The sequence below is a fragment of the Rhodococcus pseudokoreensis genome (assembly GCF_017068395.1).
Classification (GTDB): domain Bacteria; phylum Actinomycetota; class Actinomycetes; order Mycobacteriales; family Mycobacteriaceae; genus Rhodococcus_F; species Rhodococcus_F pseudokoreensis.
The window spans coordinates 1,543,035-1,600,397 of record NZ_CP070619.1 but is presented as its reverse complement, the minus strand read 5'-3'; the positions used below and the strand labels follow the sequence as shown (position 1 = coordinate 1,600,397).

At 64.9% G+C, this 57,363-nt stretch carries 58 protein-coding genes, 1 tRNA gene and 1 pseudogene (1 of these 60 cut by a window edge); 30 read left to right on the top strand and 30 right to left on the bottom strand.

Annotated elements, in window-relative coordinates:
• Nucleotides 1-36: 36 nt before the first annotated feature.
• The 7 genes from eno (at nt 37) to JWS13_RS12800 (ending at nt 4,759) form a co-directional block, all read left to right on the top strand.
• Entirely contained in the window at nt 37-1,323 is a 1,287-nt protein-coding gene (gene eno, locus JWS13_RS12830) for a phosphopyruvate hydratase (protein WP_072940896.1), read from the top strand.
• Between the two features lie 33 nt (nt 1,324-1,356).
• Nucleotides 1,357-2,079 (top strand): FtsB family cell division protein, encoded by a 723-nt coding sequence (locus JWS13_RS12825; RefSeq protein ID WP_206005849.1) that lies wholly within the window; start codon nt 1,357-1,359, stop codon nt 2,077-2,079.
• The gene (locus JWS13_RS12820; RefSeq protein ID WP_206005848.1) at nt 2,076-2,630 is read left to right on the top strand and encodes a DUF501 domain-containing protein; all 555 of its coding nucleotides are present in this window, start codon (nt 2,076-2,078) and stop codon (nt 2,628-2,630) included. Before JWS13_RS12825 ends, JWS13_RS12820 begins: the two co-directional genes overlap by 4 nt.
• On the top strand, nt 2,627-3,571 hold the full coding sequence (locus JWS13_RS12815) for a Ppx/GppA phosphatase family protein (RefSeq protein WP_206005847.1): 945 nt from the start codon (nt 2,627-2,629) through the stop codon (nt 3,569-3,571). Before JWS13_RS12820 ends, JWS13_RS12815 begins: the two co-directional genes overlap by 4 nt.
• A gap of 50 nt (nt 3,572-3,621) precedes the next feature.
• Nucleotides 3,622-3,698, top strand: a tRNA-Leu gene (locus JWS13_RS12810).
• A gap of 613 nt (nt 3,699-4,311) precedes the next feature.
• Nucleotides 4,312-4,548, top strand: coding sequence for a hypothetical protein (locus tag JWS13_RS12805; protein ID WP_206005846.1), 237 nt, complete (start codon nt 4,312-4,314; stop codon nt 4,546-4,548).
• A 7-nt stretch (nt 4,549-4,555) separates the two neighbouring features.
• Complete coding sequence (locus JWS13_RS12800) at nt 4,556-4,759, top strand: hypothetical protein (protein ID WP_206005845.1); 204 nt, start codon at nt 4,556-4,558, stop codon at nt 4,757-4,759.
• A 337-nt stretch (nt 4,760-5,096) separates the two neighbouring features.
• On the opposite strand, the gene JWS13_RS12795 is transcribed toward JWS13_RS12800, so the two are convergent.
• The 6 genes from JWS13_RS12795 to JWS13_RS12770 form a co-directional block, all read right to left on the bottom strand.
• Nucleotides 5,097-5,324: a DUF3263 domain-containing protein gene (locus JWS13_RS12795; RefSeq protein WP_206005844.1), complete on the bottom strand. Its 228-nt coding sequence runs from the start codon at nt 5,322-5,324 to the stop codon at nt 5,097-5,099.
• Between the two features lie 104 nt (nt 5,325-5,428).
• Nucleotides 5,429-6,061, bottom strand: a complete 633-nt coding sequence (locus JWS13_RS12790) for an MBL fold metallo-hydrolase (RefSeq protein WP_206005843.1) — start codon at nt 6,059-6,061, stop codon at nt 5,429-5,431.
• Complete coding sequence (locus JWS13_RS12785) at nt 6,058-7,347, bottom strand: NAD(P)/FAD-dependent oxidoreductase (protein WP_206005842.1); 1,290 nt, start codon at nt 7,345-7,347, stop codon at nt 6,058-6,060. The genes JWS13_RS12790 and JWS13_RS12785 overlap by 4 nt, the downstream gene beginning before the upstream one ends.
• Nucleotides 7,344-7,667: a 2Fe-2S iron-sulfur cluster-binding protein gene (locus JWS13_RS12780; protein WP_087560102.1), complete on the bottom strand. Its 324-nt coding sequence runs from the start codon at nt 7,665-7,667 to the stop codon at nt 7,344-7,346. The genes JWS13_RS12785 and JWS13_RS12780 overlap by 4 nt, the downstream gene beginning before the upstream one ends.
• Before the next feature lie 86 nt (nt 7,668-7,753).
• Nucleotides 7,754-8,065, bottom strand: coding sequence for an EthD family reductase (locus JWS13_RS12775; protein WP_206005841.1), 312 nt, complete (start codon nt 8,063-8,065; stop codon nt 7,754-7,756).
• Nucleotides 8,066-8,090: 25 nt separating this feature from the next.
• Nucleotides 8,091-9,404 carry a cytochrome P450 gene (locus JWS13_RS12770; protein WP_206005840.1) on the bottom strand — a complete coding sequence of 438 codons (1,314 nt, stop codon included), beginning with the start codon at nt 9,402-9,404 and terminating at the stop codon, nt 8,091-8,093.
• A 163-nt stretch (nt 9,405-9,567) separates the two neighbouring features.
• On the opposite strand from JWS13_RS12770, the gene JWS13_RS12765 reads away from it, so the two are divergent.
• Nucleotides 9,568-10,566, top strand: a complete 999-nt coding sequence (locus JWS13_RS12765; RefSeq protein WP_206005839.1) for an AraC family transcriptional regulator — start codon at nt 9,568-9,570, stop codon at nt 10,564-10,566.
• A 110-nt stretch (nt 10,567-10,676) separates the two neighbouring features.
• Here the strand turns inward: JWS13_RS12765 and JWS13_RS12760 are convergent, their stop codons facing one another.
• The 5 genes and pseudogenes from JWS13_RS12760 to JWS13_RS46435 all read right to left on the bottom strand — a co-directional run.
• Nucleotides 10,677-11,714 (bottom strand): NADH:ubiquinone reductase (Na(+)-transporting) subunit F, encoded by a 1,038-nt coding sequence (locus JWS13_RS12760; RefSeq protein ID WP_206005838.1) that lies wholly within the window; start codon nt 11,712-11,714, stop codon nt 10,677-10,679.
• A gap of 96 nt (nt 11,715-11,810) precedes the next feature.
• A complete protein-coding gene (locus JWS13_RS12755) occupies nt 11,811-13,025 on the bottom strand; it encodes a cytochrome P450 (protein ID WP_206005837.1) in 1,215 nt (404 codons plus the stop codon).
• 167 nt (nt 13,026-13,192) lie between these two features.
• A complete protein-coding gene (locus JWS13_RS12750) occupies nt 13,193-14,278 on the bottom strand; it encodes a VOC family protein (protein WP_206005836.1) in 1,086 nt (361 codons plus the stop codon).
• Nucleotides 14,279-14,742: 464 nt separating this feature from the next.
• Nucleotides 14,743-15,024 (bottom strand): cupin domain-containing protein, encoded by a 282-nt coding sequence (locus JWS13_RS12745; protein WP_179220457.1) that lies wholly within the window; start codon nt 15,022-15,024, stop codon nt 14,743-14,745.
• Between the two features lie 64 nt (nt 15,025-15,088).
• Nucleotides 15,089-15,184, bottom strand: a pseudogene (locus tag JWS13_RS46435) (transcriptional regulator); the annotation flags it as partial.
• Between the two features lie 175 nt (nt 15,185-15,359).
• On the opposite strand from JWS13_RS46435, the gene JWS13_RS12740 reads away from it, so the two are divergent.
• Together JWS13_RS12740 and purU are read left to right on the top strand one after the other, a co-directional pair.
• On the top strand, nt 15,360-16,643 hold the full coding sequence (locus JWS13_RS12740) for an aminomethyltransferase family protein (protein WP_206005835.1): 1,284 nt from the start codon (nt 15,360-15,362) through the stop codon (nt 16,641-16,643).
• Between the two features lie 33 nt (nt 16,644-16,676).
• Nucleotides 16,677-17,537, top strand: coding sequence for a formyltetrahydrofolate deformylase (purU, locus tag JWS13_RS12735; RefSeq protein WP_206005834.1), 861 nt, complete (start codon nt 16,677-16,679; stop codon nt 17,535-17,537).
• 408 nt (nt 17,538-17,945) lie between these two features.
• Here the strand turns inward: purU and JWS13_RS12730 are convergent, their stop codons facing one another.
• From JWS13_RS12730 to JWS13_RS12685, 10 genes are all read right to left on the bottom strand, one after another.
• On the bottom strand, nt 17,946-18,884 hold the full coding sequence (locus JWS13_RS12730; protein ID WP_206005833.1) for an amidohydrolase family protein: 939 nt from the start codon (nt 18,882-18,884) through the stop codon (nt 17,946-17,948).
• 46 nt (nt 18,885-18,930) lie between these two features.
• Nucleotides 18,931-20,547, bottom strand: a complete 1,617-nt coding sequence (locus tag JWS13_RS12725) for an acetoacetate--CoA ligase (RefSeq protein ID WP_206005832.1) — start codon at nt 20,545-20,547, stop codon at nt 18,931-18,933.
• Entirely contained in the window at nt 20,544-21,119 is a 576-nt protein-coding gene (locus tag JWS13_RS12720) for an IS630 family transposase (protein WP_206005831.1), read from the bottom strand. Before JWS13_RS12720 ends, JWS13_RS12725 begins: the two co-directional genes overlap by 4 nt.
• Nucleotides 21,098-21,625 (bottom strand): winged helix-turn-helix domain-containing protein, encoded by a 528-nt coding sequence (locus JWS13_RS12715; RefSeq protein ID WP_206005830.1) that lies wholly within the window; start codon nt 21,623-21,625, stop codon nt 21,098-21,100. Before JWS13_RS12715 ends, JWS13_RS12720 begins: the two co-directional genes overlap by 22 nt.
• Before the next feature lie 51 nt (nt 21,626-21,676).
• Nucleotides 21,677-22,120, bottom strand: a complete 444-nt coding sequence (locus JWS13_RS12710) for an acetyl-coenzyme A synthetase N-terminal domain-containing protein (protein WP_206005829.1) — start codon at nt 22,118-22,120, stop codon at nt 21,677-21,679.
• 309 nt (nt 22,121-22,429) lie between these two features.
• Nucleotides 22,430-23,698, bottom strand: coding sequence for a PucR family transcriptional regulator (locus tag JWS13_RS12705; RefSeq protein WP_206005828.1), 1,269 nt, complete (start codon nt 23,696-23,698; stop codon nt 22,430-22,432).
• A 7-nt stretch (nt 23,699-23,705) separates the two neighbouring features.
• A complete protein-coding gene (locus JWS13_RS12700; RefSeq protein WP_206005827.1) occupies nt 23,706-25,133 on the bottom strand; it encodes a phytoene desaturase family protein in 1,428 nt (475 codons plus the stop codon).
• Nucleotides 25,130-26,896, bottom strand: coding sequence for a DUF3556 domain-containing protein (locus tag JWS13_RS12695; protein ID WP_259375290.1), 1,767 nt, complete (start codon nt 26,894-26,896; stop codon nt 25,130-25,132). Before JWS13_RS12695 ends, JWS13_RS12700 begins: the two co-directional genes overlap by 4 nt.
• Nucleotides 26,897-27,390: 494 nt before the next feature.
• Entirely contained in the window at nt 27,391-28,053 is a 663-nt protein-coding gene (locus JWS13_RS12690) for a response regulator (protein ID WP_206005826.1), read from the bottom strand.
• A 6-nt stretch (nt 28,054-28,059) separates the two neighbouring features.
• Nucleotides 28,060-29,568: a sensor histidine kinase gene (locus JWS13_RS12685; protein ID WP_206005825.1), complete on the bottom strand. Its 1,509-nt coding sequence runs from the start codon at nt 29,566-29,568 to the stop codon at nt 28,060-28,062.
• 247 nt (nt 29,569-29,815) lie between these two features.
• On the opposite strand from JWS13_RS12685, the gene JWS13_RS12680 reads away from it, so the two are divergent.
• The 5 genes from JWS13_RS12680 to fdhD all read left to right on the top strand — a co-directional run bounded on the left by JWS13_RS12680 (nt 29,816) and on the right by fdhD (nt 35,414).
• Entirely contained in the window at nt 29,816-30,679 is an 864-nt protein-coding gene (locus JWS13_RS12680) for a bifunctional methylenetetrahydrofolate dehydrogenase/methenyltetrahydrofolate cyclohydrolase (RefSeq protein ID WP_206011580.1), read from the top strand.
• Entirely contained in the window at nt 30,676-31,632 is a 957-nt protein-coding gene (gene folP, locus JWS13_RS12675) for a dihydropteroate synthase (RefSeq protein ID WP_206005824.1), read from the top strand. Before JWS13_RS12680 ends, folP begins: the two co-directional genes overlap by 4 nt.
• 28 nt (nt 31,633-31,660) lie before the next feature.
• Nucleotides 31,661-32,014 (top strand): hypothetical protein, encoded by a 354-nt coding sequence (locus tag JWS13_RS12670; protein WP_143543161.1) that lies wholly within the window; start codon nt 31,661-31,663, stop codon nt 32,012-32,014.
• Between the two features lie 45 nt (nt 32,015-32,059).
• Complete coding sequence (locus JWS13_RS12665; RefSeq protein WP_206005823.1) at nt 32,060-34,360, top strand: FdhF/YdeP family oxidoreductase; 2,301 nt, start codon at nt 32,060-32,062, stop codon at nt 34,358-34,360.
• A 208-nt stretch (nt 34,361-34,568) separates the two neighbouring features.
• Complete coding sequence (gene fdhD / locus JWS13_RS12660; RefSeq protein WP_206005822.1) at nt 34,569-35,414, top strand: formate dehydrogenase accessory sulfurtransferase FdhD; 846 nt, start codon at nt 34,569-34,571, stop codon at nt 35,412-35,414.
• A gap of 37 nt (nt 35,415-35,451) precedes the next feature.
• Here fdhD and JWS13_RS12655 read toward each other — a convergent pair whose 3' ends face one another.
• Nucleotides 35,452-36,633, bottom strand: coding sequence for a thiolase family protein (locus JWS13_RS12655; protein WP_206005821.1), 1,182 nt, complete (start codon nt 36,631-36,633; stop codon nt 35,452-35,454).
• Between the two features lie 807 nt (nt 36,634-37,440).
• Here JWS13_RS12655 and JWS13_RS12650 point away from each other — a divergent pair.
• The 9 genes from JWS13_RS12650 (at nt 37,441) to JWS13_RS12610 (ending at nt 42,985) form a co-directional block, all read left to right on the top strand.
• Nucleotides 37,441-38,445: a porin PorA family protein gene (locus JWS13_RS12650; protein ID WP_241032169.1), complete on the top strand. Its 1,005-nt coding sequence runs from the start codon at nt 37,441-37,443 to the stop codon at nt 38,443-38,445.
• A gap of 119 nt (nt 38,446-38,564) precedes the next feature.
• On the top strand, nt 38,565-38,759 hold the full coding sequence (locus tag JWS13_RS12645; RefSeq protein ID WP_087562394.1) for a ferredoxin: 195 nt from the start codon (nt 38,565-38,567) through the stop codon (nt 38,757-38,759).
• A 96-nt stretch (nt 38,760-38,855) separates the two neighbouring features.
• Entirely contained in the window at nt 38,856-39,266 is a 411-nt protein-coding gene (locus JWS13_RS12640; protein ID WP_087562395.1) for an SCP2 sterol-binding domain-containing protein, read from the top strand.
• Between the two features lie 165 nt (nt 39,267-39,431).
• Nucleotides 39,432-39,887 (top strand): hypothetical protein, encoded by a 456-nt coding sequence (locus JWS13_RS12635; RefSeq protein WP_087562396.1) that lies wholly within the window; start codon nt 39,432-39,434, stop codon nt 39,885-39,887.
• Nucleotides 39,884-40,474, top strand: coding sequence for an Mce/MlaD family protein (locus tag JWS13_RS12630; protein WP_241032168.1), 591 nt, complete (start codon nt 39,884-39,886; stop codon nt 40,472-40,474). Before JWS13_RS12635 ends, JWS13_RS12630 begins: the two co-directional genes overlap by 4 nt.
• A 9-nt stretch (nt 40,475-40,483) precedes the next feature.
• Nucleotides 40,484-41,017: a hypothetical protein gene (locus JWS13_RS12625; RefSeq protein ID WP_087562398.1), complete on the top strand. Its 534-nt coding sequence runs from the start codon at nt 40,484-40,486 to the stop codon at nt 41,015-41,017.
• Between the two features lie 50 nt (nt 41,018-41,067).
• The gene (locus JWS13_RS12620) at nt 41,068-41,769 is read left to right on the top strand and encodes a hypothetical protein (RefSeq protein WP_206005820.1); all 702 of its coding nucleotides are present in this window, start codon (nt 41,068-41,070) and stop codon (nt 41,767-41,769) included.
• Nucleotides 41,766-42,425 carry a hypothetical protein gene (locus JWS13_RS12615; protein ID WP_087562400.1) on the top strand — a complete coding sequence of 220 codons (660 nt, stop codon included), beginning with the start codon at nt 41,766-41,768 and terminating at the stop codon, nt 42,423-42,425. The genes JWS13_RS12620 and JWS13_RS12615 overlap by 4 nt, the downstream gene beginning before the upstream one ends.
• A gap of 35 nt (nt 42,426-42,460) precedes the next feature.
• Nucleotides 42,461-42,985, top strand: coding sequence for a hypothetical protein (locus JWS13_RS12610; RefSeq protein WP_087562401.1), 525 nt, complete (start codon nt 42,461-42,463; stop codon nt 42,983-42,985).
• 308 nt (nt 42,986-43,293) lie between these two features.
• On the opposite strand, the gene JWS13_RS12605 is transcribed toward JWS13_RS12610, so the two are convergent.
• From JWS13_RS12605 to JWS13_RS12595, 3 genes are all read right to left on the bottom strand, one after another.
• Nucleotides 43,294-44,763, bottom strand: coding sequence for an aldehyde dehydrogenase (locus JWS13_RS12605; protein ID WP_087562402.1), 1,470 nt, complete (start codon nt 44,761-44,763; stop codon nt 43,294-43,296).
• Nucleotides 44,764-45,006: 243 nt separating this feature from the next.
• Entirely contained in the window at nt 45,007-46,050 is a 1,044-nt protein-coding gene (gene dmpG / locus JWS13_RS12600; protein WP_206005819.1) for a 4-hydroxy-2-oxovalerate aldolase, read from the bottom strand.
• Nucleotides 46,047-46,925, bottom strand: a complete 879-nt coding sequence (locus JWS13_RS12595) for an acetaldehyde dehydrogenase (acetylating) (protein ID WP_206005818.1) — start codon at nt 46,923-46,925, stop codon at nt 46,047-46,049. Before JWS13_RS12595 ends, dmpG begins: the two co-directional genes overlap by 4 nt.
• A 495-nt stretch (nt 46,926-47,420) precedes the next feature.
• On the opposite strand from JWS13_RS12595, the gene JWS13_RS12590 reads away from it, so the two are divergent.
• From JWS13_RS12590 to JWS13_RS12570, 5 genes are all read left to right on the top strand, one after another.
• Complete coding sequence (locus tag JWS13_RS12590) at nt 47,421-48,506, top strand: VOC family protein (RefSeq protein WP_206005817.1); 1,086 nt, start codon at nt 47,421-47,423, stop codon at nt 48,504-48,506.
• Between the two features lie 306 nt (nt 48,507-48,812).
• Complete coding sequence (locus JWS13_RS12585) at nt 48,813-49,631, top strand: alpha/beta hydrolase (protein WP_206005816.1); 819 nt, start codon at nt 48,813-48,815, stop codon at nt 49,629-49,631.
• A gap of 44 nt (nt 49,632-49,675) precedes the next feature.
• A complete protein-coding gene (locus JWS13_RS12580; RefSeq protein ID WP_087561717.1) occupies nt 49,676-50,893 on the top strand; it encodes a cytochrome P450 in 1,218 nt (405 codons plus the stop codon).
• A gap of 50 nt (nt 50,894-50,943) precedes the next feature.
• Nucleotides 50,944-51,138 carry a ferredoxin gene (locus JWS13_RS12575; protein WP_087561716.1) on the top strand — a complete coding sequence of 65 codons (195 nt, stop codon included), beginning with the start codon at nt 50,944-50,946 and terminating at the stop codon, nt 51,136-51,138.
• Between the two features lie 3 nt (nt 51,139-51,141).
• Nucleotides 51,142-52,305, top strand: coding sequence for an NAD(P)/FAD-dependent oxidoreductase (locus tag JWS13_RS12570; RefSeq protein ID WP_087561715.1), 1,164 nt, complete (start codon nt 51,142-51,144; stop codon nt 52,303-52,305).
• A gap of 62 nt (nt 52,306-52,367) precedes the next feature.
• On the opposite strand, the gene JWS13_RS12565 is transcribed toward JWS13_RS12570, so the two are convergent.
• The 5 genes from JWS13_RS12565 to JWS13_RS12545 form a co-directional block, all read right to left on the bottom strand.
• Nucleotides 52,368-53,348, bottom strand: coding sequence for an AraC-like ligand-binding domain-containing protein (locus tag JWS13_RS12565; protein ID WP_206005815.1), 981 nt, complete (start codon nt 53,346-53,348; stop codon nt 52,368-52,370).
• Between the two features lie 178 nt (nt 53,349-53,526).
• Complete coding sequence (locus tag JWS13_RS12560) at nt 53,527-54,789, bottom strand: acyl-CoA dehydrogenase family protein (RefSeq protein ID WP_206005814.1); 1,263 nt, start codon at nt 54,787-54,789, stop codon at nt 53,527-53,529.
• Nucleotides 54,790-54,918: 129 nt separating this feature from the next.
• Nucleotides 54,919-55,116, bottom strand: coding sequence for a tautomerase family protein (locus tag JWS13_RS12555; RefSeq protein ID WP_087561713.1), 198 nt, complete (start codon nt 55,114-55,116; stop codon nt 54,919-54,921).
• 4 nt (nt 55,117-55,120) lie between these two features.
• Nucleotides 55,121-55,924: a 2-keto-4-pentenoate hydratase gene (locus JWS13_RS12550; RefSeq protein WP_206005813.1), complete on the bottom strand. Its 804-nt coding sequence runs from the start codon at nt 55,922-55,924 to the stop codon at nt 55,121-55,123.
• Nucleotides 55,921-56,718: a 2-keto-4-pentenoate hydratase gene (locus JWS13_RS12545; protein WP_087561711.1), complete on the bottom strand. Its 798-nt coding sequence runs from the start codon at nt 56,716-56,718 to the stop codon at nt 55,921-55,923. The genes JWS13_RS12550 and JWS13_RS12545 overlap by 4 nt, the downstream gene beginning before the upstream one ends.
• Nucleotides 56,719-56,820: 102 nt before the next feature.
• Between JWS13_RS12545 and JWS13_RS12540 the strand changes: the two genes are divergently transcribed.
• Nucleotides 56,821-57,363 carry the 5' portion of an IclR family transcriptional regulator gene (locus tag JWS13_RS12540; RefSeq protein WP_206005812.1) on the top strand. Its footprint extends 252 nt past the window's final position, so only the first 543 of its 795 coding nucleotides appear in the window; it begins with the start codon at nt 56,821-56,823; the stop codon falls past the right edge of the window.

Sequence of the window (57,363 nt, the reverse complement as noted above, 5' to 3'; positions counted from 1 at the left end):
GCACAGTGCGAAGGCCAATATAAGGAGAATCAGCAAGTGTCCATCATTGAGCAGGTCGGAGCCCGTGAGATCCTCGATTCCCGTGGTAACCCCACGGTGGAGGTCGAGGTGCTGCTCGACGACGGAAGTTTCGCTCGCGCCGCGGTTCCGTCGGGTGCTTCGACCGGTGAGCACGAGGCCGTCGAACTGCGTGACGGCGGCGACCGGTACAACGGCAAGGGTGTCGAGAAGGCCGTCGAGGCCGTCCTGAGCGAGATCGCTCCGGCCATCATCGGGATCGACGCCACCGAGCAGCGGACCGTCGACCAGGCCCTGTTGGACGCGGACGGCACCCCCGACAAGTCGCGTCTGGGCGCCAACGCGCTCCTGGGTGCGTCCCTCGCGGTGGCCCGCGCGGCCGCCGAGTCGTCCGGTCTCGACCTCTTCCGTTACGTCGGTGGCCCCAACGCCCACGTCCTGCCCGTCCCGATGATGAACATCCTCAACGGTGGCGCGCATGCCGACACGGGTGTCGACGTCCAGGAGTTCATGGTCGCCCCGATCGGTGCGGCCACGTTCAAGGAGTCGCTGCGCTGGGGCGCCGAGGTGTATCACGCGCTCAAGTCGGTGCTGAAGGAGAAGGGCCTGGCCACCGGTCTCGGTGACGAGGGCGGCTTCGCCCCCGATGTCGCGGGCACCAAGGAAGCGCTCGACCTGATCAGCGTCGCCATCGGCAAGACCGGCCTGGTGCTGGGCACCGACGTGGCGCTGGCGCTCGACGTCGCCGCCACCGAGTTCTACACCGACGGCACCGGCTACAAGTTCGAGGGCAGCAACCGGACCGCGGACGAGATGGCGGCGTTCTACGCCGAACTGGTCGACGCCTACCCGATCGTGTCCATCGAGGACCCGCTGGACGAGGACGACTGGGACGGCTGGGTCGCCCTGACCGATCAGATCGGCAACAAGGTCCAGCTCGTCGGTGACGACCTGTTCGTCACCAACCCGGAGCGTCTGGAAGAGGGCATCGTCAAGGGCGCCGCGAACGCGCTGCTGGTGAAGGTCAACCAGATCGGCACGCTGACCGAGACCCTCGACGCCGTCGACCTCGCGCACCGCAACGGCTACAAGACGATGATGAGCCACCGGTCCGGCGAGACCGAGGACACCACCATCGCCGACCTCGCGGTCGCCGTGGGTAGCGGTCAGATCAAGACCGGCGCGCCCGCACGCAGCGAGCGCGTCGCCAAGTACAACCAGCTGCTGCGCATCGAGGAGAACCTGGGCGACGCCGCCCGCTACGCCGGCGAGGTCGCCTTCCCGCGGTTCGCATTCGAAGGCTGACGTTCGACAGTCGAGTTAGGGGTGTTGGGGTAGGTGGCACAACGCGGTAGGCCGCGGTCGTCCGGAGCAAGTCCGGGCGGCCGTGGCACCGGGCGTGGTGAACGGGCCCGCGGAAGCCGCGCGGAGGGCGCTCCCGGAGCGCGACGCCCCCGCACCACCAAATCGACGACGCCGGGGCAGGCCGACGGCAAACCGGACGCCGTCGACAGCGCCGACACCGGCAAGGTGCTCCCCGGTCGCGCCCGCCCGAGACGGGTGGGCGCGACCGGGGCCGCCCGCATACCCCGGTCCGAGCACAAGATCCTCGGGCTGTCGACGGGCCAGGCGCTCGTCCTCGTCATGGTCGTGCTGCTGCTCGCCCTCACTCTCGCGGTTCCGCTGCGCAACTACCTCACCCAGCGTGGTGAAGCGGATCGTATTGCGGCGGAACAGGTTCAACTCGAGAAGGATCTGCGGGAACTGCGGATCCTCGAGGAGCGCTACTCGGACCCCGCCTACATCGAGGCGCAGGCGCGGGGACGGCTCCGGTGGGTGAAGCCCGGCGACACCCCGTTCCAGGTGCAGCTGCCCGGCGACTACAAGGAGCCGGAGAAGCCGGAGGAGAAGGACGCCGAGATGGCGGGCCCCTGGTACTCCGACCTGTGGAAGACCATTTCAGAACCGCCGGCCGCACCCGAGGTGCAGCCGGCACCGGCTCCGGCGCCCCCCGTGGTGCCGCCGCCCGTACCGCCAGAACCAGGAGAACCCACCGGGTGACCACTTCGTCCGACCCGTCCAGCCCCGTGCCGCAGGAAGACCTCGCCGCCGTCGCCGCCCAACTCGGCCGCGAACCGCGAGGAGTGCTCGAGATCGCGTACCGCAGTCCCGACGGCGCACCCGGCGTCGTGAAGACCGCGCCCAAACTTCCCGACGGAACGCCGTTCCCGACGCTGTACTACCTGACCGACCCGCGACTGACCGCGGAGGCCAGCAGGCAGGAGTCCGCGGGTGTCATGCGTGAGATGACCGAACGTCTGGGGCAGGATCCGGAACTCGCGGCCGCATACCTGCGCGCCCACCAGTCGTATCTCGCCGAGCGCGACGCCATCGAACCCCTGGGAACGGACTTCACCGGCGGCGGCATGCCCGAGCGCGTCAAGTGCCTGCACGTGCTGATGGCCCACTCGCTGGCGAAGGGGCCGGGCGTCAACCCGCTCGGCGACGAGTCGGTGGCCCTCGCCGCGTCCGCGGCAGGCGGAAAGCTGAGGGGCACCGCGATTCCCGCGGACTGGCCCGGCATCGACGACATCGAAAGCCCCGAGCAGTGACGCGCGTCGCGGCCGTCGACTGCGGCACGAACTCCATCCGCCTCCTCGTCGCCGACGTCGACGACACGGGCGCACTGCACGACGTCCGACGCGAGATGCGCGTCGTCCGGCTGGGGCAGGGTGTGGACGCCACCGGGCGGCTTGCGCCCGAGGCCATCGAACGCACCCGCGTCGCGTTGGCCGAGTACGCCGGAATGATCGCGGACGCCGGCGCCACCGCCGTCCGCATGGTGGCCACGTCCGCCACCCGCGACGCGTCCAATCGGGAGGACTTCTTCTCGATGACCCGCGACGTGCTGGGTGCCGTCATCGCGGGCGCCGGGGCCGAAGTCATCACGGGCGACGAGGAAGCACGACTGTCGTTCAACGGGGCGGTCGGGGAACTCGATCCGTCGCAGGGGCCGTTCGTGGTCGTGGACCTCGGTGGCGGTTCCACCGAGGTGGTGCTCGGCGACGAGTCCGGCGTCCACGCGGCGTTCTCCACCGACATCGGTTGCGTGCGCATCACCGAGCGCTGCCTCCACGACGACCCGCCGACACAGGCGCAGATCGAGGATGCCCGGGCGTTCGCGCAGGAACGCCTGGACGACGCGTTCGCCCGCGTCCCCGTCGAACAGGCTCACACCTGGGTCGGTGTCGCCGGCACGATGACCACGATCGCCGCACTCGCGAAAAAACTGCCCGAATACGACGCCGAACAGGTGCATCTCTCCCGCATCCCGCTGCCCCGGCTGCGGGAAGTCTGCACCTCGCTGATCGCCATGACCCACACCGAACGCGCCGCGCTCGGCCCGATGCACCCCGGACGGGTCGACGTCATCGGCGGCGGAGCGATCGTGACCCTCGCCCTCGCCGACGCATTCGAGAAAAAGGCCGGCATCGACCAACTCGTCGTCAGCGAACACGACATCCTCGACGGAATCGCCTTGTCGATCGCCTGAGCTAGGGTGGTCTGCGCACGGTCGCCGAGCAACACCCTCGGCGACCGGTAGCCCCTATAGCCCAATTGGCAGAGGCAGCGGACTTAAAATCCGCCAAGTGTCGGTTCGAGTCCGACTGGGGGCACCACTTTGCCGCAGTTAGGGGCATTTCCGTCTCGCGGAACGAAGCTGTGCAAGTACTCGCGGGCCGTGAAAAGGCCGTGGCGTGCGGGCGGCGTGCGGTCAACACCAGCCGCCTGCACAGCCGGCTCGGGTACGTCAGTCCCGACCGTTCGAGGTGGCCTACTACGCTCACCCACCAACTCCCAAACCGGAGATGTCGCCAGCATAGGAGCGACTACCAGAGGCGTCGCCAGCTCATCGGGCCGAATCTGCTACCGGATCGAATTTGGCGGGCCTGTGCCGCGAAAATGATCTCGACTGCGGCGTCGGAGGAGCCAACCTGCGCGCCGCCCGCTGCTACGTCTACACACCACGCTGACCGGCACCTCGCTGTACCAGGCGCCGATACCCCTCTCCCTGCCGTCGAACGCACTCCGGATGCACTACGAGAGTTTCGTCTTCCATTTGAACGACCGCATCGCCGGCGCACTCGCGGACTAGGTCCACGGCTATCTCACCGATCTCGGCCTTTCCGACGAACTCGTCAGCTGGCAGCCGCCGATCTCGATTCTCGATGGACTCGAACTCCCGGACCTCACCCTGATATCCTCGACGTCGCTCCTGTCCATGCCGCGGTCATGGAAACCGATCTGTCTTGCGGTGCCATCGGCGAGCTGTTCGGAACTTCACGCGAACACAGACGGTGCCTGCTGTCCGATCATGCCCGGCCCTGTCAGGAACCCAAGCCGCGCACGGTGCCGCACTCGTCGCGGCGGTACCGCGAGATCCGCCTCTCGCTCAGCCGGAAGGCGATCGACGCCTGGGCGCAGCAGGGTCCGGTCGACACGGAAACTGGCTGCCGAGAAGGGAATTGAGCGCAAGATGATCGCCCGCCGCCTCCACGAGCCGGACGTGCCCATGCTCGAGTCCGGATGCCATGGCAAATATGACCTCGATCGTGACTGGCTGTATCAATGTTACGTCGTTGACAAGCGCACCCACGGCCGGATCGCCGCCGAAGCCGGAGTTAGCCAGTCCGCGATCGAAAGGCTCACCGTCGCTTACGGAATACCCAACAGAAGTTGAGGTAGAGATAGTGACATCGCCACCATCCTAGTCAGGGAAGAAGCGGCACACTACGATCCGCCACTTCGCAGTGCGCTCACCGGCCGGGGAGCGAGGTCTCGACTCGAACGTTTCGACGCCTGGTTCGTCAAGTTTCGATAGCGGAGAAGGTGACCCGGAGGGGCGCAGACCCCGTCGGGAACGAGGCAGACAAGCTCCTTGCCGATTTGCTGGTAGTGCTCAACATCGACGTCGAATGATTGTTGAGAACCTGCGCTAACCTACTGAACTCACCTTTTGCGTGAACTCACCTTTTGCGCCAACGGAAGCATTCCCACGTTTGCCGAATTCGTCTTCGCTACAAAGAAATAGGTTGTGCCGAGTAGCGTGCCGCACATTCTTCGATGCGGTGGCGCTCGGCGATTGGTAGGTTCCGGACCGCGACGGTGCGGAGGATTCTGGTGATGTTTTGGTAGTAGCGGGCTGGGCTCATACCGAACTCGACGAGGATGTCACCTGGCCGCGCGCCTCCGTAGGGAGCCCAGATTCGGGCGAGCTCGAGCATGGCTTGTTCTTCCGAAGTCATGGTGTCTCCTGTTGTGGGGTGGGCGGTGGGGATATCTTTCGGGGGTCTATTTGTGTCGTCAGGCATAGGGTCCCGTTCGAGGAACGGAACCCCATGCCGGGAGGTCAACTCCCTTGCGTGATCCAGTCGGCGAGATGCGGGGCCTCGGTCCCGATCGTGGTGCCGTCCCCGTGCCCGGTGTGGACCACGGTCTCCTCGGGCAGAGCGAACAACCGGTCCCGGATCGATCCGATGATCGTCGGGAAATCCGAGTACGACCGACCCGTGGCGCCCGGGCCGCCGGAGAACAGGGTGTCCCCGGAGAACAACGCCCCCACCTCGGGCAGGTACAGGCACACCGACCCCGGCGAATGTCCGGGTGCGTGGATGACCTGGATGTCGGTGCCGGCGATCGCGATCCGCTGCCCGTCCTCGAGACTCCAGTACTTGTCGTCCGGGTGGGTCATCTTCCACAGCACGTCATCACCCGGGTGCAGCAGCACCGGGGCGTGCAACCGTTCGGCCAGTTCCGGGGCGACGGTGACGTGGTCGTTGTGCCCGTGGGTGCAGATCACCGCGTTCACGTGCCGGTCGCCGATCGCGTCGATGATCGGCTGCGCGGCATGGGCGGCGTCGACGATCACCACGTCGGTGTCGTCCCCGACCAGCCAGATGTTGTTGTCGACGTTCCATTCGCCGCCGTCGAGGGCGAAGGTGCCCTCGGTGACGACCCGCTCGATCCGGAAGGTGCCGCTCATGATGCCACTGCCTGGTGTTCGACACCGCCGCGCTCGGTTTCTGCGGTTTGGCGGTCCTTGTGTTCGGCAATGGCCTGTTTGAGGTCGAAGGTGGTGTCGGCGGCCTGTGCGGGTGTGAGTGGCATGTCGCTGGCGAGGATCTTGCGGGCGGCCATGTGATCGCGTGGCTTGTTCACGGACTCGACGCCGAGGAGTCGGTCGCCGGCGAAGCAGAAGATGGAGAACGCTCCGCTGTCGACCGAACCGCGGACCACGTGGGTGTCGGCCCCGGTGGTCAACCCAGTCATCTGCAATTTCGACTCGTATTGTTCGGACCAGAACCACGGCACACTGTGGTATTTGGTGGCGCTGCCGGTGATTTGACCAGCGATGCAGCGTGCCTGGTCGACGGCGTTCTGCACGGATTCGAGCCGCACCAGGCCGGCGGAGCCGGCGATGGGGTAGGCGGCGCAGTCACCGATGGCCGAGATGTGGGGATCGCCTGTGCGGAGGTACTCGTCGACGACGATGCCGTTGTCGACCTGTAGGCCGGCGAGTGCCGCCTGCTCGATGTTGGGAAGGACCCCGATCCCTACGACCACCGCGTCGGCGCGGATGACGTCACCGGTTGATGTGGCGACTCCAGCGGCTCGCCCGTCGGCGGCGATGATCTCTTCCACACCGGTCGACAGGCGCATTTCCACGCCGTGGTCGGTGTGTGCGGTGGAGAAGTACTCCGACATCGCCTCGGACAGTGCCCGGGCCATGGGCCGCGGCATTGCCTCGACGACGGTGACCTCGATGCCCTTCTTGCGGGCCGCGGCGGCCACTTCGAGGCCGATGAATCCGGCGCCGATGACGACCAACGAGGTACACGCGGCCATGCTCGCGGTGAGGGATTCGGCTTCGGCCGCGGTCCGGAGGTAGTGCACGCCGGGCAGGTCGGCGCCGGGGACGGGCAGCGTCCGGTTCCGGGCGCCCGTTGCCAGGATCAGGTGGTCGTACTCGACCGTCGTGGCGTCGATCAGCTCGACGCGCTGATTGTCTCGGTCGATGTGGACGACGGGTTTTCCGCAGGCGAGGGTGATCCGGTGTTCGTCGAAGTACTGGCTGGGCCGCAAGGCGAGAGAGTCCCGGTCGGGTTCGCTGTGCAGGTATGCCTTCGACAGCGGCGGCCGCTGGTAGGGCACCCCCGGCTCGTCGCCGATCAGGGTGATCGACCCGGCGAAGCCGTGGCTGCGGAGGCTGACGGCTGCTTCGAAACCCGCCTGGCCGGATCCGACGATGACAATCCGTTCGGTGCTCATACCTGCTCCTGCGGCAACTGCACGATCAGGCCCTCGACCTCGTCGGTGACGACGAGCTGGCAGGACAGTCGGCTGGATTCCGTGCGGGGGCTGACGGTGTCCTCGAGCATTTCGTCTTCTTCTTCGGAGATCGCCGGAAACTTGTCCGACCAGGGGCTTTCGACGTAGACGTGGCACGTCGCGCACATGGCCTGACCTCCGCATTCGGCGACGATGCCGTCGATTCCGGCGCCGATGGCGGCCTGCATGACCCTCTTGCCGGCGGGAACCTCGACCTCATGCTTGGTTCCATCAGGGTGAACGTAGGTGACGGTGGGCACGTCTATCTCTCTTTCACGAAAAAAGTGCAATAGGGACGAACTCCGGGGTGGGGCACCGGCGGTGGCGCCGGCGCCCCACCCCGGGCTCACGGCAGAACGGTCTCTTCGTCGCTGAAGAGCATCGTCACTCCGCCGGTGGCGAAGTTGGCGACGTCAGCGGCGGCGTTCTGGCCTTCGGGGGACGCAAAAGCCTGTCCGGCTTCTTCTTTCGTCTCGAAGTACAGCTGTGCGTGTCCGTAGGCGGCAGGCGGGTTGCCGTCGAGGGATTCACATTTGCCGTAGGCGAACTTCTTGACGCTCGGGATCTGGCGCACCAGCGGCAGATGCTTGGTGGTGTAGTGCTCGTCGAACGCGGCCGGGTCGGTGGGCTGGCTGTAGGTGATGGTGACGCGGTACATGTGTGGTCTCGTTCCTTCGGGTCGGTCAGGGGCGGTCGGCGGGCACGGGATTGCGCTGGGGATCCCACTCGACGAGCACGTGCTCGGGGCCCCGGAAGGAGGTGTTGGGCAGGTACGAGAAGTCCTGTCCGGCAACGAGCGACATGTGCGGGAGACGACGGGACACCTCTTCGAGGAACACCTTCATCTCCAACCGGGCGAGCGTGGCACCGAGGCAGGTGTGGCTTCCGATGCCGAAGGTGAGGTGACGGCGGGCGTTGCCGCGATGGATGTCGAAGTCGTCGGGTTCGGGGAAGACCGAGTCGTCACGGTTCGCCGAGGCCATGACGATGAGCAGTCGGCCGCCCGCGGGGATCTCGACGCCGCCGACGGTGGTGTCGGTGACGGCCTTACGCCGCCATGCGACGACGGAACCGCTGTAGCGCAGGCATTCCTCGATGGCCTTGGGGATCAGTGTGGGATCGACGCAGATCTCTTCCCAGGCCGCGCGGTCCTCTAGGAGCGTGCGGAAGGCGTTGCCGGTGGCGTTGGTGGTGGTCTCGTGGGCGGCGACGACACCGCTCATCATGATGTTCTGCAGGTAGTTGTCGTCGAACAGATCGGGGTGCTGGCGTTGCATCTCGATCGCGTGCGGGATCCAGCCCTGTGCGTTCGGGTCGGCCTTGAGCTTCTGGACCAGGCCGCCGGCGAATTCCCAGAACTTGCCCATACCGGTGGCGACCCGGGTCTGCTCGTCACCGGTGGGGTGGCCCCAGGTGAACAGGGTCTGCTGCATTCCGAAATGCCGGCAGGTCTCGATGTCCTCGTCGGGGACCCCGAGGAAGATGAGCGCGACGATGCACGGCACTTCGTAGAGCAGGTCACCGATGAGGTCGGCGCGCCCGTCCTTGATGACCCTGTCGAGGTAGGTGTTGACGACCTCACGGATCTTCGGTTCGAGTACCGCGACGTTGTCCGCCTCGAACGGCTGCATCAGCAGGCGACGGCGTTCGGTGTGGATCGGCTCGTCCTCGTTCACGATGGTCGGGCCGGGGGCGAACTGGTAGGTGCCCAGAATCTGCAGGGCTTCGTCGCTGATGGGGGTGATCTGATCGAGGGTGATCGACGGTGAGAACACAGACGGTGTCTTGAAGATCTGCTTGATGTCCTCGTAGCGGGTGACGACCCAGTAGTCGAGGAGTGGGCTGTAGAACACCGGCTCCTCTTTGCGGGCTTCCTTCAACGATGTGGGTGGATCGACCTGGTATGCACCACGAAACGGATCGAATCCTGCCGCCATACCTGAAACGGGGCATCCGGTCGGGCTTTTCACGCCTTCCGGCGCGTGATCGACGGTCATTCGTCTCCTCCAGATTGGGGAATAGCCGCTGTCGAGCGATTCCCCATTAGCGTATGATTCAGGTCACAAGAGCCGCCATCCTGTGCGCGCAGCAATATATCCAATTGGCGCAAACAACCGAACAGTTCTCCATTTCGAGTCGACCAGAGAGACCGACGAATTAATGACCGAACTTCCACAGCAGGGAAACGGCACCAGAACGTTTCTCTCGGACGACATCGACGAGGCGCGCGATATCGGTAGCGATCTCTACTACCCCCACGAGGTTCGCGTTCTCGGTGACGAGCACAAGTTTCAAATGCGAATGACGGCCGCATCGTTCGGTCCGGTCACGCTCGGGCGCCTCGACTATTCGACCGAGGTGGAGATCTTCACCAATGAGCTGCTCGATTCGTATCAGGTGAACATCCCGATGCGGGGAGAACTGATCACTGGGTCGGGCCGTTCCCGAACGGTGGCGAACCCGCACCGTGCCGCGGTCTACCGATGCGATCAACGGTCGCTGCTGCGCGGGTGGGCTTCGCCCTATCCGACCCCGGTACTCGCCCTGAAGATCGATCGCCGGGCACTCGAAGACCAGCTCGCCGCGCGATTGGGCATCGAGGTCGCGAACCCGATCGTCTTCGACGTGGACCTCGATCTCGACTCGGTGGTCGGGCGTCAGTGGTTGTCCCTGGTCGAGGGGCTGTCGCACCAACTCGACAGTCCCGAAGCCCTGGCCCTGCATCCCATCGTGGCAGCGCCGATGGCCGAATGTTTGATGAGCGGTCTACTCGTGGCGGCCGAGCACGACTACCGGGCCCGCCTCTACGAACCCAAGCCCGCGCTGCCGGGAACGGTCCGGCTCGCCCTCGACTACCTCGATGCCCACGCCCAGCAGCCACTGACCGTGGCGCAGGTCGCGAAGAACATCGGTGTCAGCGTGCGCTCCCTGCAGGTCGGATTCCAGAACTCGCTGGGGACCACACCGATGCGCCAGCTGAAGATCATCCGCCTGCAGAAAGCCCGGAAGGATCTGCTCGCCGCCGATCCCGCGGAGGTGGGTGTCACCGAGATCGCTCAACGGTGGGGATTTCTGCACGTGGGGCGCTTCGCCGGCGACTACCGGGCGGCGTTCGGCGTCAGTCCGTCGGAGGATTTGCGCACGATCCCGTTCCACTAGCAGCGGATATGCCGATCCCGCGGAAGTCGTGTCCATCACTTCCGCGGGATCGGTGCACCCGGATCCGTCAGCGCCAACGTCCTGACCCGGGTGATAAGGGCGAGCGGTGGTTACTGCACCACGGCCGCCAGGTTCGGGGCGGCGACGGTGAACTCCTCACGGAAGATCAACCGGGGTGCCATCCGCCGCCGCTTGAGCGCCTTCACGGCCGCCTCGACCATCGGCGGCGGCCCGCACAGGTACGCGCTCATTCCCTTGCAGGACGAGAAGTCGTCGAGCACGACGTCGGTGACCATGCCCATCGCCCCGTCCCACTGCTCCTCGCTCAGGGCGGGTCGGTAGTGGAAGTGCTCGTGCTCTCGCGCGAGGCCGCGGAAGAACTCGACGTCGTACAGGTCTTCCTGACGGCGACCGCCGTGGTACAGGTACAACTCCGGCACCAGCCGCTCGGCCAGAGCGTGCTGGACGATCGACTTCAGCGGGGCCAAGCCGGTACCGCCGCCGATCAGGATCGCCGGCTCGTCCTGCTCCTTGACCAGGTTGAACTGACCCAACGGTCCGCGCAGCGAGAGCCGGTCACCGACCTGCATCGGCCCGAAGATCCATCGCTCGGTGGCCAGCCCCTCGGGGGTCAGCTTGACGTGGAATTCGAGGCGCCGGGTCTCCGTCGGGGGGTTGGCCATCGAGTACTGCCTGCCGACGTTGTGCTCGGGAACGATCAGTTCCGCGTACTGGCCGGCGTTGAACAGCATCGGGGTGTCCAGTTCGACGACGAGTCGGCGGGTGTTCGCGGCGATGTCTTCGAGCACCACCACCGTGGCGTCGTAGTCCCGCAGGGGAAAGTGCGGAACGCCGTCATCCCCGGTGCCACCGAGCGGTTCGACGGTCAGATCCGAACGCGGGGTTGCCATACAGCCCAGGACCAGCCCGTCCGCGCGTTCCCCGGCGGTGAGGGTGTACTCCGGTGACTCGTTGTGGTTGACCTCCCCGCACAGCACCTTGAGCTTGCAGGTGCCGCAGGTGCCCTGGGTACACGAGTGGGGAAGCCATTCGTTCGCCCGAAGCGCCGCATCGAGGATGGATTGGTCTTCGGCAACGGTAACGTCCGAATTCTTACCCTGGATACGGACCGTGTAATTATTAGCCATTTCCGACAGTGCTCCAATCCGATGAAAATGCTCCCGAAGTGCCCGGTATTTCAATCTCCGGACCGGACACTTCGGGTGTCCGGAAATGTGATTCCGTTACACTTCCCATTTGGTGAACAATTGCTTGGGGCCGCGGAAACCCCATCCCCAGAAATCAACCTCGTGTGCGTCGTCGCGTTCGAGGTTCGGGATCGCTTCGAGCAATTCCTCCAGCCCGATCCGGATAACCGCGTTGGCGAAATAGGTTCCCGCGCAGGCGTGCTTTCCGCCGCCGAACGTCATGTTCGGGAGCAGTGCCCGATCGAGGTCGAATTCGGTCGGCGCGTTGTAGGCGTTCTCGTCCTGGTTGGCCGAGCCGTAGGACAGCATGACGATCGAACCCTCCGGCAGGGTGACCCCACCGACGGTGACCTCGTGAGCGGCGCGTTTGACCACCGCAGACCAGATCGGTGCGACCCAGCGCATACCCTCCGAGACCGCCCGCGGGATCAAGGCAGGGTCGTCGACGACGCGTTCGAGCTGGTCAGGCTTGGTGAACAGTCCCGCCAACGTGGTCGCCATCGCATGACCGGGTTCCTGCATCGCTCCGAGCAGGAAGACATACAGGTTGGGGTAGATGACGTCGCGGCTTCGGGTCTGCCCCTCGGGCATGCCGTCGTGCAGCCAGTGGGAGATCGCGGTGTGGTCGGGCTCCTTGATCCACTTGTCGATCTTCGGGTCGACGTGGGCGATGATCTCCGCCTTGGCCTCGTCGCCGGGGATGAATCCGTCCGGGTTGGCGAACTCACCGTTCTCGTCGACCGCGGCGTTGGTGAACGACACGCTCAGCTTGTGGAACCACTCGCGCAGCTTGTCGTGGCTGACATCGTCGAGTCCGAGGAGATCACCGAGGGCGCGCACGCTGACGGGTTCGCAGTAGGCGGCCACGATGTCGGCCTGGCCGTCGTTCTCGATTTCGGCGAGCCGCTGCCGCGCGAACGGGCGCACCAGGTCGTCGATGTACTTGTCCACCGCCGAGGGCTGCAGGTGCGGTTCGACCATGTCCCGCAGGTCACGGTGGTCGTCGCCGTTGGTGTTGAGCAGGGCGCCGGGGCCGAAGGTGCGCCCACCCGCAGCCGAGATGACGGCCGGCCAGTTGTCGGCGTCCTTGGCGATCTGTTCGCACAGTTCCTTCGTCGAGACGATGTGCATGCCGAGCGCGGGGACGAAGGCGACGGGCGCCTCCTTCCGCAGGCGCTCGTAGAAGGGATAGGGGTCGGCTTCGAGTTCTTCGATCGTGATGTCGTCGATGAAACTCTGGGTGGAAGTCATGGTGCTCCTTCTGCGTCAGGCTCTGGCGGTGCCGCAGTCGATGAACCGCCGGCCGAGCGAGAGTGGGGTGTGTCAGGTGCCGTACCGTGCCGGGTTTGCGCTGATCAGCAGCACGTCAGGCGGGATCGCGTGGGTGCGGTTCGGCTCGGACCGCACCCACGCGTAACTCAGGCGGTCGGTGCGCCGGCGACGGCGCGTGAGTGGTCGATCTCGTCGCCGATCGCCTGCTCGGCTGCCGCGGCGTCGGGGCCGGGGCCGCCGGGGCCGAAGTGCGCGTATTTCTCGATGTGCTGGTCGAGCGAGAGCGGGCTCGGGGTGCCGTAGGTGAAGTACGTCTCCCACGGCAGCTTCGCGCCGCCGATCGCCAGCCCGGTGTCGATGTCGGACATCTGCCAGGTCTTGGTCTCGCCGTCCGGGTCGAGGTGCAGGTAGCCGACCTCACCGAACAGCTCGATGCGGTTGCCGCCGGGCTCGAAGACGTACAGGAACTGGGCCTGGGTGATCCCGTGCTTGTCGGGTCCGGCTTCGATCCGAATGTCGTAGTCGCGGAACATCTCCACGGCGTCGATGTTGTGCTGGCCGGTGCCGTAGTAGAACGCGAGGTGGTGCATCTTGCCCCGTTCACCCTGCGCGTCCCGCAGGCAGGCGACCTCGTGGCCGAGGATGTTCGAACTCATCCAGGCACCGATCTCGGTGTCGCCGTCGACGACGCGTTCGGTGGTCCGGAACCCGAGGTGGCGTTCGAAGGAGTTCTTCACCGCGGTGACGTCGCTGGCGAGCAGGTTGAGGTGGTCGATGCGTTTGACGGGGATGCCCTGCAGCGGCTTCTTCGACGGGCGGGTGAGGATCTTGGACTGCAGCTCCGGCGGGGCCTGGTACTTCTCGACCTCCCAGAGCAGTTCCAGGTTGTGCCCGTCCGGGGACTGGTAGGTGAAGGTCTTGCCGTACCCGAAGTCGCTCTCACGCCATGCGCCGTCGACGTTGGCGTCCTTGAGGGACGCTGCCCGGCGTTCGAGGGCTTCCGGGGAGCTGGTGCGCAGTGCCGCGTGGCCGAGCCCGGCCTGGGTGGATTCGGTGACCTTGAGGCTCCACTGGTACGGGTCCTCGTAGGCGCGCAGGTAGACCGACTGCCCCTCGGTGTGGGTGATGTACATGCCGAGGAACTTCGTGAAGAAGTCCACCGTCTCCTGCGGCTTGGGGCTCAGCAGTTCGGCACGGGCGAGATGGGAAATCTCGAACCGAGAGTCACTCATGTGTCATTCTCCTTCGTTGCCTGCCTGAGCAGTGTCCGCTGACCGACCGCGGGGGCAAGGGCGCTCCACCGGTCATCGAGCCAGTGCGGAGCTGCGTGTGTGGCGCTTCGGTTCGCCGATGCGGTATCGGCTTGTGTCCGATGTCACGAGCATGATCCAAGTCACCTGCCGTTCGCTACATGATCCAGAATCGCCGAACAAGCGATGGAAATCACCCCACTTCTGTTCGGAGACTGGGAAACTCTGCGTGCAGTGGATATCGGCGGCACTAGATTGCGCTTTTTGGACATTCACACCCCATGCCCGGGGGAGCAGCGCGTCCGTGGCAGGTGACCTGGTCCGAGACGCCACGCTGTCGTCAGGACTGCGCCGCGATCGCTCTCAGGCCCTTTGCAGAGGGCGGCGAGGGCAGTCGATCGCAGAAACTCGGATTCAGCACAGCGTCACCGCGCTCGTTGACGGGCTTACTGCGTGTAATTGGTGAAGCCGTCAACGAGGATGTCGGGAACGGACCTTCCCCGGACACGCAGGTGTTTCGGGTAGTCGCGGAGTGTGCTGGCCACATCGAAGATTGCGACGACGTTCTCCTGCGCGTCGAGGATAAGCATGGCGCCTTCGATGATGAAGAACACGTCGGTCTCGGGCGCATCGTCGGCGACCTTCAGGGTGTGGTCGACCCGGGAGGTTCGAACAGGAAGGATCCTGCGGTGTTGGATGGCGAGTCGGTGGACTCGAGATACCGCCACTCACCTGAAAGCGTGAACGCGTAGATCGTTCCGGTGTGGATGGGATCTCGGCCACGGGGCGGCCCGACGGCGCCGGCATCCCGACCCGTTCGGCCAGATCGTTCACCGACAGCTCGCCGCCCACCAGCTGCCAGAGCACCTGCACCTCAGGTGCGGCGGCCGGGTGCCCGCACGGCGGAGCTGCTAGGTCAAATGACGTAGCCGGGGCGAGTCATGGAGCGTCGTGATCGGAGTCATACGAGTGTGTCGCCGGTCGGTGTCGCGGTTCTACCGTGGAGAGACGACGAACTCAGGCGCACGATCTCGTGGTCGCCTGCAGGAGTGATAGGAAGACAATGACCTTCAGTGTTGATGGAATGCGGACCGCCCCTGAGGTATACGCGTGGAGCCGGTTCGGGCAGCCCGAGTACACCGATTGGCTCGACGAGAGCATGTCGTGGAAGGAGACCTGCTATATCGGTGACTGGTCGTTTTTGTGGCAGCACCGGTTCACCGGCCCGGACGCGCTGCGGCTGTTCTCCGACATCTCCGTCAACAGCTTCGCCAAGTTCGACCACGGCCAGTCCAAGCACCTGATCCACACGAACAAGAACGGCAAGGTCATCCACGAGGGAGTCCTGACCCGGTTCGGTGACGACGACTACATGCTGCACGGTCGTGGCGGCTTCTGGGCCAGCTATCAGCTCGGCCGCACCGACTACGACGTGAAGGTGCAGCAGGAGGACTGGTTCATCTACCAGGTCTCCGGCCCGAACTCGGTGAAGGTGCTCGAGAAGGTCAGCGGCCAAACCGGTCTGCGGGACACCGGATTCATGCGCCTGCATCCGATCACGGTCGCCGGCCACAAGATCTGGGCGCTGCGACAGGGCATGTCCGGTGAGATCGGGTTCGAGTTGCAGGGACCGAAGGAGTACGGGCAGGAGATCTACGACGTCATCGTCGAGGCCGGTCAGGAATTCGGGATCCGGAAGCTCGGCGGCCGAGTCGCGATGATCAATCACCTCGAGGCGTGTTTCCCCACCATCGCCACCGACTACATCCCCGCCATCTTCGACGAGGACATGGCCGAGTACCTCGAGGTGTTCTCCTCCTCGATGCCCTCGTTCGCGCAGCCGGCATACATCGCGGGCAGCTACGACGGCCGCGAGATCAGCGAGTACTACCGGAGCCCGGTCGAGCTCGGCTGGGCCCGCAACATCAACTTCGACCACGACTTCCTCGGTCGTGCCGCGCTCGCGGAGGAGAAGACTGACCCTCGTCGGGTGATCCGCACACTGGTGTGGGATGCCGACGATGTCCAGGACGTCTTCGCGTCGCTGTTCCGGCCGGGGGAGAATTACCCCTACATGGAGATGCCACGGGATCAGCGCGGGTTCATGTGGGCCGACAAGGTGACCGCCGGCGACGACCTGGTGGGTGTCGCGACCTCCCGAGGTTACAGCTACTACTACCGGCAGATGCTCTCGCTCAGCACGATCGACGTCGCCTACAGCGAACCGGGCACCGAACTGACCGTGCACTGGGGTCGCCCGGACGGCCCGCAGAAGGCGATCCGCGCCACCGTGGCCCCGGCGCCGTACAAGCCGGATCGTCGCCGCGCCGACCTCCACACCGCCTAAGTCTCTCTCCCAGAATGTGAAGTAGCCGTCACCATGACCCATTCCTATGTACTGACCTTCTCGTGCGTCGACGAGCGAGGCATCGTCAGCGCCGTCTCGACCGCCCTGCTGCAGTTGGGCTGCACCATCACCGACGCGCAGCACTTCGACGACCAGCTGACCGGGCGGTTCTTCTCCCGGATCCAGTTCGACACCGTGCGCGTCGACCTGGAGAAATCCGAGGTGGCCGCGGGACTGTCACCGGTGCTGACCTCGTTCGACGCGACGTGGGCGATCCGCGGCACCGAGGAGCGCATGCGGGTGCTGATCATGGCGTCGAAGCTCGATCACTGCCTGGTAGACCTGCTGTATCGGTGGCGGACCGGGGAGTTGGCGATGGATGTGGTCGGTATCGTGTCGAACCACCCCCGTGAGGTGTATCAGAACATCGACCTCGGTGACCTGCCGTTCCACCACCTTCCGGTCACCAAGGACACCAAGGCCGAGCAGGAGAGCAAGCTGCTCGGGATCGTCGAGGAATACCATGTCGACCTCGTCGTCCTCGCCCGGTACATGCAAATCCTGTCCGACGACTTGTCGGCGAAACTGGCCGGCAAGTGCATCAACATCCACCACTCGTTCCTGCCGGGATTCAAGGGCGCGAAGCCCTACCACCAGGCTCACGCACGGGGCGTCAAATTGATCGGCGCCACAGCGCATTACGTGACCGGGGATCTGGACGAGGGGCCGATCATCGTGCAGGACGTCGAGCCGGTCAGCCACCGCGACACCCCGGACCAGCTGGTGCGGAAGGGCCGCGACATCGAACGCCGCGTGCTCGCCTCGGCAGTCCACCATCATCTGACCGGACGGGTGCTGACCAACGGCAGCACCACCGTGGTGTTCGCTGATTGAGAAGGCGAGGGCAGCTGGGTGAGATTGCACCCAGCTGCCGGCCACGTGCACCTGGGTGAGATTGCACCCAGCTGCCGGCCACGTGCACCTGCGCGGCGCACGTGTCCAACTCCCCGCGGGTCCTCCTAGAGTTCGACCACCCCAGCAGGTCTGGATGACAGCTGACGCGTCCGGTGAGGGAAGGTTCTCGCCGGACGCGTCATCTGTTGAACAAGGACCCCTCACCCGTCCGGAGTCGAGGATGGCTCGGCGAACAGCCTCGATGCCGTCGACGGCCGGACATTCTTGCTGTAGATGGCCGCCTCGAGAGCGTGGGCCATCCCGCGGTATCGCGAGGGGCGATGCCAGGCTTGACCGATGCGCCGGCATTCATCCTCACCGGACGATGATTCAGGTGTTCGTTGGCTTTTACCTGGAATCGTGGAGGCTCAGAGCGGTGAGGGCGTTCTCCTTCAGGATCAACGGGCGAACCTCATTCCTGATCTCGAGTTTGTCGAACTCACTCATCCATCGATCCGATTGCAGAACGGGAAAATCGGAACCGAAGAGAACCTTGTGTCTGAGATACGAGTTCGCGGCACGGATGAGTTGGGGAGGAAAGTATTTCGGGGACCATCCGGAGAGGTCGATGTAGACGTTGGCTTTGTGGGTTGCGATGGCGATCTGTTCGTCGGCCCACGGGATCGCCGGGTGGGCCATGATGATGGTGAGATCGGGAAAGTCGGCAGCGATGTCGTCGAGCAGCATGGGATTGGAATAGCGGAGTTTGACGCCATGACCTCCGCGGAGACCCGCTCCGATGCCAGTCTGTCCGGTGTGGAACAGAGCCGGTACCCCGGCTTCTGCGATTGTCTCGTACAGCGGATAGAATCTGTGGTCGTTCGGTTCGAAGCCTTGCATGCTGGGGTGGAACTTGAAGCCACGAACTCCGTAGTCGTCGATCAGGTGAACGGCCCTTTTGACGGCCGCCTTGCCACCCCACGGATCGACAGATCCGAAGGGGATCAGCACGTCGTTGTTGCGCGCGGCACCTCGGGCAATGTCTTCTACCGAATTTCCGGAGTGACCGCTGGCGGAGCCGGCATCCACCGTGAAGACGACCGCTGCCATGTTCCGCGCACGGTAGTGAGCCGCGACCGAATCGACTGTGCTGGCCCTGTCCGCCTCTGATTTGAAGTATTGGGCGGACGCCGCCATGAGATCGTCGTCAAGTGCTCGATGACCGCACCCGTCAACCTCCACATGGGTATGGACGTCGAGTGCGGAAATTGCGTCGAAGTCGATTGCGCATTCGTACTTCTCTGCGCGAATACTGGAATCGTGCGCTGGGGAGTTGGTGACACTCATCGTTGTTCCTTGGTCGGGATGGGTGGGGTCGGCGTTGCGGCTACCGTCAGGCGGTGGTTGGGATACCGTGCAGGGCGCGTCGTATGAGTGAGGCAGTCTCGGAAATATGCTCCGGACTCACTACCACCCCGACGTCGAGGACGTCAGAGATACTTTCACCCTTGACTATCCGCTTCAGCGGAAGCTCGAGGCGTTTGCCGGTCCTATTGCGCGGAATGCTGGGAACGATGACGACATGATCAGGAGCGTGCCGCGGTGAGAGGTGTGTCCGAAGTGCGCGTCGAACCTCTCGATGCAGTTGTTCCGGCTCGACAGTGCTGGTAGTCGCAACCTCGACGGCGAGCACCAGTTCACCCATCCCGGCTTCATCTTCGAAATGCAGAATGATGCTGTCGGTAATGTCGGGTTGCGAGTCGAGGACAGCGTAGAACTCGGCGGTGCCGAGCCGAACCCCACCTCGGTTGAGGGTCGCGTCGGAACGACCGGTAATCACCCACGTGTCGCGCTCGGTGTGGATCAGCCAGTCGCCGTGTCGCCATTGGTTCGGATATATGTCGAAGTAGCTTGCGCGGTACCGTGCAAAATCTTCATCGCCCCAGAAGAACACCGGCATCGAGGGCATTGGCTGGCGAACCACCAGTTCGCCGGGAACACCCTGAACGGGAACTCCGTGCGCGTCGAGTGCGTCGACATCGACCCCGAGTGGGCGGCAGGACATCTCGCCCGCATAAACGGCCACCAACGGGCACCCTCCGACGAATCCTGTTCCCACATCGGTGCCCCCAGAGGACGAGAGCAGCAGGAGATCGTTGTTCACCGCGGTGTAGATCCACCCGGACGCGTCGGCTGCCAACTCTGATCCGGATGACATGATCAGCCGCAGATTCCGCAGATCCCACTGGTCTGCGGGGCGTAGTCCCGAATGTGCCCAACGCGTCAAGTAGGCTGCGCCGGTCCCAAGGAACGTCGCTCCTGTCTCTGCAGCAATTGCCCACTGTGACCACGGGCCATCGAGCGCCGGCCACGCCGGATCGCCGTCGACAAGCACAATGGCCGTGCCGAGCAGGAGCGAGGACACCATCAGGTTCCACACGACCCAACCGGTGGTGGTGTAGTAGAACGCGATGTCGTCTGCGGTGAAGTCCTGGTGAAGGCCGAGCATCTTATAGTGTTCGACGAGAAACCCGCCGTGGCAGTGCACAATGGCTTTGGGGCGCCCCGTGGTTCCAGAGGAAAATAGCACCACGAGTGGATGACCGAAGGGCACCGGTTCCGTGGTGACGGGCCCGTCCTCAGCGGTGAACTCGGAGTACGACATGAAGTTGTCGGGAATGCTTGCGTCTGAGTCGAGATAAGGCAGCAGAACCATCGTGGAATCGGGTAGTGCAGCTCTGATTTCCATGAGATCGGATTCGCGGCGGATGGTCTTGTCGCCCCAGCGGTATCCGTCAACCGATATGACCAACGAGGGATCGAGCTGGCTGATGCGTTGTAGTGCGGCGCTCGCCCCCATCTCCGGAGGAACAGAGCTCCACACCGCCCCCATCGCGCTGGTAGCGAGGTACGCGGCGACGGCTTCGGGGATATTCGGCAGGTAGCCGACGATACGGTCCCCGCGCCCGACACCTAAAGATGTTTCGGTAATAGGGTGAGCACTGATCATAAGGAAAGGCCGGTGTGGTCGAGGAAGCCGTGGCACAGGTCGTAGTTCGAGCCGATCCGGGTCAGGCCGGCCTCGGTCGCGATGCGGACCTCGTCGAGGATGTCGGGGCAAAGGTTGGCGAGTTCGGTGGATTTCATGTTGCCCCAGACTTGTTCGATGGGGTTGAGCTCAGGCGCATACGCAGGGAGGCGTTCGACGTGGAGCCAGTCGCGTTGGGTGGCCAGCCACGCGGTCATCGCCTTGGATCGGTGGGCCATGAGCCCGTCCCAGATCAGGATGACCTTCTCGCCGGCGAAGTGGGTGCGTAGCTCGGTGAGGAATTCGATGAGCTTGTCGGTGTTGTAGGCGCCGTCGGTCATGGAGAACACGAACGCGCTGCGGCTGCGGTCAGGGCGATAGGCCAGGACCCCGGCCATGGACATCCGTTTCCAGGAGAATCGGTGATGCAGAACCGGTGTCATACCTTTGGGCGCCCAGGTTGCACGGACCACCGGGAGTAGCGACACACCACTTTCGTCCTGGAAGCAGATCCATGCACCTCGGCGCCGCGCTATTTTTTTATCCGCGGCCACTCGTTCTCGCGCCAGGCGACGATGGCGTCCTCGTCGCGTTCGACTGCCCGACGTGCGGGCCGCTGTCGGCTCCACCCGAGCCGGGTCCGCAGGATCGTCCACGTCTGGGTGGGTCCGTAGGTCACGCCGGTGAGCCGCTCGATGACGATCGCGACCCGGCCCAGGGTCCACACCCCGGTCGCGAAGCCATGCGCTTGCGGTCCTTTGAGCAGTTCCTCTCGGATCGCCTCGATCTGGGCGTCATCGAGCCGGGGCCGGCGCCCCGCGCGACCGGCACCTTCCAACGACTCACTGCCTCCTTCGGTCCACTGTCGATGCCAGCGTGAGGCGGTCTGCTGGGAGACTTCCAACTCGACCGCGACATCGATCTGCCGCCGACCTGCGGCGAACATCTCCGCCGCCCGCATCCGCCTGTCACGCAACGCACCGAGATCACGGCGAGTACCGCGCTGCTTGACTTTCCGGGCGTCGGGCTCCTCGCCGGAACCGGTTTCCTTACCTGCCATTCATCAATGATCCAGCAGCACAGTGGGAATCCCGTGCAATGACACACCCTATTACCGAACCATCTTTAATCGGGCCAGACCTGACTGGATGCGTCCGATCTCCGCGATCAGGCGTGCACCGGTCCACTCGACGTTGCCCGCGGTCTGGCTACGTGAGAGGACCATCGCCGTGTCTGGTCGCGCCGACAGCTCTCGCAGGACGTGTTCTGCGTAGTTGAGTGTCATGCCTGGGAACCACTGTGCCCCGGGCATTGTCGGGTCTGTCAGTACCGCAGAGTGCGGTGTGTGCGCGATGACGCCGAATTCGTCGCAGATCGATTCCCAAAAGCTCTTGAGATCCGTGATCGACCATCGCCAAGCGTCGTCGTAGGTGTCGAAGTGCTGCTCAGTGCGTTCCTCGATCTTCAATAGGTACCGGCCGATCCGGCTGTCGTGCCACTCGGTCTTGGTGGGTGCCGGACGAAGCTCGTCTCCTGCTGCGGGAGTATTCATCATCGGTAGATCACTTTCGGAGAGTTGAGGTCCAGGCTTGGCGGTGGGCCGAGGCCGGACGAGGAGGTCGCGATGCGTCAGAGGTTGCGCCCTTGGACGCTGATTCAAATGTAGGTGGGATACTCCCCAGCTCACGCTCTCGACGATCGGAGGTTCGCCGAAAGGCCGATGAACTGCGGACTGCCGCAACGCTGGTAGAGCGGGCACTGTCTGTCGTTCGGTGGGTTCACAGGTCCTGACGGTTGCACAGTCCACCGGTGTGCAACCAGACGATCGGCCCACGCCACGTTTCGGAGGCCAATCGCCGTGATGTCACGGTGAACGCAGCACGGAACTGCCGTACCACCGGCAGACCTCCAGAGCGGTCGATACGGTGAACTGATCGACTCCCTCGGGCGTTCCTCCGAGTTCCTCGGATGCTTGCTGAACCCGGTACGTGACCGTATTTCGATGCAGCATCATGCGCTCGGACGCCGCCGCGGGGCTCCGATTGCATGCCAGGTAGACGCGCAGTGTTTCACGGAGTTCATGTGCACGTTCAGTATCGGTTGACAACGGGCCGAGAGTTTCTCCCACGAAGTGGCGTAACTCGGCGACGTCGCCCCTCATCATCGCGACGGGGGCAACGTCGGCGAACGTGAGGATCTGAGGTGGCCTAGGCCTGGCCGATTCAGCGAGCGCTCTCACGCGTGCTGCCTGGTCGTACGAAGTCCGGAAGCCATCGACACCGTCACACGGCAGCCCCGTGGTCACCTGAACCGGGAGCGGATCAGCGTCGAGCAGGGCTCTCAGCCTGGCGACGAGATTTCGCTCCGGCTCGCGCAGTGACACCCAGATCGTCATGGCTGCCTCATCGGTGTGAACTGACACCGTTTGCGCCCGCGCGGCCGCCGTGGTCAACAGGTCATGGAAGCGGTCGAGTACCTCACCCGGCGCCATCACCTGCGCGCGATCTGCAGTAATCCACGCATCGACGGCCAGATGAGTTCCCGAGAGCGGATAGCCGATGGCCCGCTGCGCCTCCGTCGTATCGACCACTGTTCCGGCCAATAGCCGAGATATCCAATGTTGCTTCAATCCGCTGCGGCTATGAATCCACCGTTCGCGCTCCTCCTCGAAATCGACAGTGATGCATTCACACACGTGGTCGAGGTAGGTCGCGACCGTGTCGATCACTGTTTTCACCGCCCGTAAGTCGTTGGCCTCGTCCAGGCCGTCGGCCACGTCAAGGCAGATCCCGGTGAACTGGGCTTGACCCACCCGATAGATCCGCAACAGGTCTGCCAGGGAAACGCCGCGTCGAGCAAGTCCGCGCGCATATGTCACCGCACCGGGCGGTGGAGAAATGCTCGCCGGGTCGACATTGGCACGAAGTGCATCGAGGAGGATCATCGTGTTCTCGATGACGCTCACTCGAAGCATGTCGCGATATTCGCGATCCGGAACGACCGAGGGCATGTCTGTGATGATGGAAGCGAGCAATCCCTCGGCGAATTCTGCTTGATGGGGAATGACACGATCGGCGATTTCTCGGATCACCCTGTTGTTCCGCTCGGCGGACCGATCTGCTGCCTCAAACAAGGCACTGTCACCTCCCGCTCGACTTTCCACAGTTCCGTAGCGCTGCGAGGGCCGCATTATGTCCGCACATCCCGTGCACTCCAGCACCTGGAGGTGTTGCGGCCGAACAGATATAAACGCCGTCGATTCCAGTGCGATACGGATCGATGGCAATGCGTGGGCGCAACACCAATTGAACGGGATTGTTCTCGCCGGTGATGATGTCGCCGCCGACATAGTTCGGGTTGTAGACGCTCATCGCAGCTGTCGATCTACTGAAGGTACCCACGATCCGCTCGCGCGTTCCGGGCGCGAACCGTTCGATCTGGCCGATGATGGCATCTGTTGCATCGCCACTGTACCCATGGGGTACATGAGCATACGCCCAGATCGGATGAACGTCACCGTTCGAACGGTCTGGATCGGCAAGGTACTGCTGACCGATCAAGACGAACGGCCGCGACGGCATGATTCCCCGCGCAATGTCACGTTCAGAGGCAATGATCTCGGCAAGGTCTCCGCCGAGGTGTACCGTGCCCGCTCGACGGCAGTATTCATTGATCCATGGGACGCCACCCTCGACTGCCAGGTCGACCTTGAAGGCACCGGGACCGTGCCGATATCGGCTATACGCGCGTCGAACTCGCGCCGGTAGAAGGTCGCCTGCGATATCCACAACACCTCGCGGCGCAAGATCGAGCATCACGATGTCCGATGGCGGTAGGTCACCCAGCGAGCGCACTGGTTGACCGGTCTCGATCTTTCCGCCGAGCGATCCAAGGAGTGAGGCGAGAGCGTTCGTGATCGACTGCGACCCGCCGGCCGCTACCGGCCACCCGTAGGTGTGCGCGGCAGCGATCATCATCGCGCCGACCGACGACGTCGCCGGGCGGGTGAGCGGGTGAATAACGTGCGCGGCGATTCCGGCGAAGAGCGCCCGCGCCTCCTCGGATTGGAATACGCGCGCCAACGTCCCTGCCGGCGGCACCGCGCGCAGCCCGAGCTGTGCGAGCGCGCCGGGATGGCGGGGCACGTGGGTAATCGGCCGCAACAGATCCTGCGCGAGGTCGTCGAATCGACTGGCGAGCGGCCCGAACAGTTGGCACCACCGCCGACCATCGACGCCGAGCTGCTGTGCAGTGTCATCAAGGGAGCGGAGCAGCACTCCCGCACTGCCGGTGTCGAGCGGGTGCGCGGCGTCGACCTCCGGCCACCTCCACTCGAGTCCGTGCGAAGCGAGATCGAGGGTTCGAAGATACGGGGAGCCAGCGCCCATTGGATGGATTGCCGAGCAGTCGTCGTGCAATACCCCGGGGAGAGTGTGTTCGCTGCTTCGCGTACCGCCCCCGATGGTCTCGGCAGCCTCGATTACGGTCACTTCGATGCCGTGTTGGGCGAGCGTGACGGCTGCAGCCAGGCCATTGGGCCCTGCGCCGACCACTAGTGCGGTGGTCATGCTTCCACAACACCTTTTCCGTATGAGCCGCGATGGTCGGCGAGGGACCATTGCGGATGGACCCGGATGGGTCCGTCTTCGAGCCACGGTTGCGCGGCGATCATGTCGGCGACGTCGATATATCCGCGTTCGATCTCTCCGACCGCCAGGTCGTAGACGCGATACCGCTGTCGCAAGTTGTGGACGGGTTGCGATTCGATGTAGACGACTATCGCTTCACCCGATGCGAAGCGGCACCGCTCCTGAATCGCCTCCATCAACTGTGCCCCGTGTAGATGCCCGTCTCCGAAGGACCAACCCAGCACCGCGCCTGCGACGAATTCACCTTCCCGAATGTCGTAATTCTGATAAGAGTCGACGTGATTTCCGATCAGAGTGGTCAGTGCTCTGCCGTGGCTGTGAAGAGATCGCCACGCAACCGCCTTCTCGACGAGCAGTTCAGCCACGTCCCGCCCATACAGTGACGTCAGTTGATCGACCTGGATCGGCGCAGCCTTCACGATCTTGTCGTTCAGGCGGGACTCGCTTCCCTTGCGAAACGCCCACTGTGTGGTTGCCCAGTTACCTGCGTAGTAGCGCATGGACCACAGGAACGAGATCCTGTCGGGAAAGAAGTTTCCCAGAACCGGAAAGAGTGACAATCCGAGAACAAGCGCGAGCAACAGCATCGGCGAGATCGACCCGATGCCGTAACCGTCGGCGGGATACAGCCCGAACAGGTAGACAGCGCTGAAGACGTAGAAGACGTTCCATTCCAAAGGAACTCCGAGCGGGAACATTGACGTGATGAAAAGGTGGAAGAACACGATGACTACCAACGCGCAGATCGTCACGAGCCGGTTCGACGACAACAGCAACACAACGGGTACAACGAACTCGATGACGGTTCCCTGGTGCGCTATGAACGACGCCAGCTTGGAGGGACGCAGATCATCCGGATAGTTCCGATACAGGCGCCGCTTCAGGCGGGGCGAGCGGAACCATGGTGCATTGCTCATCATCGCCGAGACCACGAACGAAAAGTGGCGGCCCAACTTTGAGAATGCTGCACCCCACCAGACCGCCATCATGATCAGCTTCAGTCCGACGATCATCTCGACGAAGGGAAGGAACGCGAAGAAGATGGCGGCCACCCAGTACTGCTCGGACCGCGCCGCCAGGAAGAGTGTCTTGTCTCGCAAACCGGCGATCGCGAGCAGCACGATCAGCGGCAGCAACAGCGACGGGTCGAGCAACCCGACACTATCGGCGGGCTGTCCGTCCTTCCAGACACCATCGGACAGTAGGAGGGTGACCAGCGAAGCGACCACTCCCAGATATGTCGCAACGTCGAACCAGGTACGCCTGCTCCCCTTCGTGAAGGGGACCGCGGATGGCCATGGTGGGAGCCGGATTGTGTTCGGCCGCAACCAATGCAAGACCCCACCGATCGGCGGCGAGAAGCGGAATGCGAGCGGACCAGAGGACGCTCCGAGCCCGAGGAACTCGAACAGCATGGTCCACAGCAACATCTTCTGATAGAAGATCGGTTGAGCCCAGAAGGCTCCGATATCCCAGAAGCCACCGAAACCGCTCGTGAAACTGGCGATCACCACTCCGGTGAAGAGATACGTAACTATCTTGGCGACGTACAGCATGTGCACGCTCCACGGAGTCCCGACACCGAACTCGGCCCAATGGCGCGTGAGAACCTTCAACCTGCTGAGGTACGGACGATCCTTGAACGTGGCCAGGTCCACGTCAGGAAAGTCTGCTTCAGCTATCGACAGCCGGTGACGCGACTAAGACTAGGGGCCGAATGTGACCTGTACCATATGCCAAGTCGCCAAATGTGGCCCCGTTCTTGTGCTGGGAGCACAGCTGGCTTACAACACGACAATCGCCAGGTAGGGCTGTGAGTGGCCGACTGTCGCGAAGTGTGATCCCAGACGGTCGAAGGCACGAGAACCTCACGGCAAGTGCTTTTCTCACGACTTCCGGAGTATCAACTCGTCCCCCGCAGACCACGCTGTGCTTGGGCAGGCTCTCCGCTCATCCACACCGACGTCGTGACTCGGTCCTCGGTGACGATGGCAGTGCCACAGTTGATCCGGTGTCGCGGCGGCGGATCCGTAGCTGCCGTGGTCCCATGGGCGTGTGTTTCGGGTACTGCTCAACGAGGCCGTGGTCTTTTGCGGACTCAGGGCTGACCAGTTGGCACAGTGATCGGACGACCCCAGTCATCGTATTGCGTGGCTTAAGGGTGAACCGTGACGAATCAGGGCTGGACAAGCCCTTCGCGGACCGCGACCAGTGCGGCCTGGGTGCGTGAGTTGAGGTGCATCTTCGCCAGCACGTTGCCTACGTGGGTGCGCGCGGTGCGTTCGCTGATCGACAGCTCCGTGGCGATGGCACGGTTCGACATGCCGCGGGCGACGAGGATGAGGACGTCGCGTTCGCGGGCACTCAACGATCGCAGTCCGGCGGCGGGCGTGATCATCTGGTGGGTCAACTGGCGGGCGATCGCGGTGTCGAGGAACACCTCGTCGCGGGTCGAGGCGCGGATCGCAGCCTCGACCTCGGACGGATCGGCATCCTTGAGGAGATATCCGGAGGCGCCGTTGGCGAGCGCCGCGTGCACTCGTTCGGTCTCCCCGAAGCTGGTCAGGACGACGACCCGGACGCTGGGGTAGCGGGCCGCGATTTCCTTCGCGGTCTCCACACCGTCCATTCGGGGCATGACGAGGTCGAGCAGGGCAACGTCGGGCAGCTGCTGGTGCGCCGCCATGTCGGCGAGCTTGTCCAAGGCCTCCACGCCGTCGCCGGCTTCGGCCGCGACGACGATGTCGTCGGTGGAGGCGAGGAAGCTGGTGATTCCGCGCCGGACGACCGCATGATCGTCGATGAGGAGTACACGAATCGTTGTGGCCGACTCGTCCATGGCGTCCTACTTCCTGTGATCGGGATGTGGCGGGGGCGGCACGAGGGACGCGCTGACGTGGGTGCCGCGGCCGGAGTCGTTCGTCGTGACGTGAAGCTGCCCGGACCACCTGCCGACCCGGTCCCGCATGGATGTCAGTCCGTAGCCGTCCGTGGTCGAGGCTGCGGCCGTCAGACCGGTACCGTCGTCGATGATGTCGACCCGCACCAGCCGAGGGTTCTCGGACACATTGACGCTCACCGCGACGGTGGACGGTGCCGCGTGCTTGACAGCATTGTGCAGGGATTCACTGACAACCTGGTAGACGTCCTCGATGAAGTCGGTGTCGTCCTCGTCGAGTTCCGGACCGACGGACAATTCGATCTGGATGTCCGTGCGGCGGGTGATCTTCTCGACGAGGAGTTGCAATGCTGCCGAGAGCCCCATCTCGGCGGACATCGACGGCTGCAGTGCGAGGACCACCCCACGTAGATCGTGTTGCACCGCCAGACTCAGCTCGGCGACCTCCGCGGCGATCCGCGCGATGTCCGTGGCGAGCGGCTCGGGTGCCTTGGCGCCCATCCGCTCCAGGGCCCGTGCCTGCATGCCGATCGAAAATACTTGTTGCACAACCGAATCGTGAAGATCGCGGGCCAGGCGTTTGCGTTCTTCCCTGCGCACCGCGATGCGATCACGTTCCAGCAAAGTGGCGTAGTCGATCGCCAGCGATGCCTGGTCCGCCATCGCGGTGAAGAAGTCGAGCATGGTGCGGCCGGCGTGATAGCTCGGTTCCATGTAGACGTTGAGGACGCCGACCGCCTTGCCGCGGGTCACCAAGGGTGTGCAGACGAAGTCAGCCCATTCGATCTGTGAGACATACTCGTGGAGCGGCTGCCAATTGGGATCGGCCAGCATGGCGGCCTTCCGGTTCGGGTAGACGATCTGCCGTCCGCTGTCCATCACCTCGTAGGTGGCCAGGGTCGCACCCCGGCGGTGCGAGGCCATGAGCAGGTCGAAGAACGTGTGCACCTCGGAGAACCCGGCAGCCCCCATCACCTGCAGCCGCCTGCTGACCGGCGCGACGGTGATGAACTGGGTCGCGGCGACGCCCTCGGATTGCTGGACTTCCCACGCCATCGCATCGAGCACGGTGGCCACCGAGTGTTGGGACGCCATGTTCGCGGCCGTGCGGGCCAACGCGGCGACGCGACCTTGTTGCCGCCGTTGATCGGTGACGTCCCGGAAGGTGACGACCATTCCGCCGGTCACCGCAGAGCCGACTTGGTAGGAGAGCATCACGAAGTCCTCGAGACCGACATCCCAGTAGCCGACCCGCTCGGCAGCAGCATCGGCCTCTGTGTCCGCCCCGGCTGGATCGGAGCTGATGTCGAACGGGCTCTGCACCCCCAGCAGCTCACCCGTGTCCGTGGCGTCGAGCATGACCGCGCCGGCGGAATTGGTCGAGACGAAGCGGCCGGCGTCGTCGACGACCGCAACCCCGATGGCGATTGCGTCTACGATCGATCTGCCGTTCACCCGTTTCATGGTAGGACGCCACGGAACAGTCGAGGCGGCGGGCGGCGCGTCAATTGACCTAGTGCTGCCCGCCGCGATCGGCAGGTTTTTCCTGTCGGACGCCACTGCCGAACGAGTGCGGGCCCCCTTAGCGTTGACAGCGAAGCAGGCGCCGCGACACGCACGCCTTCCGCAGGACGCGTCATCCACGACCTCCTGCGTCACTCTCTCGAAAGGGGCATGTTCGGTGAGCGCACTCTCGTCCACGATGACCGAGCCGACGGTGGTACTCGACGGCAAGGCAACAGCCAAGGACATCCGCCGTGAGCTGACCGAACGAGTATCGGCACTGGCCGCTCGGCAGGTCGCGACCGGACTCGGGACGGTCCTGATCGGCGAGGACCCGGCCAGCAGGGCCTATGTCGCCGGCAAGCACCGGGACTGCGCCGAGATCGGTGTGTCCTCGTTCAAGATCACCCTTCCGGCCGGCGCGAGCACCGCCGACGCCCTCGCCGCACTCGACGACCTCAACAGCGAGCCGGCGTGCACCGGATACATCGTGCAACTCCCGGTGCCCGCGCACGTCGACCGCACCGCGCTCCTCGAGCGGATCGATCCGGACAAGGACGCCGACGGCCTGCACCCAGTCAACCTCGGCCGACTGGTTCTCGGAGCCCCGGGACCACTCCCGTGCACGCCCCGGGGCATCGTCGAACTCCTCCGCCGGTACAGTGTTCCGCTCGACGGGGCCGAGGTCGTCGTCGTCGGCTGCGGCATCACCGTCGGGCGTCCCCTCGGCCTTCTCCTCACCCGAGAATCAGAGAATGCGACGGTCACCCTGTGCAACCGAGGAACCCGCGACCTACGCAAGCACCTGCGCGAGGCGGACATCGTCGTCGGCGCGGCCGGCAGCGCAGCCCTGATCGACGGCTCCGACATCAAACCGGGCGCCGCGGTCCTCGATGTGGGCATCACACGAACCGAGAACGGCATCATCGGCGACATCGCCCCCAACGCCTGGGGGATCGCCGGCCACCTCACCCCGATGCCCGGCGGTGTCGGCCCGATGACCCGCGCGATGCTGTTGGTCAACATCGTCGAAGCCGCCGAACGAGCATTCCCGGCACGATGAGCCGATCCTGTTCGCCGCGATTCGCCAACCCGCACACACCCCACTCCACCACTACCACTGGCGCCCAACCGGTCGGGACAACCGCGGTCGGCATCCTCAACGTCACCTCCGATTCCTTCTCCGACGGGGGTCGGTTTCTCGACCGATCCGCGGCCGTCGCACACGGACTCCGCCTGCACCGCGCGGGCGCACACGTGGTCGATGTCGGTGGTGAATCCACCCGCCCCGAGGCACAACGAGTACCGGGGAAGGTCGAGCGGGCCCGAGTGATCCCCGTCGTCGAGGACCTGGCTGCGCGCGGTGTCACGATCAGCGTCGACACGATGCGAGCAGATACCGCCGCGGCAGCAGTCCGCGCCGGCGCCACTTACATCAACGACGTGTCCGGTGGTGGCGCGGACCCGGAAATGTTTGACGTTGCAGCAGAAACCGGCGTTCGACTGATCATCAACCACTGGCACAGCATGTCGGACTCGGGGCGGCCACGGCCGTGCGACATCGTCACCGAAGTCCTCTACGACCTCGACGCGATGGTTTCTCGCGCGCTCGCCGCGGGCGTCTCTCCGGAATCGGTGATCGTCGATCCTGGCCTGGGTTTCGGCAAGAGCAGTGACGACAACTGGGCGCTGTTGACCCATCTCCCTCGACTGTGCGCACTTGGGTACCCGGTTCTCATCGGAGCGTCCCGAAAACGTTTCCTCGGTGCACTACTCGGAGAAGATGGCCAGAACCGCCCCACCGTGGGCCGTGACACCGCCACCGCAGTCATCTCCGCTCTCGCGGCACACCGTGGCGCGTGGGGTGTGCGTGTGCACGACGTTTCCGGCACTTTGGACGCGCTCCGCGTGGCAGAGAAAGTGCGAAACGCCCCACGTCCGCCAGGCCCAACAAAGCGGTCTCGAGCGTCGCGGGTCGACCACACAGACATCGGGATCGCGATTCGTCCCGATTAGTCGACTTCGCCGCGATACCCCACCCTGTGTGTTCAACCATGCCGACAACACCGTCACGACGACGCCATACACGGCATCATCGCCAAAGCTGAATGGCAAATCGAGTCGTTCGCAGGTTGAGTGCAGGAGGGTGATCGTGGAAGGTCTCGATCCAGCAATCCTCGAGGTCGCGTGTCGGTGGCTGCCGTATGGCGGACCTCCATCCGACGAAATCTGGATCGACTTCGGAATGACGGAACTCAGGTACGACCAGCACCTTCGCGAGATTCTCGAGAAGGTGGCGTCGCGTCACCTGTCGCCGGATGTCCGGATCGCCTTGCGCGGCCAGCTCGTGGAAAGGCGCGAACGGAGAAGGCGTTCGAATAGTTTCGTCGGGCATTAGCTAATCCAGTCCCACATACTTATCAACCTCGACGAAAGCACTGCAATGCCCTACGACATTCATGAAATCGACGAGGACGATGTCGTCGTCACGCACGAGAAGTCCTATGCGGCAGGTGTTCCTGCGGTGTTGGTCTCGCTCAAGCGCGGACTGGAGCAGATGGGTCCGGTGCGTATGGCCCGGACCCTGATGAAGCTGAATCAGCGGCAGGGATTCGACTGCCCGGGCTGCGCGTGGCCGGAAACCCCCGGGCACCGCAAGCACGCGGAGTTCTGTGAGAACGGCGCGAAGGCGGTCGCCGAGGAGGCCACCACCCGCACCGTGACACCGGAGTTCTTCGCCGAGCATTCGGTGGCGGATCTGCTGGGTCGCACCGAGTTCTGGCTGGGGCAGCAGGGCCGGTTGACGCATCCGATGGTCCTGCTGCCGGGGGCCACGCATTACGAGCCGATCGGGTGGGACGCGGCGTTCGCGCTGATCGCCGGGGAACTGCGCGCTCTGGCGTCGCCGGATGAGGCGGTGTTCTACACCTCCGGGCGCACCAGTAATGAGGCGGCGTTCGTGTATCAGTTGATGATCCGGGCGTTCGGGACGAACAACCTGCCGGACTGTTCGAACATGTGCCACGAATCGTCGGGGTCGGCGTTGGTGGAGACGATCGGGATCGGGAAGGGGTCGGTGTCGGTCCCCGACATCGAGAACGCCGACCTGATCCTGATCGCCGGGCAGAACCCGGGGACCAATCATCCGCGGATGCTCTCGACGCTGGAGAAGGCGAAGGGCAACGGCGCGACGGTCATCGCGATCAACCCGCTCCCGGAGGCCGGACTGTTGCGGTTCAAGGACCCGCAGAAGGTGCACGGCGTCGTCGGCGACGGGGTGCAGATCGCGGACGAGTTCCTGCAGATCCGGATCGGCGGCGACCAGGCGTTGTTCCAAGGCCTGGGCCGGTTGCTGCTCGAGGCCGAGGACGCGGCACCGGGCACCGTGCTGGATCGGGAGTTCATCGACCGGCACACCGCCGGGTTCGAGGAGTGCGCGGCGCACCTGCGGCGGGTCGATCTCGGCACCGTAGTGGAGGCGACCGGGTTGACGCTCGAGCAGATCCGGGCCACCGCGGACGCGTTGATCGGATCGGAGAAGACCATCATCTGCTGGGCGATGGGATTGACCCAGCAGACCCACGGGGTCGCGACCATCCAGGACGCGGTGAACCTGCTGCTGCTGCAGGGGATGATCGGCAAACCGGGCGCCGGGGTGTGCCCGGTGCGCGGCCACTCGAACGTGCAGGGTGACCGGACGATGGGCATCTGGGAGAAGATGCCCGAAGCGTTCCTGACCGCCCTGGATACCGAGTTCGGTATCCGGTCGCCGCGTCGGCACGGGTTCGATGCGGTCGATTCGATCCGGGCGATGCGCGACGGGAAGGCGTCGGTGTTTGTCGGGATGGGCGGCAACTTCGTCTCCGCGACCCCGGACACCGAGACCACCGAGGCCGCGCTGCGCCGGTGTGCGTTGACGGTGCAGGTGTCGACGAAACTGAACCGCTCCCATTTGGTGACCGGGCAGTCCGCACTGATCCTGCCGTCGCTGGGCCGCACCGACAAGGACGTCCAGGCCGGCCGCAAGCAGCAGGTCAGTGTCGAGGATTCGATGTCGATGGTGCACCTCTCCCGCGGCAGCCTGCCCCCGGCCGGTGACCAGTTGCGTAGTGAGGTCGCGATCGTCTGCGGGATCGCGCAGGCGTTGTTCGGGCCGGAGCATTCGGTGCCGTGGGCGGAGTTCACCGCCGACTACGACCGGATCCGGGATTCCATTGCCCGGGTGATCCCGGGGTTCGAGGACTTCAACCGGAAGGTGCGCCGGCCGGACGGGTTCGGGTTGCCGCACCCCCCGCGGGACGAGCGCCGGTTCGTGACGAATACGGGGAAGGCCAATTTCACGGTCAGTGAGTTGTCGTGGCTGCCGGTGCCGGCGGGGAGGCTGATCCTGCAGACCATGCGCAGTCATGATCAGTACAACACCACCATCTACGGTCTCGACGACCGCTACCGCGGCGTGAAGGGTGGTCGGCGGGTGCTGTTCATCAGCGCCGAGGACCTGGAGTCGTTCGGGTACGCGGCGGGGGATCGGGTGGACCTGGTCTCCGAATGGACGACGGCCGACGGTGGTGTGGAGGAGCGGCGGGCGGAGGATTTCCGGTTGGTGCCCTACCCGACCCCACAGGGGAATGTGGCCGCCTATTATCCGGAGACGAATCCGCTGATCCCGCTCGATCATGTTGCGCGCAAGTCGAACACGCCGGTGTCGAAGGCGGTCACGATCCGCCTCGAGAAGCGGGGCTGAGTTCAGCAATGCGGGACTTCTGGCAACGATGGGGTCTTCGAGGAGGGCAATTCGTGCTGTCTCTGCTTCTGCACGCGTTCGCGGCGTTCATCTACCTGTTCGTCCGCAACGTCGGACGCCGCCCTCCCCGCTTCGATTCACCTTCTGGCACACGGAAGGATGCCAACGACAGGGTCTGTAGTCGACCGGCGCCGGCGAGGTGGTCGCAGTGGCCCGAGTAACGACGCGACGTCCTCTCACCCGCATCGACGGTGAGCAGCGGCGCACCCGCGTCGACACCGCGGTCGTCGAGGAACCCCTCGAAATCCGGGTGAACGGCACACCGTTGGCGGTGACGATGCGCACCCCCGGCTCGGATGTGGAATTGGCGCAGGGATTCCTACTGACCGAGGGCATCATCACCGGGCGCGCCGATATTGCGTCGATACGGTACTGCAACAGTGTCGACGAGCACGGCGTCAACACCTACAACGTACTGGATGTGGACCTGGCGCCGGGAGTGTTCCTGCCCGACACCGGGATCGAACGCAACTTCTACACCACGTCCTCGTGCGGGGTGTGCGGGAAGGCGTCCCTCGACGCGATCCGGCAACGGACCCGGCATTCCCCCACCACGGACACGGTGCGGGTGGAGGCGGCGACCATCGCCGAGTTGCCGGACCGGTTGCGGGCGGCGCAGAAGGTGTTCGACACCACCGGGGGTCTGCATGCGGCGGGGTTGTTCAGCCGATCCGGGGAACTGCTCGCGGTCAAGGAGGACGTCGGCAGGCACAACGCGGTCGACAAGCTGATCGGGTGGGCCACCGAACAGGACCGGGTCCCGCTGCGCGGGACGGTGCTGCTCGTCAGTGGTCGGGCGTCGTTCGAGTTGGCGCAGAAGGCGGTGATGGCCGGGATCCCGATCCTCGCGGCGGTGTCCGCGCCGTCGTCGCTGGCGATCGACCTCGCCCACGACACCGGACTCACCCTCATCGGATTCCTCCGCGGCACCACCATGAACCTCTACACCCACGCCCACCGAGTGCTGGCCGGAGCGACGGTCGCCGTGCAGTGACGATGTGCGCTGCGCGACGCGACGGTGCTTCGAAGTTTCAGATCCTGCGGAAGAGGGCGGCGAGGGCTTGGCCGCCGCCGATGCACATGGTGACGATGCCGAGTTCGAGGTCGCGGCGCACCATGTCCTTCGCGATGCGCAGGCTCAGGATCGCCCCGGTCGCCCCGACCGGGTGACCCAGCGCGATCGCCCCGCCGTACGGGTTGGTCTTCTCCGGGCTGAGCTTCGCGTCCCGGATCACTGCGACCGCCTGCGATGCGAATGCCTCGTTCAGCTCGATCACGTCGATGTCGCCGGGGGTGGTCCCGGTCTGTTCGAACAGGTTCTGCAACGCGAGGACGGGGGCGTATCCCATCAGCGCGGGGTCCATCGCCGCCGTCGCGACCGCTTCGAGTGTCACCAGCCCGGTCAGGCCCTTGTCCCGCGCCGCGGACTCGGTGGCCAGCACCAGCGCCGCGGCGCCGTCGTTGATCCCGGACGCGTTGCCGGCGGTCACCGAGCCGCCCTCCTCGAACGCCGGCCGCAGCTTGGCGAGGGTTTCGAGGGTGGTGTCGGGCTTGGGGTGCTCGTCGACGTCGACCGTCTTGGGTCGCCGGCCGCCGATCTCGACGGGGGTGATCTCCTCGGCGAACGCGGCCTTCGCCGCATCGGAGGCGGCGCGGCGCTGGGATTCGACGGCGAACTCGTCCTGCTGCTGCCTGCTCACGTCGTACTTGCGGGCGACGGCCTCGGCGGTGCGGCCCATGTGCACGCCACCGAACGGGTCGGTGAGGATCGCGACCGTGCCGTCGACCAGCTTGCGGTCACCGAGCTTGTAGCCGGAGCGGGCGGAGAAGTCGTAGAACGGCATCCGCGACATGCTCTCGTCGCCGCCGGCGAGGGCGAAGTTCACCCCACCCCAGCGCATCTGCTGCGCCGCCGACCACACCGCCTGCAGACCCGACCCACACAACCGGTTCACGGTGTACGCCGGGGTCTTCTCCGGAAGTCCCGCGGCCAGGGCCACGCGGCGGGCGTTGTAGGCGTCCGGCCCGACCTGACCGATGCAGCCCATCACCACCTCGTCGATGTCGCCGCCCGGCACCCCGGCACGGTCCAGTGCGGCCTTCGCGGCGGTCGCACCCAGTTCGTGGGCGGGCACGTCCTTGAACGCGCCCCCGAAGCTGCCGATCGGGGTCCTCGCGCCGTCGACTACGACGATCGGTTCAGGAGAATTCATGAAAAGCCTTCTTTATCAGCAGTTTTGATCGTGCAGCGGTCGATTGCCACCGCTTTGTGTAGGCCCGTGTCAGAGACCGGGAGTGGTCGTCACCTGGGGCGGTACCGTTTGGCGCTCAGCGAGATGCAGCCAAAGCTTGCGCCGGGTTTCAAGGGGTATCCGCGAAGGGTGATCATCGAGGATCCGCGCGAGCTGCCGTCCGTACCGCTCACGTGTCATGCCGAATCGGGTGAGCAGTTCCTCGGATGGTGGCGTGCCGTATGGCAGCCACCGGCAGGCGAACTCGATGATCGCGGAGTCAAAGCTGTCCATCACACGATTCCGTACCTTCCCAGATCGGAGCACTGTGGGTCTTGCCGCACTCAGTGTGTGGGGTTGTGTGTCGGAACGGCGCCGGCTCCAGGATGTCGGGAAGAATTCGGCAGTACCGTGGTGATTGTCCCGGACCGCTGGATTGATATCACAGAGGCGCTGGTTAACCCGGCGGATTGGTCTGTGCGCGCAGTCACAAGCAACCGGTTGTTGTGTCCAGCATCACGGCATCGTCGCTCGGCTTCAGTTCGATTGATCAGGATACGCGGATAGCCCTGGACCGACGTGGTGGCATCTGGGCAGTGTTCCGCGGTGACCACAGTGAGGTTGCCCGGCGAACCGATAGATGGCGATCCGCGCACCGCCTCGACGATCGACACGGCCACGCAAGTGTCGGTCCATTAGCGAGGCGGGCGACAAGGGGCAGATCCTCACCCACCGATCAAGTAGACGAAGGACCGGTCGATGCTTGTCAGACGCTCTTCGAAAATCCTTGTGGCAGTCGGCGTGCTGTTCATCGCTCTGGCCGCCCTCCTGCGGTTCGTGCTAGTGCCCTCGCTGTCAAAGTTGCCGGGAGACCTTGACGTCAACCCGGTATACGAGGGGACCGGCACGCTGCTCAACGCTCAGGCGCTCCAAGCAGGCGATATCGCCAACGTGATCGCATCCGATGTCCCGGTGACAATCGATCGGCACATCTACGTCTCGAGCACCGACGGCGACACCGCGCTCGCTCACGATGACATCACCCTCGCGGCACCCGGACTCTCGGTGCCGTCCAACCACACCTACGCCATCGACCGCAAGACGATGGATGCGGCGGACGGCGCGCGCGGGGAGGGAGTTGAACCCCACAGCGGGATGACCATCGCTCTTCCACTGCACCCGAACCCGTCAGCGAACTACCAGTACTACGATTCGGCAACGAGAACGACGGTTCCGATGACCTACGTCGACCCGGGTACCGTCTCCGGACGCGACGTACTCAATTACACGGTGGAAGCCAAGGGGACCCTGCGCGATCCCGCGATCGTGGCGACATTGCCTCCCGCGCTGCCCAAGTCGCTCGTCGGATCGCTGGCTCCGCTCCTTCCGGCGGACGTGCAGCAAAGTCTCGGTGGGGCTCTCGGGCAGCTCGCCGATCCAGTGCCGTTCACGTACACCGCGGTCACCCGAATCGACCTCGCTGCAGATCAGGTCCTCGGCTCTCCCATCGACGCGAAGCTGAACCAGCAGATCATCGCGAATGTCGAGATCGACGGCCAGTTGGTGCCCGTCATGCCCGTCCTCGCCATCGACACCGCTCTCAACGACCAGTCGATCAGCGACGCCGCTGCTGCGGCCAAGTCCCAGAGCATGCAGTTGAACCTGATCAGTGTGGTCGTGCCAATCGCTCTCCTGATCCTCGGCGTTCTCGCACTGCTCGTCGGCATCCTTCGGGGCCGCCGGCGCGGAGTCGCCCAGTCTTCGGCGCCGCGGGAAAACGTGTCGGTTCGATAGCCGAGCAGCGGATCCGAAACCTGTCGTCGCTCCGACATGAAGGCAGCTTTGCTGACCTGGATCTATCCATCGCTTGGGGTAGCCGCTGAGCCCCGGTTCGCAGGAAGGGAGACAGACCCATGGAGATCGTCGTGGACTATGAAGGATGCGAAGGGCACGGCGAATGTGTCATCGCCGCCCCCGAGGTCTTCGACCTCAACGACGATGGCGACGAGGTGATTGTCTTGGATGACGCTCCGGCCGAGAGTCTTCGTCCCAAGGTTGAAACGGCCGTCAAACTGTGCCCGGTCGCGGCGCTACGGCTTGCTGACTGATCCCTCCGGCTCCACATCTCATGGTCGGGAACTGCGATGAGCAATCACCGACCCACACCTTTCACGTAACACCCATCAGAGAGAAAGCAGAGAACAATGCCCGCATTCACCGACCCCACCGACCTGCGGAATTTCGTCGGAGGCATTTTCGAGAAGGCGTACCTGGACGAGAAGCTCGGCCCGAAGCTCACCGCCACCGGCGCCGTTCTCCTCGTCGCGTGCCACGACCCCGAATGTGAGGTCGTGCTCGATATGCCCAACAACAAGGTCTATTCGAGTGTCGCCGAAGGCGGAGTCGAGCCCAACGCCACCCTGCGAATGAGCTCCGACACCGCAAACAAATTCTGGCAGGGCAAGGTCAACATGACGCTGGCTCTCACCAAGGGCACCGTCAAAGCCGAAGGTCAGATCATGAAGGTGCTCAAGCTCGTGCCCAGCACCAAGTTCCTGTTCCCGATCTACATCCAGGACCTCAAGGACGCCGGACGCGAGGATCTCATCGCCTGACCCGTCACCGGGACCAATCCCGACGCCCGATCCACGATGGGGCCGGTACCTCCACCGGCCCCATCCTGGTGTCCAAACCGAACCCGACCGATCCGTCGATAGTCCCTCCAGCGTCGCGCGACGCTACGCCGAACGATTCCTCCCCAGCATCGAAAGGCCGACCTTGTGACCACCCTCGAACACACCAAGTACCCGGTGTCTCTGTACGACGGAGCCGACGCCAACAGCATCGCAGGATTCATCGGCACCTACCTTGGTGAAAACCTCGAAGAACACCCCTCGCGTATCAAGCTGGCACACAAGCTCACCCACTCCGTCACGATCATCAGCACGGACACCGACAGCGCCTGCACGATCGTGTGCGGGGACGAAGAAGCAGTCGTCTACAACGGCATGGTCGGGCAACCGCCGGTGGTGTTGATCACCACAGACAACCACATCCACACCATCGCACAGCTGCCAACGAAGGCGGGCGGGCTCGTCCCGTTCGGACTGCTGACAAATCGCGGGATGAAGTTGCTCGGTGCACTAGTGACGCGCCGACTCGTCGTCAAGGGTCTGTTCACCGATACCGCGACGGTGCTACGCCTGATCGCCCTACTCTCGGTGAGCGATTCATGACGGTGATCTCTCATACGGAACGCGCCGTGGGCGAACCGGATCCGCGACGCGCCTCCACGACAACAAAGGTGATGCGCGGTGTCGTCCTTCTCGCTCTGATCCCGTTAGGCATCTTCTATCTCGGGCCTCGCGTCTACGACCTGACCGCCACACCCTATCGGCTCGACCAGGCCGTCATGTCTGCCAACAACTACAACCCCGCGCTTGCCGAACTCGTCGAACACGAGAAAGTCACCCTGTCCGCATTCGCAGCCCTCGACAAGATGAAGGCGGCCCTGGCCAGCGTCCAAGAAACGGATGCCACAGTGGCGGCGGAACTGAATACCCTGATCGGCCAGATCAGCGGAGATGTACAGAGCACACTCGACCAGGCAGGCGCGAACGTCGACGATCTCGTGGTGTCCCTGGACGCTTTGACTGCGCACATCAACTCGCTGCAGCCTCCGGTCGACGGTGCGACAACGGCGCTGGCCGGCAACCGCGCAACACTGGCATCGATCCTCGACGACGCACGCTCGACGGCCGAGAAGGTCCACAGCGCCCGGGTCTCGGCGGAAGAATCCGCGAACGATCTGTCAGGAAAGTAGGGAATTGTTGTGATCTTCTTCGGACGCCGCGGTGGACCCGCACGGATGGTCCTGGCGATCGTCGCGGTCGGTGTTCTGGGACTGTTGACATTCGTCGTCTACAACCTCAATCATCGCCTCGACAATCAGCAGCAAGTCAACGTGACCAGCATCGGTGTCTCTGAGGACATCGTCGACGTCAATGACAAACTCACCGGACAGTTGCAGCAGTTGACCGAACTCACGCACACTGCACAAACGGCGCTGGATTCGACAGTCGCGCTGGGTCCCCTCCTGGTCAAACTCGACGAGGCCATCACGCCCGCCGCGGCGATGCTCGCGCAGGGAACAACAGGTGCGCAGATGACCAACGAACAATTGCAGAATATCCAGTCCATACTCGGCGAGGTCCAGAACACGGTGCTGCCCTTGGTGGAGTCCGCCGACAGCTTCGGTGCTCAAGGCCGACAGCTGCTGGCCATCGTGCAGGGACTGGTCAGTGATCTAGAGGGATCGGTCGCGGCGGCACAAACGATCAACCAGATGCTGCCCCTACCCGGATAGTCCGTCAGATCCACTGAACTGCGCAACCCACCCTCCCGACTGGACGTGATATGAAGCAGGGCAACACTTTATCTCCCTCCTCCCTCTCACGCCGTGGCCTGACCGGCTATCGGCGTTTCGACATCCCGACTTCGGACTTGCCCTACCGGAAGAGCGCGCCGACCATGACATCGGACGTGCCCGATACGGCGCCGCGGACTCGGTACGCCACTATCACCGAATGGTGCGGCCGCGCCGCCGCCGTGATCGCAGTCGTTCTCTTCGCAATGGTGTTGCTGACCATCCACAAGGGGCTTCTCGTTCAAGACAGTGCGCGCACCGTGGTCGACAACTTCCGCGTGACCAACGAATTCTTCGCCCAACGGGCGGACCTCACCGCTCCCGCCACCGCGCGCCGACAGCTCGATGAACTCAACGGCGTCCTGGCACAGTTGAACTCCGCAGCCGCTACGGACGTCGACCATCTCGCCGCGCTGCTGCCCAACGCGCAGGCCCTCGTCGCCGCAGGTCAAGGTGACACCCAGATCGCAGGCGAACTCGAGTCGGTGGCAACCACCCTCCAAGGGTCGGCCGCATCCCTGCACCAGATCTCCGCGGACGCGAACACCACGGTCACCGCGGTCAACGATGAACTCACTCGGGCACTGGATCTGACGAACCAACTCAATGCAGAACTGACGCGTACGACCAACAAACTCGCACTCGTGCCCGCTTCCGACGCGCTCATCCCCGCACCAGAAGGAATCCGATGATCTCCAAGAAGGCATGGTCCCTGGTCGTCCTGGTACTCGGAGTCGTGCCAGCCGTCGTCCTGTGTGCGCTGAACGGCTTCTTCCCGTCGCTACGCGATGTCAGCGACCCGCTGGGACGGCCCTCGGCATTGAGCCTCGAACTCATCGACTCAGCGGGCCAATTCGACAGTCTGTCCGCTCTCTTACTCCCCAAGCACGCTCAACTGGCAACCGACATCCAGACCCTCACCCCGCTCGCCAACGACCTCGAGGGCCTCACCACCAAGGCGGGCGAGCTGTCCGGCCTCGCGAAGACTGTCAACGCCTCCACCTCATCGGTCGGAGCCACCGCATTGCCGCTACCCGACCTGGTGGCCTCGGTGACCAGCCGCGCCGACCAAGCCAGCCCAACCGTGGCTGGTCTGTCCACCGCGGTCGGTTCGGTAACGACACAGTTGGAGGGCATCAACCAGGGGCTGACCACGGTCGGCGGATCGCTCGGAGAACTCGGCCCGAAAGCCTCGGCCATCGCCACCACACTGTCGGTCATCCGCGAGGAAGCCGCCCACGTCCAGGAGTTCGGTCCCCTTCTCGCGGTGGTCGGCCCACCGGTCAACGAACTGAACTTGCCGCCGCTGGGTGTTGCACCCGCACCGGCTTCCACGCCACCGGCGTGACGGCACCCCAATCTCCTCGAAAGGCGGAATCCCTGATGCTTCGGCTCTCTTGGGCAATTGCATTCGCATTCACCATCGCAGTACTTGCCGGCATCCTCGTCGTCACCCGCGATCTGAGCATCTCGAACGACATCTTCAAGGACGGGGTGGCACAGGCGAAGATCGTCGACAACACCACCGATCAAGCACTGGACGGAGCGCAGCAACTACCGCCCGCCAACACGGCGATCAACAACAGCCTCCCGCATGTGGTCGGGATCCTGGACTCGCTGACCAGGGCAGACCAGACTCTTGGTTCGCTCGGGGATCAACTGGCCGCGCTCGGTGATGCACTGCAGGCGGCGGACCCGCCGCTCGTGGGCATCATCGGAGCCGGACAGGCGGCAACGGACCAGGCCAATGCGGCCGCGGCGCCGGCCGCGACGATCGTCACCACGCTCGGTGAAGCAGACGCGAAAGTGAAGGCACTCGGACCGCTACTCGACCAATCCCTCGCACTCGGGCAAACGATCGACTCCAAACTCCGAGTGTCTCTGCTGCTGCCGAAAGTGGGGAACTGAGCGGCACAAGTCACCAAGAACAACGGGTGCACCAGGGCACCGGCGGTTAACCACACCGTCGGTGCCTTTTCAGTCGTGTGCGGGCTCTGCAACCGAGCAGATCGGTGAGGAGCCTGGCCCGTCATGGAGTCGGTCTCGGTCCGGAAATGGTCGACGGACTGGCAGTCAAGGCTGCCTGACGGCCAGGGCCGTGCCGTGTCGCCCTGGCATCGTGCTCAGGACCTGAACCCGGCCGGATGCCCGGACCTGCACAAACCGAATCGTCCGGTGCAGCATCAGCCGCACCGGACGATTCGAGGTGGCGAAGACTACCCGCGCAGGCGGATCGTCACAGCGCGCGGTTCGGTGAAGAACTCGCGTGAGTACTGGCCGCCCTCACGGCCGAGTCCGCTGCTGCCTTCGCCGCCGAACGGCAGTCGGAGGTCGCGTTCGAAGAAGGTGTTGATCCAGACGGTGCCGGCCTTCCACTGCGCCGCCATTCGATGAGCCCGGTTGAGGTTCTCGGTGAACAGCATCCCGGCCAGCCCGTAGGGCGAGTCGTTAGCGATCCGCAGTGCCTCATCCTCGGTGTCGAATCCGAGAACCGTTTCGACGGGACCGAAGATCTCCTCGCGCGCAGTGCGCGAGTCGTTGGTGAGCCCGGTGATCACTGTCGGCGGATAGTAGAAACCGTTCGCTCGGGCGTCGTCGGTAAGCCGGGACCCGCCGGTGAGGATCTTGCCACCCTCCTCCTGTGCCAGTTCGACGTAACCGTGCACCTTCTCGAGGTGCTTCTGCTCGATGAGCGGACCGACGAAATTGGCAGGGTCCTTCGGGTCACCGACGGTCAGCGTGCGGGCCTCCTCGGTGAACCGCTCGAGAAACTCGTCCATGATCGAGTTCTGCACCAGCAGCCGCGAACCCGACAGGCACACTTGGCCGTTGCCCCCGAAGATCGCACGGATCGACTTGGGAACGGCGATGTCGAGGTCAGCGTCGGCGAAGACGATGTTCGCGGACTTGCCGCCCATCTCCGCCGAAACCGGGGTGTGGTTCACGGCGGCGGCCTGGAGAATCTTGACCCCGGTGGCACTCGAGCCGGTGAACGTGATCCGGTCGACCCTCGGATCTGATGTGAGAGGTCCGGCGACGGCCTCGCCGCCGAATCCGTGTACCACGTTCAGAACACCCTCGGGCAACCCGGCCTCGAGGGCGAGTTCCGCGAACCGATTGGCGGTCAAGGGAGTCTGCGGTGACGGCTTGAGGACGGCGGTGTTCCCGAACGCCAACGCAGGGGCGATCTTCCACGTCGCCAGCATCAGCGGCGCGTTCCAGGGGCTGATCGCCGACACGACTCCGGCTGGCGGGTACAGCACGTAGGAGAGCAACTCTCCATCCGGGTAGGCCTCGTTGGCGGCCATCGACACGTAGTCGGCGAAGAACCGCAGATTGTGCGCGACGCGGGGAATCTCGGCGTGCAGCGACTGATTGATGCTCTTGCCGCCATCCCGGGTCTCGAGGTGGGCCAGCTCCTCACGGTGGCTGTCGACCTTGTCCGCGACCGCGTGCAGGATCTTCGCCCGCTCCTTCGGCGACATCCGCGGCCACGGGCCTTCGTCGAACGCCTTCCGAGCCGCGGTGATGGCTTCAGTGCCATCGGCCGCCGTGCCCCGGGCAACGGTGCCGAGCAGAGAGTCATCGTGCGGGTCACGCGTTTCAAACGTCGCGCCGTCCGACGCGGAACGCCAATCGCCACCAATGAGGTGCTTGACGTCGGAAATTTCCGGTACTGCGGTCATGTGCTCTCCTGTTAATTCAGGCTGGAATGCAGGGCCTCCCGGGCCTGATGTGAAAACGCGACAAAGCGCGGCATGCCATTGACGGTGTCTGTGACTCACGACACTACGAGCCGAGGTCCGGGCGCACCATGGCTTCACACGCACATCGGGTGGTCGCGAGGCGCACGGCACGAACACCGCGGAAAATGGGTGGGATGGAGGGACGCACCGACTGCGTGTTGTCCGGAGCGTCCCTCCATTCGGTCAGGACCCAGCCAAGACCGGGGTCTCGTAGGTGCGGCCGGCAAGTTCGGAGGCGACGTCGATGATCATGTCCTCCTGGCCGCCGATGACGCCGCGGCGACCAAGCTCCATCAGGATCTCGCGCGCGGGGACGCCGAACTTCTTCGCGGCCCGCTTGGTGGGGTGGAAGAAGGTGGAGTACACCCCGGCATAGCCGAGGATCAGGGCGGTCTCGTCGACGATCTGCGGTTCCTTCATCAGCGGCGCGACGACGTGCTCGGCGGTGTCGATGAGCGGGAACAGGTCCACCCCCGTGTCCCAGCCGGCGCGTTCGAAGGCGGCGGCCAGGACCTCGGTCTGGGCGTTGCCCGCGCTGGCGCCGAGACCGCGCAGGGACCCGTCGATGAAGGTGGCCCCGTTCTCGGCGGCGGTGAGCGCATTGGCGATGCCGACACCGAGGTTGTTGTGGGCGTGGAACCCGATGTGCGCGGTGATCGCCTCCCGCAGGGCAGCGACCCGATCTCCGGCGTGCCGGGGCACCATGGCACCGGCGGAGTCGACGACGTAGACGACGTCGGCGCCGTAGGAGTCGAGTTTCGCGGCCTGTTCGGCGAGCGGTTCGGCCTCGAGTTTGTGGCTCATCATCAGGAACGTCATCACCGTCAGGCCCTGCTCCTTGGCCCATTCGACGGGCTGCTGCCCGCAATCGGCCTCGGTGCAGTGCACCGCGACACGGACGGTCTTGATGCCGGCGTCGATGGCCTTCTGCAGCTCGGCCAGCGTCGCGATGCCGGGGACGTAGAGGGCGGCGATGTCGGCGTTGTCGACGGCGTCGACTGCGGCGCGCACATAGTCGGGGTCGGTGGCGGCGGCGAACCCGTACTGGATCGAGGAGGCCCCGAGGCCGATGCCGTGCGCGACCTCGATGGTCGAGACCCCGGCGCGGTCGAGGCCGCGGGCGATGTCGGCGACGTTCTGCGGGGTGAACTGGTGCGAGACCGAGGACATGCCGTCGCGCAGCGTGGTGTCGACGATCGTGATCTTCTTCTGGGTTGGGGTGTTCACTGTGCTGCTCCCTGGACGAGGTTCTGGCGGGCCATGACGTCGGCGACCTGGACGGCGGCGGCGGTGATGATGTCGAGGTTGCCGGCGTAGGTGGGCAGGAAATCGCCCGCGCCGACGACCTCGAGCATCACGGTGACCAGGTCACCGTCCACGTCGACCAGTCGCAACGAGTAGCCCGGGACGTACTGCTGGACCTTGGCGACCATGTCGATCACCGCGCGCTCGATGGCGGCCGGGTCGGGGTTGCGGACCTTGGCGTAGACGGTGTCGCGCATGTTCATCGGCGGTTCGGCCGGGTTGATCACCGAGATGGCCTTGGCGCGGTCGGCGCCGGCAACCTGGGCGAGGGCCTTGCCGGTCTTCTCGCTGAACTCGCTGAGGTTCTGGCGGGTGCCCGGCCCGGCGCTGTGCGAGGCGATCGCGGCGACGATCTCCCCGTAGGAGGCGTCGGCGACCTCGTTGATGGCGTAGAGGATCGGGATGGTGGCCTGGCCGGCGCAGCTGACCATGTTCACGTTCGGGGCGCTCAAATGGGCGTCGAGGTTGACCGCGGGGACGACGTACGGGCCGATGGAGGCGGGGGTGAGGTCGATGGCGGTGATCCCGGCCTCGGCGTAGCGCGGTGCCGCGGCGGCGTGGATCTTCGCGGACGTGGCCTCGAAGACGATGTCGGGCAGTTCCGGCTGGGCGAGCAACCAGTCCACCCCTTCGGCGGAGGCTTCGAGGCCTTCCTGCCGGGCGCGGGCCAGGCCTTCGCTGTCGGGGTCGATACCGACCATGTACCGGGGTTCGATGTGCTCGGACCGCAGCAGCTTGTACATCAGGTCGGTACCGATGTTCCCGGAGCCGACGATCGCGGCGCTCTTGCGACTCATTGTGTGCCTCTCGCTCATATCTGCCTGTGCGGACAGAACCTGGTGCGTCTAGATCGGTGGTGAGTACTCGCATGTGGTCTGCGCTGGAATCGCGCTCGTGCCTCACCGAAGTCCTTTCGAGGGAACCACTGCCGGTGGGAATGGAGCGGTGATGGTCGGGATAACCGAACAGCACCCCTTTCTGGGCCGCCCCGATCCCGATTAATCGGAGATCGGACCTAGATAGGCTGGTCACGGCTGCGGAGGTGATGCACGGCGAGCGACGTCGGGGCGGCTCGCGGTGCGCCTGAAGGCAAAAGGATGTGCGCCTGAAGCCATGGCTCGACGCCTCTCCGGCTCGTAGTGTTCTAGGCCACAGGCAGTCACAACCGCGACAGCGGTCACCGCCGGTTTCAAGGGTCTGGACGTATTCCCGCCCGAGTCCCGTATCCACCACAAACGTCGCCGGCGCATGCGGCCCACCGCGGTCATGGCGGCGCGATAAAGGAGAACGACATGAGTGACTCTCGGTTCGAGATTTCCCATCTCGCCCGTGCCGAACTGCTGAGCCCCAAGCCGCAGGAGACGGTGGACTTCTTCACGAAGTTCCTCGGCATGTACATCACCCACACCGAGGGGCAGTCGGTCTACCTGCGCGCCTACGAGGACCCGTACCAGTGGAGCCTCAAGGTCACCGAATCCACCCAGGCCGGGCTCGGCCACGCGGCACTGCGCACCAGCTCCCCGGAAGCCCTCGAACGCCGGGCAGCGTCCCTCAAGGACGCCAACGTCGACGGCGCATGGCGTGAGAGCGACTTCGGGTACGGCAAGACCTTCACCTACCAGTCCCCGGACGGGCACAACCTGGAACTGCTCTGGGAGGTCGAGAAGTACCAGGCCCCGCCGGAGCTGCAGTCCAAGATCCTCACCCGCCCGTCGAAGAAGCCGCTGCAGGGCATCCCCGTCAAACGCATCGACCACCTCAACCTGCTCGCCAGCGACGTCACCGCGGTGAAGAACTCCTTCGAACGCCACCTCGGGTTCCGGACCACCGAACGCGTCGTCGACGGCGACACCGAGATCGGTGCCTGGATGAGTTCGAACATCCTCGGCCACGAGGTCGCCTGCCTGCGGGACGCGCAGGGTGAACGGGGCAAGATGCACCACCTCGCGTTCTACTACGGCACCGGCCAGCACAACATCGACGCCGTGGAGATGTTCCGCGACTACGACATTCGGATCGAAGCCGGACCCGACAAGCACGGGATCACCCAGGCCCAGTTCCTGTACGTCTTCGAGCCCGGCGGCAACCGCATCGAGCTGTTCGGTGAGGTCGGGTACCTGCACCTCGACCCGGACGGCGAGACCAAGACCTGGCAGATGTCCGACATCGACACCGGGCTGGCGATCGGCGGCGCGAAGCTGCCGTGGGAGACGTACTTCACCTACGGCACCCCGAGCCCGCTCTCGCTCGACCAGCACATCGAGAAATACTCGCACTTCGGCCCCGGCGGCCCCGGCCCCGACGCCGCGGCAGCCGAGCAGGCGATCGGCGACGAGATCGACCACTCACGCGCGGTGGCCGGCGCACCGACGGCGTAGGGAAGCGTAATCCGCACTGCGTGATATCCACGAAAACGCGACGGACCACCCGGTCCGTCGCGTTTTCGTGCGTTTCTGTCGGCTATCTACCAATCTGTGGACGGGTGTCCTGTCCGCCACCGCAAACCGTGCGCGTGAATGCCAAACGATGTGCGCCTGACGCCATGGCACACCCACTCACGGCCTCGTAGTGTTGTGTATCACAGGCACAACCGCGAATGACCTTCGCGGCAGGCTCCGGGTCCCATGGGACCGAGCATGACGAATCCCTGCCGATTCCATACCTGACCTCTGGAAGGCTTCTTCATGAATGATGTTCAAGTGCAGTCCAATCTGCGCGTCGCCGAGGTGGACGGTTTCGAGATCGCCGTCGATGTGTACCGCCCGGACATCGATAATCCGCCGGCGGTGATCTACCTCCATGGCGGAGGGTGGCAGCTCGGCGACAAGAAGGACGGCGCCGACGACCGCCTCGCGCGACTGGCCTCGTACGGCATCGCCGTGGTTTCCGCGAACTACCGTCTCGCGCCGCAGGGTTCGTACCCGAACCCGATTCACGACGTCAAGGCCGTCGTGCGATGGCTGCGCGCACACGGAGCTGAGCTCGGGGTATCCACCGACCGGATCGGGGTGTGGGGCGCATCGGCAGGCGCATACCTGGCCACCATGGTCGGACTGACCCCCGGCGACGACGAACTCGAAGGTGTCGTAGGCGACGATCTCGATCAGTCCAGCCGAGTCGACGCCGTCGTCCATTGGTTCGGGCCGTCCGACCTGGCTGCCAACGCCGGCCGAAGCTGGATCGAAAGCCACCTTCTCCCACCGCCGTTCGAGAAGGCCCTGCTCGGCGAAGACGAGGTCGCGGCGCCGTCGGACACCTCCTGGAACGCCAGCCCACTCAGCCGCGTGACCTCACTGGCCCCGCCGTTTCTGATCGCGCACGGTGACCGCGACCGGATCACGTTGTCCGCGCAGAGCCACGCGCTGCACGACGCCCTGGTCAGCACCGGCGCCCGTTCGACACTCCTCGTGCTCGGCGGCGCGGGCCACGAAGGACCCGAGTTCGACCAGCACGACCACCTGGGGATCACCGCAGCCTTCCTCTCGGCCCACCTTCGCGGCTGAACCCCACACAACGTCACCATCGACAACACTCGAGGAGAAAAACAATGACGCAGGATGCAGCGGTCGAGCAGCAGCGACCGCCGGCCGGTATTCCGAGTTTCGACGACGATCTCCACGTCGACGCGGTGCTCGTCGATCCCTTCCCCACCTACGCAAAGCTGCGAGACGCCGGCCCGGTGGTCTGGCTCGAAAAGTACGGGTACTACGCCTGCGCCCGCTACGACGAGGTGTCCTCGGTGCTCTCGGACTGGGAAACCTTCACATCCCGTGAAGGCGTGGGATTCAACCAGTTCTTCAATGGAATCACCGAGACCAGCCTGCAGACCGAGGGCGATCACCACGACGAGATCCGTCAGGTCGAGGGATGCCCCATCAAGAAGGGACCGCTCGAAGAGCTCAAGCCGCGACTGAAAGACTTTGCCGAGAACCTGGTCGAATCCCTGAAGGGCAAGGACCACCTCGACGGTGTCGCGGACGTGGCGATGGCGATGCCCATCGAGATCGTCACCGACCTGGTCGGCGTCGAGGGCGTCACCCAGGAGCAGATGTTCAAGTGGGGTGTCGCCGGATTCGACAGCATCGGCCCGCTGCACGCCCCGCGTACCCAGCCTGCCCTGGAAACGATGATGGGGTACATGGAGTTCGCCGACGAGAACTTCCCGAGCAATGTGCGCGAGGGTGGCTGGGCGGATCAGCTGTTCAAGAATGGTGCGGCCGTCGGCTGGCCCGAGGACTTCGCCCGCGGAGTGATGAACGACTACATCTACCCGAGTGTGGACAGCACCATCAGCGCGATCGGGATCGGCCTGCTGCTGTTCGCGCAGCACCCGGACCAGTGGGATCGTCTGCGAGCGGACCGTTCCCTGCTGACCAGCGCGATCCCCGAGATCGTGCGTCTGGCATCGCCCTTGCAGTTCTTCACCCGGGTCGCGACGAAGGACACCGAGATCGCCGGCGTTGCTATTCCGGAGGGCTCGCGTGTGGTGGTGATGTACGGGTCCGCGAACAGGGATGACCGCAAGTTCGAGAACCCGGATTCGTTCGACATCACCCGGGACCCGGCCGGTCACCTCGGCTGGGGTCGCGGAAAGCACGCGTGCCTGGGTAAGCCGCTGGCACGGTTGGAGATGATCACGTTGTTCAACGTGCTCGCCGACAACGTCGAACGTTTCCATGCCGGCAAGTACCGCTTCCAGCCGAACAACATCATCCGCAGCCTCGGTGAGCTGGAACTGTCCATCACCTGGGCGCAAGAGAACTAGCGAACCGACGTCCTGACGTCGTCCCTATCAGGTAGGGAAGGAAAGAGAAGATGAAGATCCAGATCGAGTACGGAATGTGCGATGGCCACGGTGAGTGCGTCATCGCCGCCCCCGAGGTCTTCGACCTCAACGACGACGGTGACGAGGTGATCCTGTTGGACGACTCGCCTGCCGAGTCGCTCCGCGACAAGGTCAACGCCGCGATCAAGCTCTGCCCGGTCGCTGCCATCCGCGTCGAGGGTTGAGCCATGACCAATACAGTGATCGTCGGCGGCGGGTTGGCCGGCCTCCGCGCAGCGCAGCGGCTGCGTGAAGCCGGCACATCCGAGCTGATCACCATCGTCGGGGACGAAAAGCATCGCCCGTACAATCGCCCGCCCCTGTCGAAGCAACTGCTCGCCGGAACGATGTCGGCGGTCGAATGTGAATTCGACACCGCCGCGGACGATTTCGAATGGATCTTGGGAAACGCGGCGACCGCGCTGGACGTGGAGAATCGGCGGCTGAACCTCACCGACGGGGAGATCGGCTACGACAAACTGATCATCGCGACCGGTCGCGGCGCCCGTTCTCTTCCGGGTCTGCCGGAGATGGACGGCTTCCACGTGCTGCGAGGCCTCGATGATGCGATTGCCCTCCACACCGCCGCCCAGCACGCCCAGAACGTGGTCATCGTCGGCGGCGGGTTCATCGGGTGCGAGGTCGCGTCCAGCCTCCGCGTCAACGGTGTGCAGTCGGTGACCATAGTGGAGCGGGCGCCGACTCTGATGCCCCTGCTCGGTCCCGAGATCGGCCGTTTCGCCGAGCGCCTGCACCGAGACCACGGCGTCAACGTCTACTGCGACACGGCGGTGACCAAGTTCGACGGCGGCAGCCGAGTTGAGCGGGTCGAACTCGACAACGGTCAGATCCTCGAGGCCGACCTCGTCCTGCTGTCGTTGGGTTCGGTGCCCAACACCGAGTGGCTGACGGGGTCCGGTCTCGAACTCGACCAGGGCAGTGTTGTGTGTGACGAGTTCTGCCACGCCTCCGGGCATCCGGACATCGTGGCAGTCGGCGATGTCGCCTCCTGGACTCATCGGGGCGTCGGAAAGCGGGTCCGGATCGAACACTGGTCGAACGCGGCCGATATGGGTGCCGCCGCGGCGGAAAACCTCTTCGCCGCGGTCGGCGGGAAGACGCCGTACTCGCCGATCCCGACGTTCTGGTCCGACCAGTACGGCATCAGTTTCAAAGCGGCCGGTTTCGTCACCATGGTCGAGACCTTCGTACCGGTCGACACCGGCATCGAGGGCAAATGGAACTGGGACGGGTTCGGTGAATCCGGTCTGGTGGCCGGGTTCACCGCGAACGACAACAAGGCCTTCGTGAAGTACCGGCGCACACTCGCCGGGGCGGGCACGAAATCCTGACTTGACCCGAGACTGCACCGGAGACCGATCATCGGATCGGCTCCGGTGCAGTTGTTCCAGGGTCAGCGCTGGCGATACTGCCCCGGGCTGATCCCATACCGATTGCGGAACGACCGGCTGAAGTGCGAGGTGTCCTTGAAACCCACCCGGCTCGCGAGTTCCCCGATGGTGATTTCGGTGCTCAACAAGATCATGCGAGCGCGTTCGAGGCGGGCTTGGAGAAGCCACTCGCTCGGCGTGCTCCCGGTGCTCTGGAATATCTTCTGCAGGTACCGTAGCGAGATCCCCAGTTCGGCGGCAGCTTCGGTGATGGAGAGGTTTTCATCATGAAGCCGGGTTTTCAGAAGATTCTGCGCGCGATGTAGGTCCACAGTGTGTGCTTGCTGTGTCGGACTGACAGCCCCACCGGTATCGGCCAATGCGGTCACGATCATGTCCATAGCCGAGGCCGACAGGGCGGTTGCCGACGCATTCGGAACCGCGGCATCGAGAGCGGCGATTTGCTGCAGGAACCTGCTCACGACGACGCCGGCCCCAGACACTGCTGACACCGGCTGAGCCATGACCCGGTCGACGTCCCGCTCGGACATTCGTCCCAGCAGCAAGGGGCGGGGAACGCGAACAACGATCTGCTCGAACTGCTGTGGAAAGTCGAACCTGAACGGCAGCCCGGCATCGATGACCGCGAACGACCCCTTGTCGAGCCATATCGATCGTCCATGCTGTTCGATCCGCCCGGGACCCCCGGTCACCGCGCACAGAAAGTAGTCTTCTGAGTCGGTATCGGCGATCATCGCCGGCGTCCGTAGAACCGAATGTGCATGGGCGCGAACTGTGCTCAACGACAGATCCCCGAACTGCCGTGTGCTCAGTCTCGCTTCGAAACGGCCCCGCGGCGATTCCCACTGCGGGTCCATCTCGCAGTAGGTTTCCGCGAGGGCATCCGTCCACCATTCGCGGCCGCCGGACATTTCCTGGCGCACCGGTGTGGGTGGCTGGGCGTCGTCAGGTGCATCGTCGACCTGCTCGTCACGCTTCGACATCGCGTATCACCTCCTCAGATGAACGCAGTGTTACACGATCAAGGCTACCGTTTACCTCCGAAGGGATTATCCGACGTAACAGGTACCCGGCGGGTTCAATTGTTCGGATACCCCGGACACGACCGTCGGCGCACCGACGTGGTGCACGCGCGTGCGCGTGCACCACGTCGGAACCAGGTCAGCCGGTGATCTCGCGTCCAAAGATCTGCCGGGCGAGCACCCACTTCTGGACCTCGTTGGCACCCTCGTAGATCTCGCCGATCTTGCTGTCCCGGTAGAACGCCTCCACCGGTCCATCGGTGTCGTCGGCCCCCAGGGATTGGGTGAAGCCGAGCCCGCCAAAGGCCTGCACGGCGTCGCGGGCCATCTCCACGGAAATCTCGGTGCCCCGCAGTTTGGCCATCGCGGCCTCCGGTTCTGGGAAGGCGACACCGGAGTCCAGACGCAGCGCCGCCTTGAGGTACAGGTCACGCGCGGATTCTATCGCCGTGGCCCGATCGGCCATCAGGAACTGCCAGTGCTGCTTGCCGGCCAGGGGGCCACCGAAGGCGTGGCGACGCGCGAGATGAGCGGCGGTATGGTCGAACGCGGCCTGCGCCATCCCGACCCCGGCCGCAGCGATGCCGATCCGCCCGTAGGTGAGGGTCTGCAGGGCGATCTTCAGCCCGCCGCCCTCCTCGCCGAGCATCGCGTCGGAATCCACCTGAACCTGGTCGAGGATGACGTCCGCGGTGATCTGCCCCTTGTTGCCCAGCTTGCGGTCGGGGGTGCCGATCGTGACGCCGGGGGTGTCGGTGGGCACGATGAAGGTGCTCAACCGACTCCCGGTGCGCGCCAGTACAACGACGAAGGCGGCGACCGCGGAGTTCGTGATCCACCGTTTGCGGCCGTTGAGTACCCAACCGGTGTCGGTCGGGGTGGCCTCGGTAGTGACCGCGATCGGGGACAGGTCGCTCGAGGCGCCGGGCTCGCTGGTGGCGAAGGACCCGACGATCTCCCCGGCCACCACGGGGGCGAGCCAGCGCCGGCGTTGCGCGTCGGTGCCCTGGTTGAGTGCGTTGCCCGCGAGGATGCAGTGCACGTCGAAGATCGCGGCGACGCTGTTGGAGTAGTACGCGAGTTCCTCGACCGCGACGGCGGTCGCGGTGGCGCGGTGCGTCAGGTCGTCGCCACCGACATCGCCGGAGAAGGGGATGCGGAACACTCCGGCCGAGGCCAGCGAGTCGAACGCGTCCCGGGGGAAGCCGTCGATGCGTTCGTCGCCCCGGGCGATGCGGCTGGCGATCGGAGCGATGGTGTCCGCGGCGATCCGGCGCACCCGCCGGCGTACCTGCGCGGTCTCGGGTGGGGAGAGCAGATCGTGGTAGAGCCGGTCGGCGATGCGCGGCGGATCGAAGGTGTCGAGATCGGTGTCAGCCTCGACGGCATGAATTGTGGTCACGGGGGGCTCCCAGAGAGAAGTACGACTGTGTCTCTACTGGTCTACGGTCACCGGGCGCCGTGGACAACGCGGTGTCGGCAATGCTGATCGACCCCCGACCTGTCGATCAGCATTGTTCGGACACTCCGATCAGCGCGCCGCGCGGCGTTCGGCGACGGTGACGTCACCGGCAGCCCAGTGCGTCTCCGGTACCTCGCGGATGACGACCCGGATGTTCTCCTTGGGCGCGTCGATCGCCCGGTGCGCGGCCTCGGTCAGTTCGTGGATCAGGGTCCGGATCTGCTCCGGGGATCGGCCCAGACCGATGGTGACGTCGATGAACGGCATGCGCTTATCCTCCCGAGATGGTGATGGAACCGAGCGAGGTGAAGTGGGCGGCGACCCGGGCACCCGGTTCGACGGCGATGGCGTCGGTCATCCCACCGGTCAGCACGGTCCACCCCGCTTCGATGGCGTGGCCCCGCTCGGCCAGGGTGTTCGCGGCGAACGCGAGCGCTTCGGCCGGGTGTCCCTGCACGGCAGCCCCGGTGGCGGTGTCGACGATCTGACCGTCCACCTCGAGCAGACACGCCTCGAGCGCGAGGTCGAGGTCCTCGGGTCGGCGGAGGATCGGCCCGGTGACGTATACCCCCGACGAGTTGTTGTCTGCCACCGCGTCTTCGAGGGTGAACTTGAATCCGGCGTAGCGGCTGTCGATGATCTCGATCGCGCCGACCACCCGGTCGACCGCGGCCAGTGCCTCTGCGGCGGTGACGCCGGGGCCGGAGAGCCTGCGGCCCATCACGAACGCGATCTCCGGTTCCGCCCGCGGGTGGATGAGCCGGTTGCGGGGGACCGGGTCACCGGCGGGCAACGCCATGACATCGGTCAGCCAGGCCACCGAGGGGGCGTCGACGCCCATCTGCCGCTGCTTCGCACGCGAGGTCAGCCCCAGCTTGACGCCGGTGACGATCTCCCCGCGGGCCTTGCGCACGGCGAGCGCGATGTCCTGCGCCTCGTAGGCGACGGGCAGGGTCAGGCCCGGCCATTCGGCGGACAACGACGTGCGGGAGGTGGTGGTGCGCTCGGCGTCGAGGAGGATGTCGGCGATGCGGCCGGCGCTCCAGCGATCGGCGGCCTGCTGTTCGTTGGTCACTGCTCTTCTCGCTTCCCGAGGATGGCGGACACGCTGCCGAGTCCGTTGATGTTCGCGACGATGGAATCGCCCGGCGAGATCGGGAAGGCCTTGGTCATCGACCCGGGCAGCACCACATGGCCGGGCTCGAGGGTCACCCCGAGCGGGCCGACGGTGTTGGCCAGCCACACCAGCGAGTTCAGCGGGGAGCCCAGCACGGCGCCGCCGGCGCCGGTGGCGACCAGGTCACCGTTGATGTGCAGGGTGCAGCCGGACAGGCGCAGGTCGAGATCGCGCAGCAGCACCGGCCGGCTCCCGAGCACGACGCCACCGGAGGAGGCGTTGTCGGCGATGGTGTCGAAGATGCCGATCTTCCAGTCCCGGATCCGGGAGTCGACGATCTCGAGTGCCGGAAGCACGAAATCGACGGCGCGGACGGCGTCGGCGATGGTGACGCCGGGTCCGGTCAGCGGGCGCCCGAGGACGAATGCGGTTTCCGGTTCGATCCGCGGCTGGATGTAGGACGAGGCCGGAATCGGATGGTGTTCGAGATGGAACATGCTCGCCGTCAGATGACCGAAGTCGGGTTGGTCGACCCCCATCTGGCGTTGAATTGCGGCGGACGCGAGCCCGACTTTGTGTCCCTTGACGGCGTCGCCGTCCTTTTCCCACTGCTCGACCTGAGCCTGGGCGATGCGGTAGGCGGTGGACAGTTCCGCCTTCGCGAACTGCGGCGTCAAGGGGTCGATCGGCGTGCCGCTGCGGTACGCCTCCAGCAGCCGCTGCGCGGCTCCTTGTACCTCGTCGGTGGACATGAGACCTCGGGCTTTCCTCGGACCGTCCCCGTGGCGCCGTCCCAGCTCCGCGGGGTGTGAGCTGTTGCACTGACATCTCACATTGGGGCACTATGGGCCGTTATGCAAGACGAATGTGCCGATGACCGGCACAACACGGCCGGTGCTGCGGCGGCCGGGGACGCAGGGTCCATCGCCCGGGCGGTCGCCGTCCTCGACACACTCGGTGGGGCCGAAGGGGCGCTCGGGGTGTCGGAGATCGCGCGCCGCTGCGGGCTGCCCAAATCGAGTGTGCAGAGAATGCTCAAGGCACTGCACGGCGCCAAACTGCTCGAACGCGAGGGCACCCGGTACCGCCTCGGGCTGAAGCTCTTCGAGCTCGGTCAGCACGTACCCCGCCAACGCGATCTGCGTGAAGCGGCCCGCCCGTTCATGGCGGACCTGCAGGAAGCGACCGGCCACTCCGTCCACTTCGCGGTCCTCGACGGTGACAGTGTGGTGTATCTCGAGGTTCTGCACAGCCCGAACGCGCCGCCGCTGCCGACGCGGATGGGCGGCCGCTGGCCCGCACACGGCACCGGGATCGGCAAGGCGATCCTCGCCTTCTCCGACCAGGCCGTCGTCGAACAGATCCTCGCCGCGGGCCTACCCCGGCTCAGTGAACGC

Coding starts and splice junctions, on each gene's coding strand:
- JWS13_RS12605 (WP_087562402.1), bottom strand. CDS start 44,763: ATGACCGCAGTACCGGAAATTTCCGACGTCAAGCACCTCATTGGTGGC.
- JWS13_RS12755 (WP_206005837.1), bottom strand. CDS start 13,025: ATGACTTCCACCCAGAGTTTCATCGACGACATCACGATCGAAGAACTC.
- purU (WP_206005834.1), top strand. CDS start 16,677: ATGACCCATTCCTATGTACTGACCTTCTCGTGCGTCGACGAGCGAGGC.
- JWS13_RS12595 (WP_206005818.1), bottom strand. CDS start 46,925: ATGAGTCGCAAGAGCGCCGCGATCGTCGGCTCCGGGAACATCGGTACC.
- JWS13_RS12785 (WP_206005842.1), bottom strand. CDS start 7,347: ATGAGCACCGAACGGATTGTCATCGTCGGATCCGGCCAGGCGGGTTTC.
- JWS13_RS12665 (WP_206005823.1), top strand. CDS start 32,060: ATGCCCTACGACATTCATGAAATCGACGAGGACGATGTCGTCGTCACG.
- JWS13_RS12680 (WP_206011580.1), top strand. CDS start 29,816: ATGACCGAGCCGACGGTGGTACTCGACGGCAAGGCAACAGCCAAGGAC.
- JWS13_RS12585 (WP_206005816.1), top strand. CDS start 48,813: ATGAATGATGTTCAAGTGCAGTCCAATCTGCGCGTCGCCGAGGTGGAC.
- JWS13_RS12740 (WP_206005835.1), top strand. CDS start 15,360: ATGACCTTCAGTGTTGATGGAATGCGGACCGCCCCTGAGGTATACGCG.
- JWS13_RS12700 (WP_206005827.1), bottom strand. CDS start 25,133: ATGACCACCGCACTAGTGGTCGGCGCAGGGCCCAATGGCCTGGCTGCA.
- JWS13_RS12760 (WP_206005838.1), bottom strand. CDS start 11,714: ATGGCTAATAATTACACGGTCCGTATCCAGGGTAAGAATTCGGACGTT.
- JWS13_RS12610 (WP_087562401.1), top strand. CDS start 42,461: ATGCTTCGGCTCTCTTGGGCAATTGCATTCGCATTCACCATCGCAGTA.
- JWS13_RS12565 (WP_206005815.1), bottom strand. CDS start 53,348: ATGTCGAAGCGTGACGAGCAGGTCGACGATGCACCTGACGACGCCCAG.
- JWS13_RS12800 (WP_206005845.1), top strand. CDS start 4,556: ATGATCGCCCGCCGCCTCCACGAGCCGGACGTGCCCATGCTCGAGTCC.
- JWS13_RS12645 (WP_087562394.1), top strand. CDS start 38,565: ATGGAGATCGTCGTGGACTATGAAGGATGCGAAGGGCACGGCGAATGT.
- JWS13_RS12570 (WP_087561715.1), top strand. CDS start 51,142: ATGACCAATACAGTGATCGTCGGCGGCGGGTTGGCCGGCCTCCGCGCA.
- folP (WP_206005824.1), top strand. CDS start 30,676: ATGAGCCGATCCTGTTCGCCGCGATTCGCCAACCCGCACACACCCCAC.
- JWS13_RS12545 (WP_087561711.1), bottom strand. CDS start 56,718: ATGTCCACCGACGAGGTACAAGGAGCCGCGCAGCGGCTGCTGGAGGCG.
- JWS13_RS12555 (WP_087561713.1), bottom strand. CDS start 55,116: ATGCCGTTCATCGACGTCACCATCGGTCTGGGCCGATCCCCGGAGCAG.
- JWS13_RS12790 (WP_206005843.1), bottom strand. CDS start 6,061: ATGAGCGGCACCTTCCGGATCGAGCGGGTCGTCACCGAGGGCACCTTC.
- JWS13_RS12750 (WP_206005836.1), bottom strand. CDS start 14,278: ATGAGTGACTCTCGGTTCGAGATTTCCCATCTCGCCCGTGCCGAACTG.
- JWS13_RS12725 (WP_206005832.1), bottom strand. CDS start 20,547: ATGATCAGTGCTCACCCTATTACCGAAACATCTTTAGGTGTCGGGCGC.
- JWS13_RS12620 (WP_206005820.1), top strand. CDS start 41,068: ATGAAGCAGGGCAACACTTTATCTCCCTCCTCCCTCTCACGCCGTGGC.
- JWS13_RS12765 (WP_206005839.1), top strand. CDS start 9,568: ATGACCGAACTTCCACAGCAGGGAAACGGCACCAGAACGTTTCTCTCG.
- JWS13_RS12805 (WP_206005846.1), top strand. CDS start 4,312: ATGGAAACCGATCTGTCTTGCGGTGCCATCGGCGAGCTGTTCGGAACT.
- JWS13_RS12640 (WP_087562395.1), top strand. CDS start 38,856: ATGCCCGCATTCACCGACCCCACCGACCTGCGGAATTTCGTCGGAGGC.
- JWS13_RS12730 (WP_206005833.1), bottom strand. CDS start 18,884: ATGAGTGTCACCAACTCCCCAGCGCACGATTCCAGTATTCGCGCAGAG.
- JWS13_RS12580 (WP_087561717.1), top strand. CDS start 49,676: ATGACGCAGGATGCAGCGGTCGAGCAGCAGCGACCGCCGGCCGGTATT.
- JWS13_RS12795 (WP_206005844.1), bottom strand. CDS start 5,324: ATGACTTCGGAAGAACAAGCCATGCTCGAGCTCGCCCGAATCTGGGCT.
- JWS13_RS12715 (WP_206005830.1), bottom strand. CDS start 21,625: ATGGCAGGTAAGGAAACCGGTTCCGGCGAGGAGCCCGACGCCCGGAAA.
- JWS13_RS12590 (WP_206005817.1), top strand. CDS start 47,421: ATGAGTGACTCTCGGTTCGAGATTTCCCATCTCGCCCGTGCCGAACTG.
- JWS13_RS12710 (WP_206005829.1), bottom strand. CDS start 22,120: ATGATGAATACTCCCGCAGCAGGAGACGAGCTTCGTCCGGCACCCACC.
- JWS13_RS12615 (WP_087562400.1), top strand. CDS start 41,766: ATGATCTCCAAGAAGGCATGGTCCCTGGTCGTCCTGGTACTCGGAGTC.
- JWS13_RS12690 (WP_206005826.1), bottom strand. CDS start 28,053: ATGGACGAGTCGGCCACAACGATTCGTGTACTCCTCATCGACGATCAT.
- JWS13_RS12630 (WP_241032168.1), top strand. CDS start 39,884: ATGACGGTGATCTCTCATACGGAACGCGCCGTGGGCGAACCGGATCCG.
- JWS13_RS12575 (WP_087561716.1), top strand. CDS start 50,944: ATGAAGATCCAGATCGAGTACGGAATGTGCGATGGCCACGGTGAGTGC.
- JWS13_RS12775 (WP_206005841.1), bottom strand. CDS start 8,065: ATGTACCGCGTCACCATCACCTACAGCCAGCCCACCGACCCGGCCGCG.
- JWS13_RS12770 (WP_206005840.1), bottom strand. CDS start 9,404: ATGACCGTCGATCACGCGCCGGAAGGCGTGAAAAGCCCGACCGGATGC.
- JWS13_RS12655 (WP_206005821.1), bottom strand. CDS start 36,633: ATGAATTCTCCTGAACCGATCGTCGTAGTCGACGGCGCGAGGACCCCG.